Annotated in this window: 54 protein-coding genes and 1 pseudogene (2 of these 55 cut by a window edge); 30 read left to right on the top strand and 25 right to left on the bottom strand. The window is 62.7% G+C overall.

Annotated elements, in window-relative coordinates:
- Window positions 1–1051, bottom strand: the 5' portion of a protein-coding gene (locus ACSW29_RS11675) for an isopenicillin N synthase family dioxygenase (RefSeq protein ID WP_448277279.1). 14 nt of this gene lie to the left of the window's left edge; 1051 of the gene's 1065 nt are visible here — the first part of the coding sequence; it begins with the start codon at window positions 1049–1051; its stop codon lies off the left edge, out of view.
- The gene (locus ACSW29_RS11670) at window positions 1032–2423 is read right to left on the bottom strand and encodes a uracil-xanthine permease family protein (protein ID WP_448277278.1); all 1392 of its coding nucleotides are present in this window, start codon (window positions 2421–2423) and stop codon (window positions 1032–1034) included. Before ACSW29_RS11670 ends, ACSW29_RS11675 begins: the two co-directional genes overlap by 20 nt.
- A gap of 134 nt (window positions 2424–2557) precedes the next feature.
- Between ACSW29_RS11670 and ACSW29_RS11665 the strand changes: the two genes are divergently transcribed.
- Genes ACSW29_RS11665 through ACSW29_RS11655 form a run of 3 tightly spaced genes read left to right on the top strand, consistent with a single transcriptional unit; the run spans window position 2558 to window position 5306 of the window.
- The gene (locus tag ACSW29_RS11665; protein WP_317825383.1) at window positions 2558–3121 is read left to right on the top strand and encodes a helix-turn-helix domain-containing protein; all 564 of its coding nucleotides are present in this window, start codon (window positions 2558–2560) and stop codon (window positions 3119–3121) included.
- A 54-nt stretch (window positions 3122–3175) separates the two neighbouring features.
- On the top strand, window positions 3176–4180 hold the full coding sequence (locus ACSW29_RS11660) for an acyl-CoA dehydrogenase family protein (RefSeq protein WP_448277277.1): 1005 nt from the start codon (window positions 3176–3178) through the stop codon (window positions 4178–4180).
- A gap of 34 nt (window positions 4181–4214) precedes the next feature.
- Window positions 4215–5306: an N-formylglutamate amidohydrolase gene (locus tag ACSW29_RS11655; protein ID WP_448277276.1), complete on the top strand. Its 1092-nt coding sequence runs from the start codon at window positions 4215–4217 to the stop codon at window positions 5304–5306.
- A 24-nt stretch (window positions 5307–5330) separates the two neighbouring features.
- Here ACSW29_RS11655 and ACSW29_RS11650 read toward each other — a convergent pair whose 3' ends face one another.
- The gene (locus tag ACSW29_RS11650) at window positions 5331–6662 is read right to left on the bottom strand and encodes an anaerobic C4-dicarboxylate transporter family protein (protein ID WP_448277275.1); all 1332 of its coding nucleotides are present in this window, start codon (window positions 6660–6662) and stop codon (window positions 5331–5333) included.
- A 106-nt stretch (window positions 6663–6768) separates the two neighbouring features.
- On the opposite strand from ACSW29_RS11650, the gene ACSW29_RS11645 reads away from it, so the two are divergent.
- Together ACSW29_RS11645 and ACSW29_RS11640 are read left to right on the top strand one after the other, a co-directional pair.
- The gene (locus tag ACSW29_RS11645) at window positions 6769–11316 is read left to right on the top strand and encodes an ATP-dependent helicase (protein ID WP_448277274.1); all 4548 of its coding nucleotides are present in this window, start codon (window positions 6769–6771) and stop codon (window positions 11314–11316) included.
- 48 nt (window positions 11317–11364) lie between these two features.
- On the top strand, window positions 11365–12156 hold the full coding sequence (locus ACSW29_RS11640) for a DNA-formamidopyrimidine glycosylase family protein (protein ID WP_317825378.1): 792 nt from the start codon (window positions 11365–11367) through the stop codon (window positions 12154–12156).
- Here the strand turns inward: ACSW29_RS11640 and ACSW29_RS11635 are convergent.
- Window positions 12143–12712, bottom strand: a complete 570-nt coding sequence (locus tag ACSW29_RS11635) for a TetR/AcrR family transcriptional regulator (RefSeq protein ID WP_230812462.1) — start codon at window positions 12710–12712, stop codon at window positions 12143–12145. The genes ACSW29_RS11640 and ACSW29_RS11635 overlap by 14 nt on opposite strands.
- An 88-nt stretch (window positions 12713–12800) precedes the next feature.
- Between ACSW29_RS11635 and ACSW29_RS11630 the strand changes: the two genes are divergently transcribed.
- From ACSW29_RS11630 to ACSW29_RS11620, 3 genes and pseudogenes are all read left to right on the top strand, one after another.
- Window positions 12801–13742 carry an oxygenase MpaB family protein gene (locus tag ACSW29_RS11630; protein WP_317825377.1) on the top strand — a complete coding sequence of 314 codons (942 nt, stop codon included), beginning with the start codon at window positions 12801–12803 and terminating at the stop codon, window positions 13740–13742.
- 17 nt (window positions 13743–13759) lie between these two features.
- The gene (locus tag ACSW29_RS11625) at window positions 13760–14296 is read left to right on the top strand and encodes a hypothetical protein (RefSeq protein ID WP_003940745.1); all 537 of its coding nucleotides are present in this window, start codon (window positions 13760–13762) and stop codon (window positions 14294–14296) included.
- Between the two features lie 99 nt (window positions 14297–14395).
- Window positions 14396–15350: pseudogene (locus ACSW29_RS11620) on the top strand (aldo/keto reductase).
- Here ACSW29_RS11620 and ACSW29_RS11615 read toward each other — a convergent pair.
- Window positions 15232–15975 (bottom strand): 3-hydroxybutyrate dehydrogenase, encoded by a 744-nt coding sequence (locus ACSW29_RS11615; protein WP_448277273.1) that lies wholly within the window; start codon window positions 15973–15975, stop codon window positions 15232–15234. The pseudogene ACSW29_RS11620 and the gene ACSW29_RS11615 overlap by 119 nt on opposite strands.
- Entirely contained in the window at window positions 15972–17348 is a 1377-nt protein-coding gene (locus ACSW29_RS11610) for an MFS transporter (protein ID WP_003940819.1), read from the bottom strand. The genes ACSW29_RS11615 and ACSW29_RS11610 overlap by 4 nt, the downstream gene beginning before the upstream one ends.
- Before the next feature lie 153 nt (window positions 17349–17501).
- Between ACSW29_RS11610 and ACSW29_RS11605 the strand changes: the two genes are divergently transcribed.
- Window positions 17502–18449 (top strand): LysR family transcriptional regulator, encoded by a 948-nt coding sequence (locus ACSW29_RS11605; protein ID WP_448277272.1) that lies wholly within the window; start codon window positions 17502–17504, stop codon window positions 18447–18449.
- Here ACSW29_RS11605 and ACSW29_RS11600 read toward each other — a convergent pair.
- The 3 genes from ACSW29_RS11600 to ACSW29_RS11590 all read right to left on the bottom strand — a co-directional run bounded on the left by ACSW29_RS11600 (window position 18418) and on the right by ACSW29_RS11590 (window position 21570).
- Window positions 18418–19134, bottom strand: coding sequence for a GAF and ANTAR domain-containing protein (locus ACSW29_RS11600; RefSeq protein ID WP_095969034.1), 717 nt, complete (start codon window positions 19132–19134; stop codon window positions 18418–18420). The genes ACSW29_RS11605 and ACSW29_RS11600 overlap by 32 nt on opposite strands.
- Before the next feature lie 50 nt (window positions 19135–19184).
- Window positions 19185–19727 carry a hypothetical protein gene (locus ACSW29_RS11595; RefSeq protein ID WP_448277271.1) on the bottom strand — a complete coding sequence of 181 codons (543 nt, stop codon included), beginning with the start codon at window positions 19725–19727 and terminating at the stop codon, window positions 19185–19187.
- A gap of 100 nt (window positions 19728–19827) precedes the next feature.
- Entirely contained in the window at window positions 19828–21570 is a 1743-nt protein-coding gene (locus tag ACSW29_RS11590; RefSeq protein ID WP_003940825.1) for a glycerol-3-phosphate dehydrogenase/oxidase, read from the bottom strand.
- A gap of 108 nt (window positions 21571–21678) precedes the next feature.
- On the opposite strand from ACSW29_RS11590, the gene glpK reads away from it, so the two are divergent.
- The gene (glpK, locus tag ACSW29_RS11585; RefSeq protein WP_448277270.1) at window positions 21679–23169 is read left to right on the top strand and encodes a glycerol kinase GlpK; all 1491 of its coding nucleotides are present in this window, start codon (window positions 21679–21681) and stop codon (window positions 23167–23169) included.
- Window positions 23170–23340: 171 nt separating this feature from the next.
- Entirely contained in the window at window positions 23341–24756 is a 1416-nt protein-coding gene (locus ACSW29_RS11580) for an MFS transporter (RefSeq protein ID WP_347872051.1), read from the top strand.
- Here ACSW29_RS11580 and ACSW29_RS11575 read toward each other — a convergent pair.
- Window positions 24753–25649 (bottom strand): LysR substrate-binding domain-containing protein, encoded by an 897-nt coding sequence (locus ACSW29_RS11575; protein ID WP_230812442.1) that lies wholly within the window; start codon window positions 25647–25649, stop codon window positions 24753–24755. The two genes, ACSW29_RS11580 and ACSW29_RS11575, sit on opposite strands and share 4 nt — an antisense overlap.
- 84 nt (window positions 25650–25733) lie before the next feature.
- On the opposite strand from ACSW29_RS11575, the gene ACSW29_RS11570 reads away from it, so the two are divergent.
- Together ACSW29_RS11570 and ACSW29_RS11565 are read left to right on the top strand one after the other, a co-directional pair.
- The gene (locus ACSW29_RS11570) at window positions 25734–26648 is read left to right on the top strand and encodes a CoA transferase subunit A (RefSeq protein ID WP_347872050.1); all 915 of its coding nucleotides are present in this window, start codon (window positions 25734–25736) and stop codon (window positions 26646–26648) included.
- Entirely contained in the window at window positions 26645–27430 is a 786-nt protein-coding gene (locus ACSW29_RS11565; protein ID WP_448277269.1) for a CoA-transferase subunit beta, read from the top strand. The genes ACSW29_RS11570 and ACSW29_RS11565 overlap by 4 nt, the downstream gene beginning before the upstream one ends.
- Here the strand turns inward: ACSW29_RS11565 and ACSW29_RS11560 are convergent.
- Complete coding sequence (locus ACSW29_RS11560; RefSeq protein WP_448277268.1) at window positions 27411–28592, bottom strand: aminotransferase-like domain-containing protein; 1182 nt, start codon at window positions 28590–28592, stop codon at window positions 27411–27413. The two genes, ACSW29_RS11565 and ACSW29_RS11560, sit on opposite strands and share 20 nt — an antisense overlap.
- Window positions 28593–28773: 181 nt before the next feature.
- On the bottom strand, window positions 28774–30177 hold the full coding sequence (locus tag ACSW29_RS11555) for an NAD(P)H-quinone dehydrogenase (protein ID WP_230812434.1): 1404 nt from the start codon (window positions 30175–30177) through the stop codon (window positions 28774–28776).
- A 154-nt stretch (window positions 30178–30331) separates the two neighbouring features.
- Here ACSW29_RS11555 and ACSW29_RS11550 point away from each other — a divergent pair, with 154 nt between their 5' ends.
- On the top strand, window positions 30332–30802 hold the full coding sequence (locus ACSW29_RS11550; protein ID WP_230812432.1) for a gamma-glutamylcyclotransferase: 471 nt from the start codon (window positions 30332–30334) through the stop codon (window positions 30800–30802).
- Window positions 30803–30840: 38 nt separating this feature from the next.
- On the opposite strand, the gene ACSW29_RS11545 is transcribed toward ACSW29_RS11550, so the two are convergent.
- From ACSW29_RS11545 to ACSW29_RS11530, 4 genes are read right to left on the bottom strand one after another with little or no spacing between them, the layout of a single operon-like run.
- The gene (locus tag ACSW29_RS11545; RefSeq protein ID WP_230812430.1) at window positions 30841–31917 is read right to left on the bottom strand and encodes a hypothetical protein; all 1077 of its coding nucleotides are present in this window, start codon (window positions 31915–31917) and stop codon (window positions 30841–30843) included.
- Between the two features lie 54 nt (window positions 31918–31971).
- The gene (locus tag ACSW29_RS11540) at window positions 31972–33120 is read right to left on the bottom strand and encodes a M20 family metallopeptidase (RefSeq protein ID WP_317825366.1); all 1149 of its coding nucleotides are present in this window, start codon (window positions 33118–33120) and stop codon (window positions 31972–31974) included.
- Window positions 33117–34277: a M20 family metallopeptidase gene (locus ACSW29_RS11535; RefSeq protein ID WP_317825365.1), complete on the bottom strand. Its 1161-nt coding sequence runs from the start codon at window positions 34275–34277 to the stop codon at window positions 33117–33119. Before ACSW29_RS11535 ends, ACSW29_RS11540 begins: the two co-directional genes overlap by 4 nt.
- A gap of 12 nt (window positions 34278–34289) precedes the next feature.
- The gene (locus ACSW29_RS11530) at window positions 34290–34988 is read right to left on the bottom strand and encodes an enoyl-CoA hydratase-related protein (protein WP_317825364.1); all 699 of its coding nucleotides are present in this window, start codon (window positions 34986–34988) and stop codon (window positions 34290–34292) included.
- 67 nt (window positions 34989–35055) lie between these two features.
- On the opposite strand from ACSW29_RS11530, the gene ACSW29_RS11525 reads away from it, so the two are divergent.
- Window positions 35056–35853 carry a purine-nucleoside phosphorylase gene (locus tag ACSW29_RS11525; RefSeq protein WP_230812426.1) on the top strand — a complete coding sequence of 266 codons (798 nt, stop codon included), beginning with the start codon at window positions 35056–35058 and terminating at the stop codon, window positions 35851–35853.
- Entirely contained in the window at window positions 35850–37442 is a 1593-nt protein-coding gene (locus ACSW29_RS11520) for a phospho-sugar mutase (RefSeq protein ID WP_448277267.1), read from the top strand. Before ACSW29_RS11525 ends, ACSW29_RS11520 begins: the two co-directional genes overlap by 4 nt.
- On the opposite strand, the gene upp is transcribed toward ACSW29_RS11520, so the two are convergent.
- On the bottom strand, window positions 37439–38062 hold the full coding sequence (gene upp, locus ACSW29_RS11515) for a uracil phosphoribosyltransferase (protein ID WP_007727319.1): 624 nt from the start codon (window positions 38060–38062) through the stop codon (window positions 37439–37441). The genes ACSW29_RS11520 and upp overlap by 4 nt on opposite strands.
- An 81-nt stretch (window positions 38063–38143) precedes the next feature.
- Here upp and ACSW29_RS11510 point away from each other — a divergent pair, with 81 nt between their 5' ends.
- The 5 genes from ACSW29_RS11510 to ACSW29_RS11490 are packed head-to-tail and all read left to right on the top strand — an operon-like array spanning window position 38144 to window position 41379.
- Complete coding sequence (locus ACSW29_RS11510; RefSeq protein WP_448277266.1) at window positions 38144–38458, top strand: type VII secretion target; 315 nt, start codon at window positions 38144–38146, stop codon at window positions 38456–38458.
- Window positions 38455–39447, top strand: a complete 993-nt coding sequence (locus ACSW29_RS11505; RefSeq protein ID WP_448277265.1) for a C40 family peptidase — start codon at window positions 38455–38457, stop codon at window positions 39445–39447. Before ACSW29_RS11510 ends, ACSW29_RS11505 begins: the two co-directional genes overlap by 4 nt.
- Window positions 39444–39797, top strand: a complete 354-nt coding sequence (locus ACSW29_RS11500) for a hypothetical protein (RefSeq protein WP_372588537.1) — start codon at window positions 39444–39446, stop codon at window positions 39795–39797. Before ACSW29_RS11505 ends, ACSW29_RS11500 begins: the two co-directional genes overlap by 4 nt.
- A complete protein-coding gene (locus ACSW29_RS11495; RefSeq protein ID WP_317825359.1) occupies window positions 39794–40093 on the top strand; it encodes a YbaB/EbfC family nucleoid-associated protein in 300 nt (99 codons plus the stop codon). The genes ACSW29_RS11500 and ACSW29_RS11495 overlap by 4 nt, the downstream gene beginning before the upstream one ends.
- A 47-nt stretch (window positions 40094–40140) precedes the next feature.
- Complete coding sequence (locus tag ACSW29_RS11490; RefSeq protein WP_230812417.1) at window positions 40141–41379, top strand: primosomal protein; 1239 nt, start codon at window positions 40141–40143, stop codon at window positions 41377–41379.
- Window positions 41380–41394: 15 nt separating this feature from the next.
- On the opposite strand, the gene ACSW29_RS11485 is transcribed toward ACSW29_RS11490, so the two are convergent.
- From ACSW29_RS11485 to ACSW29_RS11475, 3 genes are read right to left on the bottom strand one after another with little or no spacing between them, the layout of a single operon-like run.
- Window positions 41395–42480 carry an adenosine deaminase gene (locus ACSW29_RS11485; protein ID WP_448277264.1) on the bottom strand — a complete coding sequence of 362 codons (1086 nt, stop codon included), beginning with the start codon at window positions 42478–42480 and terminating at the stop codon, window positions 41395–41397.
- Window positions 42481–42489: 9 nt separating this feature from the next.
- The gene (locus ACSW29_RS11480; protein WP_317825357.1) at window positions 42490–43785 is read right to left on the bottom strand and encodes a thymidine phosphorylase; all 1296 of its coding nucleotides are present in this window, start codon (window positions 43783–43785) and stop codon (window positions 42490–42492) included.
- Complete coding sequence (locus tag ACSW29_RS11475; RefSeq protein WP_230812412.1) at window positions 43778–44182, bottom strand: cytidine deaminase; 405 nt, start codon at window positions 44180–44182, stop codon at window positions 43778–43780. The genes ACSW29_RS11480 and ACSW29_RS11475 overlap by 8 nt, the downstream gene beginning before the upstream one ends.
- A 253-nt stretch (window positions 44183–44435) precedes the next feature.
- Here ACSW29_RS11475 and sdhC point away from each other — a divergent pair, with 253 nt between their 5' ends.
- From sdhC to ACSW29_RS11455, 4 genes are read left to right on the top strand one after another with little or no spacing between them, the layout of a single operon-like run.
- Window positions 44436–44840, top strand: a complete 405-nt coding sequence (gene sdhC, locus ACSW29_RS11470; protein WP_020969155.1) for a succinate dehydrogenase, cytochrome b556 subunit — start codon at window positions 44436–44438, stop codon at window positions 44838–44840.
- A gap of 1 nt (window position 44841) precedes the next feature.
- The gene (locus ACSW29_RS11465) at window positions 44842–45297 is read left to right on the top strand and encodes a succinate dehydrogenase hydrophobic membrane anchor subunit (protein ID WP_003940699.1); all 456 of its coding nucleotides are present in this window, start codon (window positions 44842–44844) and stop codon (window positions 45295–45297) included.
- 15 nt (window positions 45298–45312) lie between these two features.
- On the top strand, window positions 45313–47064 hold the full coding sequence (gene sdhA, locus ACSW29_RS11460; protein ID WP_347872040.1) for a succinate dehydrogenase flavoprotein subunit: 1752 nt from the start codon (window positions 45313–45315) through the stop codon (window positions 47062–47064).
- Window positions 47064–47831, top strand: coding sequence for a succinate dehydrogenase iron-sulfur subunit (locus ACSW29_RS11455; RefSeq protein ID WP_230812409.1), 768 nt, complete (start codon window positions 47064–47066; stop codon window positions 47829–47831). The genes sdhA and ACSW29_RS11455 overlap by 1 nt, the downstream gene beginning before the upstream one ends.
- Window positions 47832–47884: 53 nt before the next feature.
- On the opposite strand, the gene ACSW29_RS11450 is transcribed toward ACSW29_RS11455, so the two are convergent.
- Window positions 47885–48907, bottom strand: coding sequence for a LacI family DNA-binding transcriptional regulator (locus ACSW29_RS11450; RefSeq protein WP_347872039.1), 1023 nt, complete (start codon window positions 48905–48907; stop codon window positions 47885–47887).
- 75 nt (window positions 48908–48982) lie between these two features.
- Between ACSW29_RS11450 and ACSW29_RS11445 the strand changes: the two genes are divergently transcribed.
- The 4 genes from ACSW29_RS11445 to ACSW29_RS11430 are packed head-to-tail and all read left to right on the top strand — an operon-like array spanning window position 48983 to window position 52675.
- Complete coding sequence (locus tag ACSW29_RS11445; protein ID WP_448277263.1) at window positions 48983–49774, top strand: SDR family oxidoreductase; 792 nt, start codon at window positions 48983–48985, stop codon at window positions 49772–49774.
- The gene (locus ACSW29_RS11440; protein ID WP_448277262.1) at window positions 49774–50814 is read left to right on the top strand and encodes a Gfo/Idh/MocA family protein; all 1041 of its coding nucleotides are present in this window, start codon (window positions 49774–49776) and stop codon (window positions 50812–50814) included. Before ACSW29_RS11445 ends, ACSW29_RS11440 begins: the two co-directional genes overlap by 1 nt.
- Complete coding sequence (locus tag ACSW29_RS11435; RefSeq protein ID WP_029254998.1) at window positions 50811–51677, top strand: TIM barrel protein; 867 nt, start codon at window positions 50811–50813, stop codon at window positions 51675–51677. The genes ACSW29_RS11440 and ACSW29_RS11435 overlap by 4 nt, the downstream gene beginning before the upstream one ends.
- Window positions 51674–52675 (top strand): Gfo/Idh/MocA family protein, encoded by a 1002-nt coding sequence (locus ACSW29_RS11430; protein ID WP_448277261.1) that lies wholly within the window; start codon window positions 51674–51676, stop codon window positions 52673–52675. Before ACSW29_RS11435 ends, ACSW29_RS11430 begins: the two co-directional genes overlap by 4 nt.
- A gap of 58 nt (window positions 52676–52733) precedes the next feature.
- Here ACSW29_RS11430 and ACSW29_RS11425 read toward each other — a convergent pair whose 3' ends face one another.
- The 4 genes from ACSW29_RS11425 to ACSW29_RS11410 all read right to left on the bottom strand — a co-directional run bounded on the left by ACSW29_RS11425 (window position 52734) and on the right by ACSW29_RS11410 (window position 56828).
- Window positions 52734–53546: an ATP-binding cassette domain-containing protein gene (locus tag ACSW29_RS11425; protein ID WP_007727336.1), complete on the bottom strand. Its 813-nt coding sequence runs from the start codon at window positions 53544–53546 to the stop codon at window positions 52734–52736.
- Window positions 53547–53549: 3 nt separating this feature from the next.
- Window positions 53550–54608: an ABC transporter permease gene (locus tag ACSW29_RS11420; protein WP_003940759.1), complete on the bottom strand. Its 1059-nt coding sequence runs from the start codon at window positions 54606–54608 to the stop codon at window positions 53550–53552.
- A gap of 63 nt (window positions 54609–54671) precedes the next feature.
- Window positions 54672–55673, bottom strand: coding sequence for a substrate-binding domain-containing protein (locus ACSW29_RS11415; RefSeq protein WP_317825352.1), 1002 nt, complete (start codon window positions 55671–55673; stop codon window positions 54672–54674).
- A 159-nt stretch (window positions 55674–55832) separates the two neighbouring features.
- Window positions 55833–56828 (bottom strand): LacI family DNA-binding transcriptional regulator, encoded by a 996-nt coding sequence (locus tag ACSW29_RS11410; RefSeq protein ID WP_448277260.1) that lies wholly within the window; start codon window positions 56826–56828, stop codon window positions 55833–55835.
- Window positions 56829–56949: 121 nt separating this feature from the next.
- Between ACSW29_RS11410 and ACSW29_RS11405 the strand changes: the two genes are divergently transcribed.
- Window positions 56950–57128 carry the 5' end (the start) of a Gfo/Idh/MocA family oxidoreductase gene (locus ACSW29_RS11405; RefSeq protein WP_448277259.1) on the top strand. 847 nt of this gene lie beyond the right edge of the window, so 179 of the gene's 1026 nt are visible here — the first part of the coding sequence; the start codon lies at window positions 56950–56952; its stop codon lies off the right edge, out of view.

The following is a 57128-nucleotide window of genomic DNA, read 5'->3' as shown; positions in this document are numbered from 1 at the left end:
CGAACTCGGCCGCCGAGAGCACCCGAGCCGCCTCACGACCTGCGGCGGCGTTGGACTTTCCCTGCCTCGACCCGGCCAATTTGGCCTTGATGTGATCGCGAACGGTAATGGGTTCGTACTCCACGCCGGAGTCGTCATGAAAACTCGGCAGAGTCGCAATCACCGCATCGACGTTTCCGTCGTGAAAGAAGGCCGCGGACCGCCGACGCTTGATAGTGCCATTCACCACTGGCGGCGCGACCCGGTGCAGAGTGGACATCCACCGATCGTTGGTCAGTCGGGCGGTGAGATCCCCGAGGTTGACCAACAGCGCATCGTCTTCCGGCCAGACGTCGTGCCAGCGTCGGTCGCTCCCGAGCACTTGCAAACCTTCGACCTGATCCGCCCACAACACGGTGACCAGCCCGAAATCGGTATGTTCCCCCATCCCCTTCAACTCGCCGTCCAACGTCACCGCCCCTTCCGGCAATGCGTAATTGTTCATCCGCAATACGTCGATGGAATGGTCGGTGATCGACTCGAAGAATCCCGGGGTCAGGCCCAGTGCGTCGTCGAAAATGGTGGTGAGTGTCCGCGCCACCCGCTCGCCATGGGCGTAGTAGTTCTCCACTCGCTCCGCGAATCCATGCACTGCCGGCCACAGGTTGATTCCGTAATCTTCCTCCGACAGTTCGAGTTCGGTGAACGATCGGGCTTCGGTTCCTATGTTGAACGCCTCGAAAAAGTCGTTCATCCTGGTCGCGGATTCGACGCCGAGACTCAAGCTCAGCGACTCACTCTTGGGCGGACTGTACCCACGATTCGCGCCCGCGATTCGGTAGCCCGATTTGGTCTCCAGCGGCAGTCCGAAGAAGTCGTCCATGGCATCGGCGAGGCCGGAAGAAACGGCGGCCGGAACACCGTGGCCCCGAATCTGCACGAAACCTACAGTCCGACAAGCATGGTCGACTTCGGCAGCCACTCGCGCCTTGTCCTGGTCGGCACCGCCGAGTACGTAAGGCGAGATGTCGATGACGGGCACTTCGAATGGATCAGACTGGGACTGCGACACCGGCGTCTCCTGCAGAGTTGGTAGCGGGTTCAGTTTCGGCAGTGGGGTGAAGGCTCTCGCGCGATCGCCTCGCGAGTTCACCGAGTCGGGTGTGATTGAACAGCAGATTGAGTGAAAAGGCCGAGGCCGCAGCCAAGGTGATGCCGCTACCGAGAAGAATCTGGGCCGAGGAGGGGAATCGCTCGAACATCCCCTCCGCAAATTCCGGCAGAATACCGATTCCGACGGATACAGCAGCGATCGTGGTGTTGATCGGGTCACTGAGATCGACCTTGCGCAACGTATTGATTCCGACCACGGCGACAGTCGAGAACAAGATGATTCCAACGCCGCCGACCACCGGATCGGGAAGGGCTGCAACCACTTCACCCATTCGCGGGATGAGGCCGAGGACGATCAGAATGGCACCGCTGGTAGCGGTCACGTACCGGCTGTACACCCGGGTAGTGGCAACGGCTCCGACATTCTGCGAGAAAACAGTGTCGACAAAGGCGTTGAAGATTCCGCCCAGAACTCCCGACATACCGTCGGCCACCAACCCTCGTGCCAGATCTGCTTTTTTCAAAGGCTTTCCGGTGATCTCGCTGACCGCCAGCATGCTGGCCGTCGATTCTGCGAAGACGACTGCCATGACGATACTCATCGCCACCACGGCGGTGACGGGAAACTCCGGTGCGCCGAAGTGGAACGGCATCGGGAAGCCCGCCCACGCCGAGCCGCCGACGCCACTCAGATCGATCAGGCCCATCGGGATGGCGATCACGGTGCCGATCACCAACGCCATCAGCACACCGAGCTGCGTCCACATCCCTCGGCCGAGGCAGATGAACGCCACCGCGACTACGACGACTGCCGCAGCCAGCGCCAGGTTCTTCGGGTCGGCGAACGACGGGGAGGTGGGGTCGTTACCGACGATCAAGCCTCCTGCGACTCCGATCAACGAGATGCCGATAACTGTGAGGACGACGCCGGTGACCAGGGGCGGAAAGTATCGGACGATCTTGGCGAACGGTACAGCCAAAGCTATGCCGACAACACCACCGACCAGCATGGACCCGTACACGGCCTGCAGGCCGTACTCCTTGGCGATCAGAATCATCGGCGTCAGCCCGGCAAACGTCGCCCCGCAGACGATCGGCAGGCGCACACCGGCGACTTTCCCGACGCCCAGGCTCTGGATGATCGTGATGATGCCTGCAACGAGTAAGTCCGCGCTGATCAGCATCGCTACCGTGCTGCGATCCAGTCCTACTGCCGCACCGAAAACCAGCGGAACCGTGATGCATCCGGTGTACATGATGAGGACGTGCTGAAGAGCAAAAGCAGACTGGCGGGCAATGGGAAGCCGCTGGTCGACTGGATGGATGGCCATGCGCCGATCTCCGTCCGAAGCTGGAAGTGTTTCGTGTACGGGACTATTCAGCACGTCGATAATTTCTTACCGTGGTCGAATTTGTTTCGTCTGTGTAATCAAAACTTTCACCAGAGCACTGCTATCTTCGGCACATGGACGACGACCAGAGAGCGATAGCGACCGCAATCGGGGCTGCCGTGCGGACGGCGCGAAAAGAAGCCGGTTTGACGTTGCGTGAGGTTGCCGTGAAGTCGGGCTTGTCGCAGCCCTTCTTGAGCCAGACCGAGAACGGCCACGCAGTACCCAGTGTCATGAACCTTCATCGCCTCGCGCAATCGCTCGGCACCACTGCGCACGCACTCTTGGCACAGGGCGAGCGAACTCCGTCCAGCCTCGTCCGCGCCGGCGAGGGACGAACATTCGAACTGGCACACGATTCGGTGATCCGCTTCTGCTCCACCGGTTCACGCACCATGGAACCCAACGAGATTACGGCAGCACCTTATTCGGAGGCAGGTGAGCACACCGAGCACGCCGGCGAAGAGTTCATTCATGTTCTCGAAGGATCTGTCGAGGTCGAGGTGGGACTGGACGAGCATCACGTTCTTCACGTCGGTGACACACTCCTCTACACTTCGACCATCCCGCATCGGTGGTTCAATCGCACCGATGCGGTGGCGAGATTCCTCATCGTGAGTTCGCCGCCCTCGTTCTAGATGCTCGGTTCCGGTTCCACACCACAACCCCCGCTCACGGCTTACCCTGACAGCGTGACCAAGTGGCCGGAGCTTGCGCGTGAGATCGCCGATACCGTTCTGTTTCCCGTCGCCGACAGCGTCGACGCCGACGGAGAAATTCCCAGCAGCCATTTCGACGCGCTCGCCGCCGACGGCTTCTACGGCATCGCCGCCCTCGGTGAGGGCGGACCCAGCAGCGAAGAACTGGTCGACGTCCTCGAAACCTTGTGCGGCGGTTGCCTGGCGACGACCTTCACCTGGATGCAGCATCACGGCGTCGTCGGAGCCTTGGCTTCGAGTTCCAATATGTCTCTGCGCGAACAATACTGGGACGGGCTCGTTTCCGGCACGATTCGCGGTGGCGTTGCGTATGCCGGCGCTATCCCCCGGCCACCGCTCCTGTGGGCGAAGCGGGTGAACGACGGCTACGTCCTCGACGGAATCGCACCCTTCGTCACCGGTTGGGGCATCGTCGATGTTCTCGTGGTGTCGGCGCGGGACGAGTTCGACAATTCCATCGTTCATTCCGTTGTACCGGTGGGCGAAGCGCCGGGGCTGACGATCGAGGAGCTTCCCCTGATTGCTGCGCGCGGGAGCAACACCGTCCGAATCGTGTTCGACGCTTTCGAAATTCCCGATACCGACGTCTGTTCTGTCGTCAGCGATGAACAATTCCAGAGCACCCAACTACCCGGACTGTGGCTCAACGGCGCGATGGCGATGGGCATCACCCGCCGCGCTGTCACCGAACTCGCGGATCTTGGCGTCGACGCCGGTGCGTTCGAGGAACAAGCCGCCCGGGCACGCGCGGATCTCGATGCAGCACTGCGCGACGGCGGCGAGATGTCGGCTGCACGCGCCCGCGCATCGGAACTTGCGATACGAGCGTCGGCCGCGCTCGTCACCGCCACCGGAAGTCGCGCCCTGGTCGGCAGCAACACCCCCGAGCGGCTCATGCGTGAAGCCACCTTCACTCTGGTCGCGGCTGGTCGACCGGAGATCAAAACTGCTCTCGTGGAACGACTCAGCGGATACTGAGTATGCACGGTTGCACTCGATTACGCTGGGGCTCATGACCAGTGGAGAACCAGTACTCATCCCGGCCGGAACCGTGTTCACGCCAGAGGACCTGACGTTCTATGCCGATCGTGACTCCCGCAGTCTCGACGACGCCATCGCCGAAGCCGACCTTCTTGTCAGTTGCCCGCACTCGGGTTCCGCGATTCCAGCAGAACTCTCACGCTTTCTCTCACCCGAGTTCACACAGCGGTTGCAATTCGACTTCACCGACATGTCCACCAGTCCCATCGCGCGCCGCTGGGCCGAAATCGATTCGCGCATCGTGTACGTGGAGAACCCGCACCCCCGAATGATTCGCGATCCCAACCGTGCGAAGCCCGAAAATCTGGAAGCGTCACTGCGCGAAGCCTTCGCCCGCGTCCACAAGGCCGGTGCCGGCAACAAGGCTGACCTCACCGGCGTCGACGCAGTTCGCCCTGTCACCTTCTCGTTCTACCCCCTGCTGCTCGAGCCGACCGACGACGCGGATTGGAAGAACCTCGCCGAGACCTTCACCGAGACAGCCGAACACGGTTTGGGCGTCTACGAGAGAACTCGCGACGCACTGATCGAAGCCATGGTGGAGAAGAGCCTCGAACTCGGCCGATCGTTCGTGACGTTGTCGTTCCACGACACGATGAACCACACCACCCGGCGGGACGGCGCCGTCAATGTCGAACGGCCGGAAGCAGATCGACTCCCCGACGTTGTCGCGCTCTCCAATCGTGGCGACCACGACGGCAATCGACGCGGCGACAATCCCGTGACGATGGATCCGGATCTCATTCGCACACTTGCGGTCTCACATCGCAAGGGATTTCAGGTCGACGATCCAGATGCCGTCGCTCTCAATCAGCCGTACCTCGGCAGTTTCGAAATCATCCAAGCCGGATCCAGATTCGCCGAATTGAGCGCCAGCGCTGCCGAAGCCGGGATCACGTTGAGCGCGGTTCAGGCCGAATTCAAACGAGAATTCCTACTGGGAGACGAACTGGCCGCACACATCATGGAACCCGGCGTCGACTGGCCTACACCCGACACCGAACGGGTGGACCAGCTCGCCCGCGCGTGCAAGGCGAGCTGGGGCCACTACCGCAACAGCTGACTCAGCGGTATCACTCCGGCTGACTCAGCCGAGCACCACTCCGAACACCGCACCGGCCGCAATCGTCGTCACGGCCAAAATGATGGTCGGCAGGAAGAACGAGTGGTCGACAAGCTTGGAGCCGAGCTTCGTGCTGCCGGAGAGGTCGAAGTTCGCAGCCGCGATCTGCGAACCGTTTGTCGGCAACAGATAGACGCCGGCAAACGCTCCGGCCCACATGCCGCTCACCAGGCCGGGTGCAATCCCGGCCGCGAGACCGATCGGCACAATGGTCCTGGTCGCAGTCGACTGACTGGTCGTCAGTACACAGACCAGGAACACACCGAGCGCGAAGATCCACGGCGCGGCGTTGACCCAGTCACCGACGGTGCTCGTGATCAGCTCGGAATGGGCGCTGATGAACGTGTCAGTCAGCCATGCCAGACCGAACAACGCGATGGCCGAGACCATACCGGCACGGAACACGGTCGAGGACGGCACGTCGGCGACATTCGGGCGGCACACCAGCAGGATCAACGTACCCACGACGAACATCAGCATTTCGATGATCGGTGTCATCCCCATCGGAGTGCCGTCGGCGGCTTCGGGGCGAATTCCCTTGAACAGACCGAAGATCACGATAGCCAGAACGCCGGCCAGGAAGATCAGTGCCGCGTTTCGTCCGGTCTTCGTCGAGACGAGTTCGGTCTTGGATGCTGCACCCGGTCCGGCCAACTCTCCCGACTTCAACTTCGCCTGTATCTCCGGGTCGTCGTCGAGATCCTTGCCGAGGCGGTTGACCGCGATGGACGAGAGGACGATGCCGACCACGGCCGCCGGGAAGGTGATCTTGATGATGTCGATGAGTTCGAAATCGTAGGGCGCGACGTCGGTCAGCGTGACCATGGCCGCCATCGCCGCTGACACCGGGCTACACGCCAACGCCACGCCGGTGGAGACGACTGACAGCGACAGCGGCCGTGACGGCCGCACCCCGTTCTTGTACGAGACGTCGTAGATGACGGGAAGCAGCGGGTAGAGGATGTTGGACGTACCGGCACCGGCCGAGAACAGGAACGACACCAACGGCGCGATCAGCGTGATCTGTTTCGGTCGGGATTCGATCAATTTGGCTGCGATGGTGACCATCCAGTCGATACCACCTGCCGCCTGCATCATCGACGACGCCAGGACGACGGACAGGACGATGAGGAGAGCGTCGACCGGCGGACTGCCGACGTCTTCTCCGAAGACGAACACGAGGACGGCAACACCTGCGCCGCCCCACAGGCCGAGAGCGACACCGCTCGATCTGGTACCCATGACAATCGCCCCGAGCACTACCACCAGCTCGAGGACAATCTTGACTGCTTCCATCAGGCACTCGCCTTCTCCAGAACAAGAGAATCGCTGTAACAGGGCAAATAGTATGCTCTGCACTTCGGCTCCGGGCACGAACACGCTGTCGGTGGGAAGGGGCAATATGGTGGTCGTGACCAACGTCCTCGGCAGATTCTCGCCCGCAACACGCGAGTGGTTCGGCGGTGCCTTCAGCGCTCCCACCGCTGCACAGCTCGGTGCCTGGGAATCCATCGCGAGCGGCTCTCACACACTTGTCGTCGCACCCACCGGATCCGGCAAGACATTGTCCGCTTTTCTCTGGGCACTCGATCAGCTTGCGGCCAAGGACGAAGGCGAACGCACCACCAAAGTCCTCTACATTTCGCCGCTCAAGGCGCTGGGTGTGGACGTCGAACGAAACCTTCGCGCACCGCTGGTCGGCATCACACAGACTGCGAAGCGTCTGGGCCTCACTCCGCCCGAGATCACCGTCGGTGTCCGTTCCGGTGACACTTCCCAGGCCGATCGGCGCTCGTTGATCAAGCGGCCTCCGGACATCCTGATCACGACGCCGGAGTCGCTGTTCCTGATGCTCACCTCCGCTGCCCGGGAAACACTGGTGGGCGTCGACACCGTGATCGTCGACGAGGTTCACGCGGTGGCGGGTACCAAGCGGGGTTCACACCTTGCGCTCTCCCTCGAACGTCTGGACGGCTTGCTCGAGCGTCCGGCGCAGCGCATCGGATTGTCGGCCACGGTTCGACCGCACGAGGAAGTCGGGCGGTTCCTCGCCGGTTCGGCACCCATCCGGATCGTGGCGCCGCCTGCCGCAAAGACATTCGACCTCACTGTCCGTGTTCCCGTCGAGGACATGACCGAATTGGGTATCGCGACGCCGGCCGACGGTTCCGAATCCCCCACCCCGCAAGCCGGTTCGATCTGGCCCCACGTCGAGGAACAGATCGTCGACCTCGTTCTCGATCACCGATCATCCATCGTGTTCGCCAACTCTCGCCGCCTCGCCGAACGATTGACGGCCAGACTCAACGAAATTCATGCCGAGCGCGCCGGCCTCGTCGTCGACAAGTTGCCACGACCGCCCGCACAGATCGGGGCTCCCACCGAGGTCAACTACGGCGCGGAACCTCTCCTTGCTCGCGCCCACCACGGATCGGTCAGCAAAGACCAGCGCGCCCTCATCGAAGACGACCTCAAATCGGGTCGATTACGATGCGTCGTCGCCACCAGCAGTCTCGAACTCGGAATCGACATGGGTGCCGTCGACTTGGTCATCCAGGTCGAGGCACCGCCTTCGGTTGCCAGCGGCCTGCAGCGTGTCGGGCGCGCCGGCCACCAGGTCGGTGAGATATCGCGAGGCGTCGTCTTCCCCAAACATCGCACCGACCTGATTCATTGCGCGGTGACGGTCGAGCGCATGGTCGAAGGCAAGATCGAGGCGATGGCCGTTCCAGCCAATCCCCTCGACATCCTCGCCCAGCAAACGGTAGCGGCCACCGCACTCGAGCCGATCGACGTCGACGACTGGTTCGAGACCGTGCGCCGAAGCGGTTCCTTTGCAACGCTTCCCCGTTCGGCGTACGAGTCAACTCTCGATCTGCTCGCCGGACGGTACCCCTCGGACGAGTTCGCCGAATTACGTCCGCGCCTGGTCTGGGATCGCGAGTCCAACACGCTGACGGGGCGCCCGGGTTCGCAGCGTTTGGCCGTCACTTCCGGCGGCGCCATCCCCGACCGCGGCCTCTTCACGGTCTACATGGTCGGAGAGAAAGCATCACGCGTCGGCGAACTCGACGAAGAAATGGTCTACGAATCCCGCGTCGGCGACGTCTTCGCTTTGGGCGCCACCAGTTGGCGGATCGAGGAGATCACCTTCGATCGAGTTCTGGTCAGCCCCGCCTACGGCATGCCAGGCCGTTTGCCCTTCTGGCACGGCGACGGACTCGGCCGCCCCGCCGAACTCGGGCAGGCGTTGGGACAGTTCGTCCGCGAGACGGCACTGGGTAACGAAGCCGACGTCGTCGAGCGTTGCCGAATCGGTGGGCTCGATCACAACGCCACAACCAACCTGATTCAACTCGTCGGTGAGCAGAAGAATGCCACCGGGCAGGTGCCGTCGGATCGCACTCTGGTGGTCGAGCGTTTCCGCGACGAACTCGGCGACTGGCGTCTGGTGCTTCATTCCCCGTACGGCCAACGGGTTCACGCGCCGTGGGCCCTCGCGATCGGCGCACGCCTCCAGGAACGATACGGCGTCGATTCCAGCCCGACGGCCTCCGACGACGGCATCATCATCCGGCTCCCCGACACCGAGAACGAACCTCCCGGTGCCGAACTGTTCACCTTCGACGTCGAAGACATCGAAGATCTGGTCACCCAGGAGGTGGGCGGCTCCGCGCTGTTCGCTTCCCGATTCCGCGAATGTGCCGCCCGCGCACTACTTCTCCCCCGCCGCAATCCCGGCAAACGTGCACCGCTGTGGCAGCAGCGTCAGCGGTCAGCACAACTACTGGATGTCGCCCGCAAGTTCCCGACATTCCCGATCCTGCTCGAGACGGTGCGGGAGTGTTTGCAGGACGTCTACGACCTGCCTGCGCTGAAGGAACTGTTCGGCAAGATCGAGAAACGGCAGATCCGAATCGTCGAGGTGGAGACGGCCTCGCCGTCTCCGTTCGCGAGTGCGCTCCTGTTCAACTATGTGGGCGCATTCATGTACGAGGGCGACAGTCCCCTCGCCGAGCGACGCGCTGCCGCACTGTCGTTGGACTCCACTCTGTTGGCCGAACTGCTAGGGCGCGTCGAATTGCGCGAGCTACTCGACGCCGGAGTGATCGAACAGGCCGAAAGTGAGCTGCAACGGCTTGCGCCCGACCGCAAGGCCAAGGATCTCGAGGGTGTTGCAGACCTCCTGCGCATGCTCGGCCCGTTGACCACCGAAGAAGTCACCGAACGCTGTCTCGAAGATCCGGTCTCGTGGCTCGAGAAGTTGGTCGCGGACAAACGTGCTCTCCACGTCGCGTATGCGGGCGAGAACTGGTGGACCGTCGTCGAAGACGCCGCGCGCCTTCGCGACGGACTCGGCGTTCCCCTACCCATCGGCGTTCCCGCCGCGTTCATCGAGCCGGTCGATCAACCTCTCGACGATCTCTTGAGCCGATACGCCCGCACCCACGGCCCCTTCACCCTCGCCGACGCGGCCGGCCGGTTCGGTATCGGCGTTTCCGTCGCACGTGACGTTCTCGGTCGACTCGCACTCGAAAAGCGAGTCCTCGAAGGAGAATTCCGTCCGGCGTCAACCGGAAGCGAATGGTGCGACGCCGAGGTCCTGCGCCGCCTACGCCGCCGCTCGCTCGCCGCTGCACGCCAAGAGGTCGAGCCGGTCAGTACCGCAACGCTCGGACGATTCCTTCCCAGCTGGCAGCACGTAGGCGGCACGCTGCGCGGAATCGACGGCGTTGCAACGGTGGTCGATCAACTTGCCGGAGTTCCGATTCCGGCGTCGGCTCTCGAATCGTTGATCCTGCCGAGTCGCGTCGCCGACTACTCTCCCGCGATGTTGGACGAACTCACGTCGACCGGTGAAGTCCTGTGGTCCGGATCCGGAGCAATCTCCGGCAAAGACGGGTGGGTAGTGCTGCATCCCGCCGACCTGGCACCGATCACGCTCAATTCACCTGCCGACACCGACGTCTCGGAGTTGCAGAAGCGCATCCTCGACCTGCTGTCCGGCGGCGGTGCCTACTTCTTCCGCCAGTTGGTCGACGCGTTGAGAACTACGGAGTCGGCTGCGGACACGGTCGACAGTGCGGTGACGACAGCACTGTGGGAGTTGGTGTGGCTCGGACACATCGGAAACGACACCGTCGCACCGCTTCGCGCACTTCTCTCCGACACCACCAGAACAACAACCAGTCACCGATCACCTCGCCGGGTTCCTCGTGCCCGTCCGTACCGCGGAATGGCCCACGCTTCCACGCCCGCTCGCACCGGACCGGCAACCGCCTCCGGTCGGTGGTTCCAACTGCCAGGCATCGAACCGGATCCGACCATCCGGGCGCACGCCACGGCCGATCTGTTGCTCGAACGGTACGGCGTGGTCACCCGCGGTTCGGTGATGAGCGAGAACGTGCCGGGCGGCTTCGCGTTGATCTACAAGGTACTGAGCACGTTCGAGGACAACGGTCGCGCTCGACGCGGATACTTCGTGGACACCTTGGGTGGCGCCCAGTTCTCGACCCCTCCCGTGGTGGACCGCTTGCGCACGTTCGGTGATTCCATCGAGGGACGCCACACCTCTTCGGCTGCAGTCACTCTCGCGGCGTGCGATCCGGCAAACCCGTACGGCGCGGCGCTGCCGTGGCCCGCGTCGGGGGGCGAGGAATCCCCTGGGCACAGGCCCGGACGAAAAGCCGGCGCATTGGTAGTTCTGGTGGAGGGTGAGTTGGTTCTGTTCGTCGAGCGCGGCGGTCGCACGATCCTGACCTTCACCGACGACGGCGGAACGTTGCGCATGGCAGCACTGTCGCTTGCACAGAAGGTGACTTCTCGCGCTATCGACAAGTTGGTAGTGGAGAAGGTCGACGGAGAGACCATCCACGGCCACGATTTCGCTCCGGTCCTGGTCGAAGCCGGCTTCGCAGCCACCCCTCGCGGATTCCGCTTGAGGTCATGAGGATTGAGGTCATGATGGTTGCGATCGTGAAGTGCTGGAGCGACGACAATGCCTGAGGGCGATACCGTGTGGCGGGCCGCCAACGAACTGCGAGCGGCCCTAGCCGAGAAGTTACTCACCACCTGCGACGTCCGCGTTCCTCGTTATGCCACCGTTGATCTGTCGGGCCATCGCGTGGATTCCGTCGCCAGTCGCGGAAAACATCTCCTGATCCGAGTGGGCGAGGCGTCCATTCACACGCACCTGAAAATGGAAGGTCAGTGGCAGATTTATCGCCCCGGCGAGCGCTGGCGCAGACCCGCCCATCAAGCACGCATCATCTTGGCCACCGAAGACTCTGTAGCAGTGGGCTTTTCACTGGGAATTACCGAGATCCTCGAACTCGGGCAGGAACAGGAGGCCGTCGGGCATCTCGGACCGGACCTGCTCGGCCCCGACTGGGACAGTTCCTTGGCCGTCGAGAATCTTCGCGCTGCCGACTCCGAGCCGATCGGAATCGCGCTCCTGGATCAGCGAGTGATGGCCGGACTGGGCAACGTGTACCGCAACGAGATCTGCTTCCTACGAGGCATTCACCCGAAAACGCCGACTCACCTCGCCGGAAATCTCGACGCGATAGTGGACTTGTCGTTCCGCACAATCAACGTCAACAAGTCGCGTCGCATCAGGGTCACCACCGGCGACACTCGTCCAGGTAGGCAGACATGGGTATACGGCAGACGCGGAAAACCGTGCCGCCGATGCGGAACCCGCATCAGAGAAGACACCCTCGGACCGGATCAGCTCACCGAGCGAAATATCTTCTTCTGCCCGGCCTGCCAGCCGTTCACGCCTGATTAGCGTTGATCAAAAGCCTGACGCAGTGGCGGACAAATCGCTCGCGGTCCACGACGATCGTGCCGTCCAGGTAACCGATGAACAGCGTGAACAACGCCCCGACCAGTCCGACGGCCACCAATTGCTTGTCCACCGGATCAGCGATCTCGGACAACTGGTCGTACACCAGATCCACGAACGCCGGCATCGATTCGATACCGCGTCCACTCAAGACGGGTTCCGAGAGCGGAGCGATCAGGAGTACTCGCCCCATCGCCGGATCGTCGACCATGAGCTTGACGAAAGCGTCGACCGCAGCCGTGGCGACGGCCTCGGATGTCGTCTCCGACTCCACTGCCGTGGCAAGCGCCGACTGCGCGCGCTCGGCAACGAATGTGTGGACCGCGACGACGTACTGATCGCGATCGGTGAAGCTCTCGTAGAAATACCGCTCGGTCAGACCGGCGGCCTTGCAGACCGCACGCACGTTGACGGCCGGACCGTCGACCGCACCGAGCAGTGTCACTCCGACGTCGAACAACGTCGCCTTCCGAGTGGCCCTGCGCTCTTCGATGCTCACAACTTCCCCACTTCGCCGATACTTTGTTCTTCGATGCAACCGGTACTCGATCCTTGACTACCGCTGTTGTCGATCCTAATCTGACAACATGCGTAGTCAACTTGATGACAGCAGCACCCCGGTTCCCCTCGGTCCGGATTCCCTGACCTGGAAGTATTTCGGCGACTGGCGCGGGATGTTGCAAGGTGTCTGGGCCGGTTCGATGCAGAACATGCATCCAGGGCTCGGCGCCGGCGTCGAGCAGCACTCGCAGTTCTTCGACGAGCGCTGGGAACGGCTGTACCGCTCGCTGTATCCCATTGCAGGCGTGGTCTTCGACGGCGATCGCGCGCAGCAGACAGCCGAAGAAGTCCGCGGATATCACACGCGAATCAAGGGCATCGACAAGTTGGGGCGCCGATACCACGCCCTCGATCCCGACACCTTCTACTGGGCGCATGCAACGTTTTTCATGGGCACCATCGTCACGGCCGAGAACTTCTCCGGCGGCTTGACCGAGGCTCAGAAACGACAGCTCTTCACCGAACACATTCAGTGGTATCGCCTGTACGGGATGAGCATGCGCCCGGTTCCCGAGACCTGGGAAGCATTTCAGGAGTACTGGGACCACATGTGCCGCAACGTACTCGAAGACAACAAGGCAACCCGCGACGTCCTCGACCTGTCCGGCCTCGGAAAGCCCCCGTACATGACCTGGCTTCCCGATCCGTTGTGGCGACTCGCGCGGATTCCCCTCGCACGCGGATTCGTGTGGCTGACGGTGGGCATGTACGACCAACCTGTTCGCGACCTTCTCGGTTACCCGTGGAGTAGCCGAGATCAGAGAATTCACACCACTGTCGGCCGAAGCGTCAACGCTATCTTCCGCCTGGTGCCGTGGCGATACCGGTATCAGCCACGTGCTCGCGCGGGATGGGACCGAGCGAACGGCCGAATCCCCGCCGACGCACCACTGGTCCACACACCGGCGCGCAACCTCCCCCCGCTCGAGCAGCGAGATAACCCGATGCACTACAGCCCCAGGGTCTGATCTGCCATGCTCTGAACATGGAGTGGGACCTGCGAACCCTGCTGAACCGGCCGATCACCTCTCACGGTGCGCCGCTGGGACAAGAACGTGTCGCGGCGAGGACCACCGCGTATATATACGGCAACATTCTTGTCCTCGCCGCACTCATACCGGTGACGAAATCTCAGGAATCGCTTGGCGCCGCGATTGTGGTCGGCACGGCATTGTCGACATACATCGCCCACACCTTCGCCGAGGGCGTCGGCGAGAGTATTCGCAACGATCGCCGACTGACGACCGCGGAGAGAATCGACTCGCTTCGCGATTCCGTCCCGATCCTCACCTCTGCGGTTGTTCCTGTCGTCATTCTCGCGACGGCGTGGTTCAACTTCCTGGAACCACGGACGGCGCAGTTGATCGCGGAAATCGTCTTGATCCTGCGGATCGGGTCCACCAGTTACGTGATCAGCCGACTTCACGGCGAGAAAGTCAGTACGAACACCCATCTGGCAGCGTTCGGCCTCGCCGCCGTCGCCACCCTCATAGTCGGCTTGAAGATAGTGCTCACTCATTGACGAGCCACAAGTGCAAAATGCCAGGCCTGAAGGGGTACTGCCGTTACCCGGCTGGACAGTCACTCCCGCCCAACCAGTGCCGCCACTACCGTGGACGACATGAGCATTCCGAGTCTGACACTGAACACCGGTCTCGACATTCCGGCGTTGGGCTTCGGCGTCTACCAGACGCCGCCGGACGAACCAGTCGCCGCCATCGGGTCCGCACTGTCGACGGGGTATCGCCATATCGACACGGCTGCGGCCTACGGCAACGAGAAGGGCGTCGGTGAGGCGATCCGGCCTCGATCGCGGCGAGGTCTTCGTCGAAACGAAAGTTTGGATCACCGACTACGGGTACGACGAGACTCTCCACGCCTTCGACAAGAGCGCTGGCAAACTCGGTGTCGAACAACTCGACCTCCTCAGCCTCCACCAGGCGTTGACGAGCGAGTTCGAGCGCACGATCGACGCGTACAAGGCGCTGGAAAGGCTTCTGGCCGACGGAAAGGTCTGCGCCATCGGAGTCAGTGACTTCATGCCGGATCACCTCACCCGACTCCTGGACGCAACGTCCGTGGTGCCGGCGGTCAACCAGATCGAGGTCCATCCGTACTTCAGGCAGTTGACTTTGCTCGAGGCCGACGCCGATCACGGAATCCTGTCTCAGGCATGGTCACCGATCGGCGGAATCACGTTCTACCGCGACGGCTCCCACGGCTCGACCCTCGGGGACGCCACCATCGGCGCCATCGCGTCCGCTCACGCCGAGACGCCTGCACAGGTGATGCTGCGCTGGCACCTCCAGCAGAGCCGCCAAGTGATCCCCACGTCGGTGACACCCTCGCGCATCGCGGCGAACTTCGATGTGTTCGACTTCGAACTCACCGCCGAAGAACTCTCCGCAATCGACGCACTCGACACCGGTGTTCGCGGCGGTCCCGAACCTGAGTGGTTTAACTGGCGCTCCACCCACCGTCGATGGTGTACGACGCCCCCGTCACCATCGACGCCTCGGTCGATGCCAGCCAGCCCACCAGCGATGCCACTTCTGCCGGCTCGACCATCCGTTTGATTGCGCTCTCGGTAAGCATCACCTTCTCGACAACCTCGGATTCACTGATGCCGTGAACCTTTGCCTGGTCTGCAATCTGGGACTGCACGAGGGGCGTCAAGACGTAGCCCGGATTGACGCAGTTGCTGGTGACGCCGTGTGGGGCGCCCTCAAGCGCAACAACTTTCGACAACCCTTCGAGTCCGTGCTTTGCCGTGACGTACGCACTCTTGAATGCCGAAGCGCGGAGCCCGTGGACCGAGGAAATGTTCACGATGCGCCCAAATCCTTTGTGATACATGTACGGCAGGGCCGCTCTGGCAAGGAGGAACGGCGCTTCGACCATGAGACGCTGAATCTTCCGGAAGTCCTCGACATCGAAATCCTCGATGGGACTGACCCGTTGAATGCCGGCGTTGTTGACAAGGATGTCCGTCTCGAGCGCCAGATCCACGAGTTGGTCGGTGTCGAGGAGATCGACGGCCCACGCAGTGCCGTCGATCTCGTCGGCCAGCGTCTTCGCGGCGACATCGTCGAGATCAGCGACGGTGACGTGGGCGCCGCGGGCGGCAAGGAGTCGAGCACACGCCTCGCCGATACCGCTGGCACCACCGGTGACCAGTGCCGTTTTGCCGGAGAGCGTCATGCGGAAACACCGGCCCGCTCGTCGGCGAGCACTCGTGCGTCGGCAGCATCGACGGACTCGAGCGAGATTCCCTTGGTCTCCCGCGCGAAAACGACTGCGACGATGGTGACCAGGGATGCCAGCAGGAGATAGATCGCGATGGGGACCGATGAGTCGAACTTGCTCAGCAGTCCGGTCGCGATGATCGGAGCCAGTGAACCTGCCACGATCGACGTGACCTGATATCCCAGGGAGACACCGGAATAGCGCATCCGGGTCGGGAACATCTCGGCCATGATCGCGGGTTGGCCGGCGTACATGAACGCGTGGAACACAAGCCCGATGATGATTGCCGACAAGATGACTGCATTGTGCCCGCTGTTCATCATCGGAAAGGCGAAGAATCCCCACGTTCCGGCGGTGACGGCGCCGATCATGTACACCGGGCGTCGACCGATCGTGTCGGACAGCTTGCCTACCAACGGGATCACCGCGAAGTGCACGGCGTGTGCCATCAGCATCCACCAGAGAATGTGCGCCGTGTCCGCATGGACCACCACCTTGAGGTAGGTAATCGAGAAGGTCACCACGAGGTAGTACATGACGTTCTCGGCGAAACGCAGGCCCATAGCGGTCAACACTCCACGTGGGTAGCGCTTGACCACCTCGAAAACACTGTACGAGGTTGCCTTGACCAGTTCTGCTTCCTTCTGCGCCGCAATGAAAATGGGAGCATCGGTGACCTTGGTCCGAACGTAGTACCCGACCAGAACGATCACCGCGGAGAGCCAGAAAGCAACGCGCCAGCCCCAACTCATGAAGGATTCGTCCGAGAGCGTCGACGTCAGGATCAACAGCACAACCGTCGCGACCAGGTTGCCCATCGGCACGCCTGCCTGAGGCCAGGACGACCAGAACCCGCGAGATCGATTCGGGCTGTGCTCGGCGACAAGGAGTACCGCCCCACCCCATTCACCGCCGACAGCAAATCCTTGGATGAAGCGCAGCGTGACCAGCAGTGCCGGCGCCCAGTAGCCGATCTGACCGTAGGTCGGTAGGCAGCCCATCAGGAAGGTCGCGGCACCGACCAGCAGCAAGCTGAACTGCAACAACTGCTTCCGGCCGAACTTGTCTCCAAAATATCCGAAGACGATTCCGCCGAGTGGCCGGGCGGCGAATCCGACGGCGTAGGTGATGAAAGCCGCGATGATCGCATCCAGCTCGTTGCCGCCGCCGGGAAAGAAGACCTTGCTGAAGACCAGCGTGGCCGCCGTGCCGTACAGAAAGAACTCGTACCACTCGACCACGGTGCCCGCCATCGAGGCGCCGACCACCTTCTTCAGCCCCGATGGCGGGGCTTGGCTCTCGGGCTTCGGCATGTTGTCGACGCTCATCGGGGACTCCCTCGTCTTCAGTTCGCGATTCGCCTGCTCTTCACGATCAGGAATGTGACCGCTCGCACATTTTTTGTGACTCGATGAGTATCAGTGCAGATTCTTGGCACGACAATGACAAATCTCGCACCATAGACGTGCAAAAATGCAGATATGACTCTCGGACTGAGCCCGGACGACCTACTGGTACTTCTCGCGGTCGGTCGCACCGGTCGCTTCAACACCGCCGCCGACGACCTGGGCCTCAACCACACCACCATTTCGCGCCGCATTTCCTCGCTCGAGAAGAGCCTCGGCGGCCATGTGCTGGTTCGCTCGTCCGGCGGTTGGGAGTTGACCGACCTGGGCAAACAAGCCCTCAGCGCGGCCGAGCGCATCGAGGCCGCGGTGAACGAACTGGCGCTCGACTCCACCGGTCAGCAGCAACTCGACGGCGTCGTGCGAGTCTCGGCTACCGACGGATTCAGCGCATACATCGCGGCGCCCGCCGGCGCAGCGGTTCGCAGACGCCATCCCCGCGTCAGCGTCGAGATTGTTGTCGCAACCAGAAAGGCGTCGCAGATACGCTCGGGGCTCGACATCGAGGTTGTTGTCGGCAAACCTCAAGTTCACCGCGCCGAAGCCGTCCATCTGGCCGACTACGCGCTGGGTTTGTACGCCTCCCGAGAGTATCTACGTCAGAATGCTGTCCCCGAAAGTGCCGAAGATCTGGCCGAACACTCGCTCGTGTATTTCATCGACTCGATGCTGCAGGTCGACGAACTCGATCTGGCTCGCAAGCTAACAGTTTCCATGCGCGAGGCCGTCACGTCCACCAACGTGTTCGTCCACATCGAGGCAACGCGCGCGGGTGCCGGCATCGGCCTGCTCCCCTGTTTCATGGCCGAGCAGCACGACGATCTGATTCGCGTGCTGCCGGCTCACATCGAAGTCAGACTTTCGTACTGGCTGGTGGCCCGTTCGGAATCCTTGCGACGCCCGGAAGTCGCAGCGGTGGTGACGGCACTTCGAGAGACGGTGGATCGCAAGCGATCTCAACTCCTCGGCTCTCCCAGGACGAACGAAGCGCTCAGTCCAGAGTCGAACGATGTTGGACGATGACCTTACGGGCCAACTCGGCGATCTTGACGTTCATGTTCTGCGAGGTTCGCACCAGAATGTCGAAGGCCTCGTCGTCGGACACACGATGCAATGCCATCAGCAGACCGACGGCCTGACCGATTTCACGACTGCTCGCCAGGCCGCGCCGCAGCGAGTCGGCATCCTCTCCGCGGTTCAGCGCGGTGACGGCCACAGACGCAAACGACGCCAACATGATCGCGTGGTCGGCAACGGTTTCGGTGAAAGCACCCGGAGTGTCCGAGAAGAGGTTGAGGGCACCGAACTTCTGACGATCGACCATCAGTCGGAACCCCATCGAGCCGCGAATGGGTGTCTCTGCCACTACCTTCCGGGCGAATTCCGGCCACTGATTCGGAGTGCGAAGGTCCGACTCGAGCTGCGGCGCCTCCGTGTCGAGAGCGTCGATGCACGGCCCCTCACCCGTGGCCCGCTCGAGATCGTCTGCGTACTCGGCAATCTCGTCGCTGGCAGCCACCGTGACGTTGGTATTTCCCCGTCGCAGCATCAGACTTGCGTGGTCGCAACCGGGGATCAACTCGACGGCTGCCGAACAAATCGCGGAGTACACCTCGGCGCTGTCTGCCGCGGAGTAGAGGATCTCCGCCAACGCCGCGAACACTGCCTTGGGATCTGTCAGTGCTTGGTCGCGCTCAGCCATCTCCATACACCTCGGGGTCTACCGTTCATCGAATTCTTCATCGAACGGTACAAACCTTACTTACTCGAGCGGATGGGGTCGCCGCCGCTCGCCGATTGCCGCCCGTCTGCCCCCTGAAATGCCTCGGTGGCTGCGCGGTGATGCAGACCCGTCACGGTTCTGATCTGCTTGGACACCAGGGCGTTGAGCTCGCGGTACTGCTCCTCCGTCTCCCCGGCCGGAATGTCTCTCAGAACCTCCCACATCGCACTCTTGCCGCACAGCGCGGTACGCATGATCTCGAGAGTCGCCAGCTTCACGAGGCGATTACGCCAGATGGCGTCGACGTGAACGAGGCGTCGGATCCGATTGACCGTCGCATCGATCTTGGAGTACCGCGGCAGCGATATGCCCTGCGTGTCCTCGATCAGCTGAAGCAGTTGTTCGATCTCGTACTCGAGCTCACCTGGCAGCGAATCCAACTCGCCTTCAGCCCAGGCACCGTACGAGTCCGAGAGTGACCGCGAGAGTTGCAGCCCTACCATCGCTCCGCACAGGTGAGTGACCAGATAAGCGGTGGCTATGTGTTCCTCAGCAGACCGCGACCGACTACCGAACATTGGGATCCTCCTGGGCGACGCTCGACCGGTCTGTGCTGACACGGGTGGTGATTCGTCATCCGGCCTACCCACGACAGAGCGAGAGCAAACGACGGGCGACTCAGACCCGATCCGGCACCACGACGACGGGCTCGAGGATCTCGGCCCGCGACTCCGGCGCTGCGGCACGCAAGGCATCGGCCGACTCGTCGTCCGGCTGGGTCTGTGACTCGATCTCCGCTTCGACACGTGCTCGGTAGGTGTCGACTTCACGCTCGACGGTGGCGGCATCCCAACCGAGAATCGGTGCGACCAATCCGGCGACCTGCTGCGCGCAGTTGACCCCACGATGCGGATACTCAATAGCGATGCGCATGCGGCGAGCCAGGATGTCGTCGAGGTGTAGGGCGCCCTCGGCCGCAGCCGCGTACACAGCTTCGACCTGGAGATAATCGGGCGCATCCGTGATGGGCTGCAACAACTCCGGCGTCTGGCGGCCGAGTTCGAGGACCTCGGTGATCAACGAACCGTAACGGTCGAGCAGGTGCTTGACTCGATACGGATGCAAGCCGTACTGCTCACCCAGTTGCACGGTCTGGTTGATCAACGCGAAGTAGCCGTCGGCACCGACGAGAGGCACCTTCTCCGTGATCGACGACGCCACGCGCGCAGGAATGTCTTCTGCAGCCACGTCGACGGCGTCTTCCGCCATGACCCGATACGTCGTGTACTTTCCGCCGGCGATGGCGACCAGACCGGGAGCGACCCGGGCGACGGCGTGCTCGCGCGAGAGCTTCGACGTCTCGTCGCTCTCACCGGCAAGCAGCGGACGCAGACCGGCGTACACACCGTCGATGTCGGCGTGCGTCAGCGGTGTGACCAGCACGGAGTTCACGTGACCGAGGATGTAGTCGATATCGGCCTTGGTTGCCGCGGGGTGCGCAAGATCCAGGTTCCAGTCGGTGTCGGTGGTACCGATAATCCAGTGACTGCCCCACGGAATGACGAACAGCACCGACTTTTCGGTGCGCAGAATGATGGCAGCTTCACTGACGATGCGATCGCGCGGGACGACGATGTGTACGCCCTTCGACGCTCGCACCCGGAACCGTCCGCGCTGACGTGAGAGCGCCTGGATTTCGTCCGTCCAGACACCGGTCGCGTTGATGACGACGTGACCCTTGACCTCGGCGGTGCGACCGTCTTCGCAGTCGCGAACACGAACTCCCGAGACCCGGTCCGCCTCGCGCAGAAAGCCCACGACCTGCGTCGACGTTCGCACAACTGCGCCGTAATGTGCAGCGGTGCGTGCGACGGTCATGGTATGCCGAGCATCGTCGACGACGGTGTCGTAGTACTGGATGCCACCGGTCAGCGAACTGCGCTTGAGGCTCGGCGACATGCGCAGCGCGCCCGCCCGGGTCAGGTGCTTCTGGGAGGGGACCGACTTTGCGCCCCCCATCCGGTCGTAGAGGAAGATTCCTGCCGCCATGTACGGGCGTTCCCACACTCGGTGAGCCAAGGGGAACAGGAACTTCAGCGGCTTGACCAGGTGCGGCGCCAGCGTGGTCAACGACAGTTCGCGCTCACGCAACGCCTCACGAACGAGGCCGAATTCGAGTTGCTCGAGATAGCGGAGACCGCCGTGGAACATCTTCGACGAGCGACTGGACGTGCCGGATGCGTAGTCACGGGCCTCGACCAACGCAACCTTGAGTCCGCGGGTTGCCGCATCGAGGGCAGCTCCGACACCGACCACACCGCCACCGACCACGACGACGTCGAATTGCTCGGTCTGAAGTTGTTCCCAAGCAGCTTCACGCTGCTGCGGGCCGAGAAACTGCGCACCTTGCTGCTTACTCAACCCGGTCTCCTGTAAGTCGACGACGAATCCGTTTACAGGCTAGTAGCTTGATCCACATACTGCGACAGCGCCCGGATTACTGCGAACGCGCCCGAACCTAGGAGCACAGTGAATCAATACATCGCCGCCATCGACCAAGGCACGACGTCGAGCCGCTGCATGATCTTCGATCACAACGGCGCCGTGGTGAGCGTTGCGCAGAAAGAACACGAGCAGATTTTCCCGCGTGCCGGTTGGGTCGAGCACGATCCGGTGGCGCTGTGGATCAACACTCGGGAGGTGGTTGCCGGCGCTCTCGCGAAGGTCGATCTCACGCGGGCCGACATCGCGGCCGTCGGAATCACGAATCAGCGTGAGACGACCGTCGTTTGGGAGCGTTCGACGGGTAAACCGATCTACAACGCGATCGTGTGGCAGGACACGCGCACGGATCAACTGTGTGTCGAACTGGGCGGCGACGAGGGTCCGGACAAGTATCGAGACAAGACCGGACTACCGCTCTCGACCTACTTCGCCGGGCCGAAGATCCGCTGGATTCTCGACAACGTGGACGGAGCGAGAGCCAAAGCGGAGGCCGGGGAGCTGTGCTTCGGCACGGTCGACACGTGGATCGTGTGGAACTTGACCGAGGGTGTTCACGTGACAGATGTCACCAATGCGTCACGCACGATGTTGATGGATCTGGGAACCCTCCAGTGGGACGAATCGATCTGTGCGGACTTCGGAATCCCGATGTCGATGCTCCCGGAAATCCGTAGTTCTTCCGAGGTGTACGGCACCGGTCGCCCTCGCGGCAATCTCGCCGGAGTACCGGTCGCCGGAATTCTGGGTGACCAACAGGCAGCGACGTTCGGTCAGGCCTGCCTCTCCGAGGGTGAAGCCAAGAACACCTACGGCACCGGCAATTTCATGCTTCTCAATACGGGAACTAAGCCGGTTCACAGCAAGCACGGACTGCTGACCACCGTCTGCTACAAACTCGGCGAAGCCCCCGCCGTCTATGCACTCGAAGGTTCCGTCGCGGTGACGGGATCCTTGGTCCAGTGGCTTCGAGACAATCTCGGAATCATTCAGAACGCCAAGGACATCGAGCCGCTCGCCGCAAGTGTCGACGACAACGGCGGCGCCTACTTCGTACCCGCGTTCTCGGGACTTTTCGCACCCCGGTGGCGACCCGACGCGCGCGGCGTCATCGTCGGCCTGACGCGCTTCGTCAACAAGGGACACCTCGCCCGCGCGGCACTCGAAGCGACGGCATACCAAACCCGCGAGGTCATCGACGCCATGCGTGCGGATTCAGGCGTCGAACTCTCTGCGCTGAAGGTCGACGGCGGCATGGTGGTCAACGAAACCCTGATGCAGTTCCAGTCGGACATCCTCGGAGTTCCCGTCATCCGTCCGGTGGTCAACGAAACGACAGCGCTCGGCGCTGCATATGCAGCGGGCCTCGCCATCGGTTACTGGGCGGACACCGAAGACATCCGAAACAACTGGGCCGTCGGTCAGACTTGGGAACCGGCGATGAACGAGTCCGAGCGAGCACGGCTGTACGCGGAGTGGAACAAGGCCGTCGAGAGGACGTACAACTGGTCGGAGTAGTCACCCCGAACCTTCCATACCGGAAGAGCTGATCGTGGTCGCCTATTGATACTCCTGAGGTATCAATAGGCGACCAAGTTGGTATTGGACGTGACCTACACCACTCTGCGAATCTCATTCAGGCGCGCCACGTTTCGGCGCCGCGAATGATGCAGAGAAAGGTCGCCACGCATGAGTTCACCCACTCGCAGTTCCGAGGAGATCAACGCCAAGGCACGAAGAGCCGGTATCGCTTCGTTCATCGGAACCACTATCGAGTGGTACGACTTCTACATCTACGGCACCGCGGCTGCCTTGGTATTCGGCGACATCTTCTTCTCCGACACTCTCCCGAGCGGAGTCGGAACGCTCCTCGCCTTCATCACTCTGTGGGCGGGCTTCCTCGCCCGGCCGATCGGCGGGATCATCTTCGGTCACCTCGGCGACCGGATCGGACGCAAGAACACTCTGGTCATCACCTTGATGATGATGGGCGTCGCCACCGTCGGCATCGGACTCCTCCCCACCTACGCACAGGTAGGGATCTGGGCGCCGATCGGCCTGGTCACCCTTCGCGTCATCCAAGGAGTCGCGGTCGGTGGCGAGTGGGGCGGTGCAGTGCTCATCGCCAGTGAGAACGCGCCGAAGGGCAAGAGCATCCTCTACTCCGCGTTCGCTCAACAGGGCTCACCCGCCGGAAATCTGTTGGCCACCATCGCATTCTTCCTGCTGTCCTCGATGCCGACGCCGTCATTCCTTCTCTACGGCTGGCGAATCCCATTTCTCGTTTCGGCAGGCCTGGTCATTCTCGGGATGATCATTCGCCTCAAACTCGAAGAGTCCGACGAGATGAAAGCCGTTCTCGCCCGAAAGAAGATCGTCAAACTTCCGCTCGCCGAAGTGTTGCGCAAGCATTGGGTACTGGTTCTCCTCGGCGCCGGCGCACTCCCCCTCGCGCAGGTCACCTACTTCAAGAACACCTTCGCATTGTCCTGGGCCACGAAAGAACTCGGATACGACCGAGGAACCTTCCTCGCCGCCATCGCGATCGCGCTTGTCGTACAGTTCATCGTCCAACCGTTCGGCGCCGTCCTGGTCTCCAAGATCGACATGCGAAAAGCCATGTGTCTGATGGTGATACCGGAATTCGTTCTCATGCCCGCGATGTTCTTCGCCATCAGAACCGGGAACTTCACCATCGCAGTAGTCGCGATGTGTCTCGCCACGATCCCGCACTCGATGTTCTACGGCGCGATAGCCGGCGTTCTCGCTCGGGCCTTCCCCGCCAACATCCGTTACACCGGCCTGTCGACGGCGTACCAACTGTGTTCCCTCATCGTCGGCGGCGGAACTCCGGTACTGGCGCAATGGATGCTCAACACGTCCGGCAACATCGTCGGGGTCGCGATCGTGTCGGGGCTGTACGCACTTGTCTCGCTGATCTGCACCCTTCTCCTGCTCCGCCGGACCGGGTACAACGCAAGCGAACTCTCGACGGCCGAGCAGGCGGATTACGACGAACTCGAACTCGAGAACACCCTTGCCGGAAGCGCTAACTCGCCTAAGTCCGAAGCCGGTGAAATTACTTCAGGTCGGGCAACCGTCTAAGCCAGCGACGGCAGAGCCTGCTCGGACAATTTCAACACTTCGAGAAGAGCAGGTCTGTCGTCTCCCTCTCGCCAGGCGATACGAAGTTGAAGAGGAGGAGGTGGATCCATGACGGGAACAAAGACCACATCCGGGTTCACGATGCTCTGGGCTACCGAGGAAATGGTCAACGAGCATCCGATTTCCGCGGACACCAGCGCGATCAACGACATCGAATCCGGTGCCGTCTGCACGATTCGGGCGAGGAACCCTGCGTTCTTCGACGCAGTGAGCAGAGATTCCCTCAGAATCGACCCTGGTTCAGCCGGAAGCGTCACCCAATTCTCGGACTCCAATTCGATCAACCGAACCGAGTCCCTCGACGCCAACGGGTGGTCTTTCGACATGGCAACCAGAAAGTCCTCCTCGGCGATCAACCTCGACGTGATCCCGAGCGGCGGAACGGTCCACCGCACCATCCCGATGTCGAGTCGTCGATCGAGCAGCATCAACAACGCCTCGTTCGCGAAAGCGGAACTGTCGAGGACGAATTCGATACCGGGATTCGTCTTTCTCACCAATTTCGCCCACCGCCCGACGAGCAGATGCGACGAGGTTCCCGCAAAACCCAGGCGAACGCGACCTGTCGTTCCCTTGCCTGCCGCGGACACCGCGATCTCGGCCATCCGGCACGCGTCCAGTATCTCGCGCGCCGGCAGCAGCAGCGCTTCGCCGGCAGCAGTCAACCGCACGGTTCGAGTACTTCGATCGAACAACGGCGAACCGAGCTGTTTCTCGAATTGCCTGATCGTTCGACTCAGTGGCGGCTGCGCAATCCGAAGCCTCTGCGCCGCACGGCCGAAATGTAGCTCCTCAGCCACCGCGAGAAATGCGTTGATCTGATGAATTTCCACCCGACATTGTTGCGCCATGCCGGCCGACCCTGTCAAGTTTCCGAAACCGACCGAGTGCGCGAGAACGCAAGAAGAGGTACACACGTGGACAAGACCCTCTCGATGAAAGAGGCCATCGGTCGATACGTCGGAGACGGCATGACTGTTGCGCTGGAAGGGTTTTCGCATCTCATTCCGTTTTCCGCGGCACACGAGATCATCCGGCAGCGCAGAAAGGACCTCACGCTGTGCCGGATGACGCCGGACATCGTTTCCGATCAGCTCGTCGCCGCCGGCTGCGTCCGAAAGCTGGTTGCATCGTTCTTCGCCAGCGGGTCCGCGGGCTCTCTGTACGAGTTACGCAGACGCATCGAGAACCAGGACCCACTCCCCCTCGAAGTCGAGGAATACAGCCACTACGGCATGGTCTGCCGGTATCAGGCTGGAGCCGCCAGGCTTCCCTTCTTTCCGCTACGGTCGTACGCCGGGAGCGATCTGCCCGCGCTCAACCCACAACTGAGACTCGTCGACGACCCGTACGGCGGCGGGAGCGTCTACGTTGTGCCGCCACTGAATCCGGATGTGACGATCATCGGTGCACAGCGAGCGGACGCGTCCGGGAACGCACAGATCTGGGGCATCGCCGGGGTGCAGCAAGAAGCCGTGTACGCCGCGAAGAAGGCGATCGTCATTGTCGAAGAACTGGTCGACGACGAGGTCATCAGGTCCGACCCCAGCCGAACTCTGATTCCCTCGCACGCAGTCGACGCGGTTGTCGTCTGCCCACGCGGCGCGCACCCGTCGTACGCACAGGGATACTACGACCGCGATTGCGGTTTCTACCGACGCTGGACCGAAATTTCCAAAGATCCTTCACGGCTGAGAGATTGGCTCGACGATTGGGTGTACGCACTCGACAGTCACAGCGAGTATCTCGCCAAACTCGGAGCAGACTACTGGACCGATCTCGAGGTCGGATCAAAACTCTCCACACCAGTCGACTACGGGAGCAGACTATGACCACCACGATCGACATCGGTCCGACCACCTCTACCGAAACCATCGTCGCCGTCGCGGCACGCGAATTGGCGGGTAAACGCCGAGTCTTTGCCGGAGTTGGGCTACCCACGCTCGCAGTCGATCTCGCGAGGCACACGTCGAATCCGGGTGTCGAGCTGATCTACGAGTCCGGGGTGTGCGGCGCGCACCCGTCAGCCATGGCCGAGGGTATCGCCGACTCCGTGGTTGTCTCCGGTGCCGAATCCGTGCTGAGCATGGCCGCGCTCTTCGGCTATGTCCTGCAAGGTGGCAACGTCGACGTCGGATTTCTGGGGGCCGCTCAAATCGATCGAACGGGCAGCCTTAACACGAGTTTCATCGGTGACTGGAAGAACCCGACCGTCAGACTGCCCGGAGCGGGCGGGGCTGTCGAGATCATCGCGAACGCCGCCGAAATCTTCGTCGTAATGCGTCGCCACGACCTCAGTTCGTTTCCTGCCAAGCTCGACTTCTGCACCTCACCAAGCCCCGCCCGCGCCCTCGCCAGCGGAAAGGGCATCATGCCGGCAGGTGCAGGAGTGACCAAGGTTTTCACCAACCTCGGCGTCCTGACACACCAGGGCCCCGGCGGCGAACTGGAGTTGACCAGCGTCCACGAGGGAATCTCTGTCGATCAGGTACGGGAGTCGACGGGATGGGACCTGGCCGTCGCCGACCATGTCACCGTCACCACCCCACCGTCGGGCACGGAGATCGATCTGCTCCACAACACGATCGACAAGGTCAGGCTGTACCTACGCTGACACTGTCCCGGAGCCTGCCTACGGCATCGACCAGCACGGCTTCAGGATACGTCGCGAAACACAGTCGAGCGCTTCGGCTGAGGTCCGCTTCGACTGCGAACGCCGAACCTGGGACAAAAGCGACTCCGTATTTCAGTGCGACCCCCAGGAGTTCGGTGGTATCGACGTCGTCGAGAAAATCCATCCAGCAGAACATGCCGCCGCGGACCTCGGAAAAGCTTGCACGACCACCCAATTCAGTCTCCGCGGCCGTGACCATTGCCTTCGCTCTGGCTCCGTACCCCGCCCGGAGCTTGTCGAGATGCGCGTCGAACCACCCGCGGTCGGAGAAGAGGTCAGCGGCGATCTGCTGAGTGAGCGAAGAACCGCACAGATCAGCACCTTGCTTGATCAGTTCGACGGCCTCGCAGACTCGCCGATCGCCGTGCAGCCAGCCGACGCGTAGCGCCGGCGCCAACACCTTGGAGGCACTGGACAGCCGAATCACCCTGTCCGACAACGCCGCCAGTGGCGCGGGCGGTTGGTCGCCGAAGTACAGCTCGCCGTACGGGTCGTCCTCGAGAACCCAGAATCCGTATCGGTCGGCCAGTGCAGCCAGGTGCGTTCGGCGCTGCACGGAGAGCACCGCGCCGCGCGGGTTGTGAAAATTACTTACGGTGTGAACAACTTTGGGCCGAAGACCGGCATCGAGTTTCACCTCGAGCGCGGCGGTGTCCATCCCGTCCTCGTCCAGCTGGACCGGAACGAGACTGGCCTGCGCCGTCCGAAAGACCTGGAGCGCACCGGTATACGCCGGTTCCTCCACGACCACAACGTCACCGACGTCGAGGAGCACCTGTGCGAGCAAGCTCAAACCTTGCTGAGAACCGTGTGTGATCACAACTTCGGACGCGTCGAGTGATCGCCCGATTTTCGTGGATTCGCGCTCGGCGACCACCTCACGGAGGCGCCACAGGCCGGAGGTCTCGCTGTACTGGACGGACGAGGGGTCACCGAGCGAGTCGTGTGCCGCCTTCGAGATTCGTTCCCGAGGAATGAAATCGGGGTCGGGTAGCCCGCCGGCCAAACTGATGACGTCGGGTCGGGCAGTCAGGGTGAGTAGATCGCGAATTGCAGAACTACGGAGTCCGTCCATACGAGCGGACAGCGCGGCGTGTGTCATGTGAAGCTCCCAGGCACGCAGAATGAAGGTCAGAGGAAAAACACCCTGAGCCGTCCTGGGTCAACGGGGCGGGAGAGCGCCGAGATACCGACCCTTGATTCGGTCGGTATCCCGACTATCTCACCAATACTTCAGTATGTGAAACAGAGTTCCCACATTGTAAGAAGACTCTGGTCCGTTCTCAGTCCAGGTCGTCGTGACGCATGAGCTGACGAGCAGCCTCGGTGATCGATCCGGTCAGCGACGGGTACACCGAGAACGTCTGCGCCAGGTCGTTGACCGTCAGGTTGTTCTGTACGGCGATCGCGATCGGCAAGATCAGTTCCGAAGCAGTGGGTGCGACCACAACACCACCGATGACCACGCCGGTAGCCGGACGGCAGAAGATCTTCACGAAACCGCGACGCAAACCGGACATCTTGGCGCGCGGGTTGGTATTGAGCGGCAACATGACGGTGCGAGCAGGCACCTCTCCGTTGTCGATCGCCGCCTGCGAAACACCCACCGTTGCAATTTCGGGGCGCGTGAAGACGGCCGACGCGACAGTCTTCAACTTGATCGGGCTGACGCCTTCACCGAGCGCGTGGTACATCGCGATGCGTCCCTGCATCGCAGCCACCGAGGCGAGCGGAAGCAGTCCGGTGCAGTCACCGGCAGCGTAGATACCGGAAACCGTGGTGCGCGAAACCCGGTCGACACGCAGGTATCCACCCTTGTCCAACTCGATGCCGACCCGTTCCAGGCCGAGACCGTTGGTGTTGGGGACGGAACCGACGGTCATCAAAGCGTGGCTCCCCTCGACCGTGCGGCCGTCGGAGAGCTTGACGACGATGCCCTTCTCGGTGCGCTCGACGGCGTCCGCGCGGGCGTGCTTGACGAGGGAGACACCGCGCTCGGCGAGGGCGTCCTCGAGTACGAGTGCCGCATCGGCATCCTCGCCGGGCAGAACACGGTCACGACTGGACACGAGAGTGACCTTGACACCCATCTCGGTGTACGCGGAGACGAACTCGGCACCGGTGACACCGGAACCGACCACTACCAGGTGCTCGGGCAGCTCGTCCAAGTCGTAGAGCTGACGCCACGTCATGATTCGCTCACCGTCGGGCTCCGCGCCCGGGATGATGCGGGGGCTGGCGCCGGTGGCGATCAACACGACGTCTGCGTCGATGGTCTTCTGCTCACCGCTTCCGAGCGTCGCGCGAACCTGGTGCGCCGCCATTCCGAGGAGCGGATCGGTCAGTTCGGCGGTACCGGAGAGAACCTCGACGCCGACCGTCTGCAACCGTGCGCGAATGTCCGAGGACTGGGACAACGCGAGACTCTTGACTCGGGAGTGGATCTTCGGCAATGAAACCGAAGCCTGCTCCGGATCCAAGGTGATGCCGAGATCGGATGCACGACGCATGTCGGTGCGGATTCCGGTGGACGCGATGAATGTCTTCGACGGAACACAGTCGAACAGCACACATGCACCGCCGACGCCGTCCGAATCGACCAGGGTGACCGTGGCCCCGTGCTGCGCGGCTACCAGTGCCGCCTCGTAGCCGGCGGGTCCGCCACCGATGATCACGATCCGGGTCATGTGTCCTCCAAGTCCTCGCGTGGCCGGCAGGGGTCTCCCGTCGACCAGTGTCACGCTATTCGAGCACCACGTGTCGCGCAGTGCTTGTACCAGATTACTTGCGTCCGGTGGTCCGCTTCGCCACACCCTCGGACCACGGTTTAGGCTTGCGCCCGTGTCGATTTATGCCGCTTACGGTTCCAACATGCATCCCGAGCAGATGTTGTTGCGCTGCCCACACTCGCCCATGTCCGGGACAGGGTGGCTGCGAGGCTGGCGCCTGACCTTCAGCGGCGAGGACATCGGCTGGGAGGGCGCTCTCGCCACCGTGGTCGAAGATCCCGACTCCAGTGTTTTCGTGGTTCTCTACGACGTCCCGGAAGAGGACGAAGTAAGCCTGGACCGCTGGGAAGGCGCCGAACTGGGTCTCCACCGCAAGATCCGAGTGCGGGTCGACACAGCCGGCGATGCAGTCCTCGCGTGGCTCTACGTCATGGACGCGTACGAAGGTGGACTGCCGTCCGCCCGCTACATCGGTGTAATGGCCGACGCCGCCGAAATTGCCGGAGCGCCGGCCGAGTACGTGCGTGAACTGCGGACGCGAAACAGCCGCAATGTGGGTCCGGGTAACGGAGTTACCGATTAAGCGCTGTAACGGAGTGACGGACTAGATCGCTGTCCTGCTCAAAGCAGCAGGAAATACGCGAGCACCGCGAGTGCCGCGAGCACGACCACAATCGCGACTCCGACGAGAATGCGCTTCGAACCGCGCGACTCCGATTCGCCTGCGACAACCTCAGTTTCCGGCTCGGCTGTTGCCACCCCGGCTGCGGTTTCAGCCGCCACCTTCTCGCGCCCCAGCGTGTCGAACACCTCGGTCACGTCGTGTGAAGGCGGCAACCCGATCGGCACGATCGTGTGCGACGTCGAGGTGAACCCGGCAGCGAGGATCGCAGCTCCCAGCGCGGCCGACTGTTCGGGTCCGGGGCCGAGTTCACATCTGACACCGAGCTTTTCGGCAATCCCGGCAGCTATGGACATCATGGCTGCCTTGTCCGTCGCCGGTTCTCCGTCACCGGTGACGACTACGGCGTCCAGGTTCTCCGGCATCCAACCGAACGCACCCAAAGCCGTCGCGAGGCGTGAACTCGGCGAACTCCCGTCGCCGGCAAAGCCGAATGCGCGGCCCGCGGCGACACCCGAACGCACCAGCGTGACCGCTGCTCCGGTGTCGTCTACGTGATAGATGCCGATGAGCGTGCCGGCGAGTGCCGCGATTTCCGACTCGAACCACGCCGAAACGGCCTCGGCATCCGAGACGAGCGTGACTCGTTCGAGGCCCGCGTAGACCAGAGAATCCTGCATGAGGGCAGCAGTGGACGAGTCCCAGCGCGACGGGTACGTAGCGACGATGTCGGGGGCTCCCCCGCTTCGACCACCGCGATCGGGCAGCGGCTCACATTCCTGCAACAGACAGCGAATCGAAGTTGCCACCAAATCCTCGGCGCGGTAACGAGTATCAGCCGTTCCTGCGACGCCACTCGGGTCCCCGACGCGACCGACGAAACCCGACCAGCTCTCGGCGAACTCACGACCGGCACCCAGTTGCTCGGTGCCACCGAGCACCGTCGTTCCGTCCTTGCGTTGATTGAGGATCGTGTCCCGAACCAAGACCACTGGATCGGCCGAACCCGGATCGTTCGACGCAACGACAGCCGTCGACACCAATGTGCCGATTCGCACTCCCACACCTATGGACATGCCCGTACCTTCACTCGAACGAACGAAAAACGGTACCCCCGACGGGAACCGGAACTATCCCAGAACCAGGCTCGTGAGAACCTTCACACCGACGCCGAGTGCACGCTCGTCGAGATCGAAAGTGGGTTGGTGGATATCGAGCTGATCGCCTTCACCCGACCACACGCCGAGCCGCGCCATAGCACCCGGCACGGTTTCGAGGTACCACGAAAAGTCTTCGCCACCACCGGATTGCGGGGTGTCTGCCAAGGCATCTTGTCCGACGGTCGCGATGGCGTCCTCGAACATCCGAGTGGACACCTCGTCGTTGACGACCGGTGGCACTCCGCGACGATAGTTGAGTTGGTAGCGAACGCCGGTGGGTGCGAGCAATCCGTGGACGATTTCTTCCACGAGCGGTTCGAGCAACTCCCACGTATCGTGATCGCCGGTACGTACCGTGCCCGTCATCATGCCCGTCTGCGGAATCGCGTTGGGCGCCTGACCTGCACTGACCGCGCCCCACACCATGACGGTGCCGGTACGCGGATCGATACGACGGCTGAGCATTCCAGGCAGCCCGGTCACGACTGTGCCGAGTGCGTAGATCAGATCCGTGGTCAGGTGCGGCCTCGACGTGTGCCCACCCGGAGAATCGAGGACGACCTCGATCGTGTCTGCAGCAGAGGTGATCGCGCCCAGACGCATGCCGACCTGGCCTGCCTCGAGTCGCGGATCGCAGTGCAGAGCAAAGATTCTGGACACGCCGTCGAGCGCGCCGGCCGCGATGACGTCGAGTGCTCCACCAGGCATGACTTCCTCTGCGGGCTGGAAGATCAACCGAACCCCGACGGGAAGTTCGGGCAGCGTGGTCAGAGCCAATCCGGCGCCGAGCAGGATGGTGGTGTGGGCGTCGTGCCCGCATGCATGGGATACACCGGGGACCGTGGACGAATACGTCGCCCCTGTCGCTTCCTGCATCGGCAAAGCGTCCATGTCGGCGCGAAGTGCGATTCGTGGACCTTCCGGTCCGATGTCGCACGTGAGGCCGGTGCCACCGGGAAGGATCTTCGGCGACAGCCCAGCCGCAGTGAGGCGGGTCGCGACGAATTCGGTGGTCGCGTATTCGCGGCGAGCCAACTCCGGGTTGGCATGGATGTGTCGACGCCACGCGACGAGGTCGTCGGTGTGCGCGTGAATCCACGTATCGATTGCCGCGTTCACCGGCGATCTACCCCTTCCAACAGACGGGCGCGTTGTTCTGGATCGGACGCTACCCGGACAGCAGTGCGGGCCAACGCAATTGCACCGTCGACTACCGCTCGATCTGCGGAGGTGGTGATACACGCCGCAGCGAACTCCGGCTGATGTGTCACTGCCCCCGATGAATCCAAGCCTATGACCGGGTGAATTCCCGGAATCACATTGGTCACATTACCCATATCCGTACTACCCAGCGGACGGGAGCGCTCCCATTCCACCGCCAGTGGCACCCGCCCGAGATCGACGATCTGTTCACGGTACGCCGACGCCAGCCACGGATCGGGGGTCAACTCGGTGTAAGTGGGCGATACCGTGCGGATTTCGTGGGTGCATCCGGTGCCGAGTGCGCCCGAGGCGAAGCAGGCGTCGGCACGCTCGGACAGATTGGCCAACGACGCGGCCGTCTCGGCACGCAGGTAGTAGAGCAGTTCGGACCGGGCCGGAACGATGTTGGGAGCCGTGCCGCCGTCACTGACAATTCCGTGAATCTGCTGGCCCGGCTGCAGGTGCTGACGCAACAATCCGACCGCTACCTGCGCGAGCGTCGCTGCATCAGCGGCATTACGACCGAATTCAGGCGCAGCAGAGGCGTGCGCTTCGCGACCGTGATAGCTGACCGCGATGTCCGCGAGGGCCAGCGAGGTGGCACCGATGATGTCGATCGGTCCTGGATGAACCATCATGGCCGCGCCGACGCCGTCGAATGCACCACGCTCGAGCATCAGAACTTTGCCGCCACCGGTTTCCTCCGCCGGAGTACCGATCACTCGGACCGTGATCCCCAATTCATCGGCCACGGTAGCCAACGCGATGCCGGCCCCGACCGCGGCGGCGGCAATGATGTTGTGCCCACAGGCATGACCGATCTCGGGCAGCGCGTCGTACTCGGCGCAGATCGCGATGACCAACTCTCCGCTGCCATAGGTGGCGTCGAAAGCCGTCGGCAGATCGACGATCCCGCGAGTGACCGCGAAACCGTGCTGCGCCAGCAGGTCCGACACTTTGGCAGCGCTGCGGAACTCTTCGAAGGCGAGTTCCGGATCGCTGTGAATCGAATGCGACAGCGCAATCAGATCGGCCTCTACAGACCTGACTGCACTGTCGACATTCTGATTCACGCGATCATTGTCTCACCCGAAGGAGAAGTTGCTCTTGTCAGTCACCTGAGCGAGGTCCGCAAGAGCATCGCGGTGAATACCTGCCTTGATTCCCGCCAAGTTCTTGCCGTGAGTCGACGTCAATGCCGACGCCTTGGCCACTGCTGCCGCGAGCACTCCGTCGCCGTCGACCGTTTCCTGCACGATGCCGGCAGCAAGCGCGTCGGCGCCGCCGAATCGACGCCCCGTCGTCATCGCGTCGACTGCCGTCTGCCTGGGCAGACGACTGTTCAGCAATGCAGACATCCCGACTGTGAACGGCATGTTCAGTCCGACCTCGGGAAGGCAGTAGAAGCCGCGGTCCGCGCGCATGATCTGGAAATCGTGCGAGGACGCCAGCATGGCGCCGGCGCCGAATGCGTGCCCCTGCACGGCCGCGACCGTGGCCATCGGGAAGGTCAGCAGCCGGCTGTAGATGGTGTGGACCTTGTCCAGGTAGCCGGGAAGACCGTCGAGATTGCCGAAGATCCACGTCGTGTCCAGGCCGTTCGTGTAGAACTTGCCCGTCGCCGTGGTCACCAGGGCTGCCGGCCCCTCGTGCGCTTCGACCTCGTCCAGCTTGCTGTGAACAGCGTCGATCCACTCGGGGCCGAAGCGGTTCTCGTTGTCCGTTTCGCCCTCGTTGCCGAGGTACAGGATGAATACGTCGCCGTCGCGTTCGAGATAAGGCATGGATGGGAGAGTAACGCCCGCCAACTCACCCGGCGAACCGACCCGACTCCTCAGTAGGGTTGCTCACATGGGAACGATCGCCGAGGCCGCCGCCGCTGCTCTGTCCGCCATGACTGGTTCTTCGTCACCGTCAGTCGCCATCGTGCTCGGGTCGGGGTGGACCGACGCCGCAGACGTGTTCGGCGACGCCGGTGCGGACGTGACAGCTGAAGTCTCGATGGCCGATCTACCTGGCTTCGCCCCACCGTCGGCGCTCGGTCATGCGGGCACCATTCGTTCGGTGCGCGTCGGAAACACCGAAGTCCTGCTGCTGCTCGGGCGCGCGCACGCGTACGAAGGCCACGACCTCGGCACCGTCGTCCACCCGGTCCGGACAGCCATTGCTGCCGGCGCCGACACGGTCATCCTCACCAACGCAGCCGGCGGAATTTCTGAAAACTATGCCGTCGGCCAACCGGTGCTGATCAGTGACCATCTGAACCTGACGGCACGGTCCCCGCTCGTCGGCGCGGAGTTCGTCGACCTGGTCGACGCCTACTCGCCGGAACTGCGCTCGCTCGCTCGCTCGATCGACCCGGACCTTGCCGAGGGCGTTTACGCCGGACTTCCCGGACCGCACTACGAGACTCCGGCCGAGATTCGAATGCTTCGCACACTGGGCGCCGATCTGGTCGGCATGTCGACGGTTCACGAGACAATCGCGGCCCGCGCGCTCGGCGCCCGCGTTCTCGGCATCTCGATGGTCACCAACCTGGCCGCCGGCATTACTGGTGCCCCGCTGGATCATCAGGAGGTGCTGGCGGCAGGCAAAGCGTCGGCAGCCCGGATGGGAGTGCTGTTGCGTCAACTGGTCGAGCAACTGTGACACCTACCCACGTTACCGAGTGGATCGACGCCGATCCGGACCCAGTCACCCGCGCAGAATTGGCAACTCTTTCGGAACATGAACTGGCCGAACGCTTTTCCTCGCCGCTGGCGTTCGGCACCGCTGGGCTTCGCGGGCCGGTGCGCGGCGGCCCCAACGGCATGAACCTCGCGGTCGTCATCCGGACCACGGCCGGTCTGGTGGCCTGGCTGACAGCTCGCTGCCAGGGCGGCTCCCGCGTTGTCGTCGGCCGCGACGCCCGGCGCGGTTCCGAGGAATTTGCTCTCGCCGCCGCAGAAGTCATGGCAGCGGCCGGGTTCGAGGTGACCCTGCTCCCCCGTCCATTGCCGACACCGCTGGTGGCGTTTGCGGTGCGCAGGCTCGGGGCAGCGGCGGGTATCCAGATCACCGCCTCCCACAATCCTGCTGCCGACAACGGCTACAAGGTGTACCTCTCGGGTGGGGCGCAACTCGTCTCCCCCGCCGATCGTGAAATCGAGAGCGAGATCGCCCGCATCGGTGGCGCCGCCGATGTCCCTCGAACGCCGGTGATTCCCGTCGGTAATTCCCTGGTCGAGGAGTACATCGCCCGGATCTCCACTCTCCCGCACGGTAGCTCCCGCTCGATCCGGATTGCACTCACGGCAATGCACGGCGTCGGCGGCGAGACTGCGACAGTTGCTCTGCGAGCAGCAGGATTCGAGGACCTGCACGTCGTGGCGGAGCAGTTCGATCCCGACCCCACGTTTCCGACCGTCGAGTTCCCCAATCCCGAAGAGCCCGGCGCCGCAAACCGCCTGCTCGCACTCGCCCGGCGTGTCGACGCGGATCTGGCGATCGCTCTCGACCCGGATGCCGACCGCTGCGCCGTCGGAGTTCGCGACGGTGATCAGTGGCGCATGTTGCGCGGCGACGAAACCGGGGTGCTTCTGGCCGACCACGTACTGAGCACGGCGCCCGAAGATTCGTTGGTGGCGACGACGATCGTCTCCTCGACTTTGCTCTCGAAGTTGGCGAGAGCCCGCGGAGCCAGGTTTGCGCAGACACTCACCGGCTTCAAGTGGCTCACACGCGCGGGCGATGGTCTGGTCTATGCCTATGAGGAAGCGATCGGGCACTGCGTCGATCCAGAGGTGGTGCGAGACAAGGACGGCATCTCGGCTGCCGTACTGGCGGCCGATCTGGCTGCCACCCTCGCGGGCAGCAACAGAACCCTCTTGGACCTTCTCGACGACTTTGCCGTCGAATTCGGACTGCACCGTGGGGACCAAGTATCCCGCCGCGTCGAGGATTCGAGCGACATCACCGAAATGATGGAACGGTTACGCGCCGATCCGCCCGGTCAACTCGCGGGAGAGTCGGTCACCATCGAAGACTTGTCCCTGGTTCGCGGCGGTATGCGCACCGACGCAGTGATATTCGACGGACCGTCGATCCGCGTGGTTGTGCGACCGTCCGGCACTGAGCCCAAACTCAAGTGCTATCTCGAAGTCGTGGTCCCGGTGGCGGACCGCAGCGATCTCGCGAGGGCGCGTGGGCAGGCGAAGGCTCGGCTGGACGAACTCCGAACCTTCGCCCTCTCGCTCTAGCGGGGTCCGAACTGCCGATCGCCGGCGTCACCGAGACCGGGGACGATGAAAGCGTTCTCGTCGAGTCCGTCGTCGATGCTCGCGATGACCAGACGCACCGGGTGTCCGGAGGCTGCCAGCGCATCGACGCCGGCCGGAGCAGCTACGACGCACACTGCCGTGACATCGGTTGCGCCACGCGCAACCAGCAAGTCGATGGTGTGCACCATCGAACCACCGGTCGCGAGCATCGGATCGAGCACGAACACCGGGATACCGGACAGATCCGCCGGCAGGGATTCGAGGTACGGAACCGGCTGATGAGTCTCTTCGTCACGTGCCATTCCGACAAAGCCGACGCCGGCTGACGGAATCAGCGCACTCGCCTGTTCGACCATGCCCAGACCGGCACGCAGCACGGGTACCAACAACGGCGGCTTCGCGAGCCGGATGCCCGTCGTCGCTGCTACCGGGGTGTCGACCGGAAATTCCTCGACCTCCGCGTCACGCATGGCCTCGTAGACCAGCATGTGCGTGAGCCTGCGAAGTGCGGAACGAAAAGTTGCGTTCTCACTGCGTGCATCACGCATTGTCGTCAAGAGGGCCGCCGCGAGCGGATGGTCGACTACGTGCGTTTGCATGACCATCAGAATAGTTCCTCGGGAACCGGAGCACCCCGCGCGGCGTCCAAGAAGGAGTAAGCGCAACGGGGGGAAGACAAGTTGACAAATCTGGATCTGGACACTGAAAGCATCGCGGAGTTCGCCACGCGGTTGGGCGCTGTTGCCGACAACGTCGCGCAAGCTCGACACGACGCGGCGGGCGGCGATCACTTGGCTCTGTCCGCTGTGCTGGGGCTGATCGGCGGCGACTTCGTCGATGTCGCGAGCCGAGCACAGCAAGCGCACATCGACGACATCGATCGACTGTCCGCTGTGATCTCCAGCGTCCAGTCAGCCACCCGCGACGCTCACGCCGTCTATCTCGACTCCGAGGAATCGGTACGAACGACTCTCGCTGAAGCCGCAGGCTCATGATCGACGTCGACGCACTCGCACGACCGATCATCGATCTGGTCGACATTGTCGGGACTGGCGTCCCCAGCGCAAGTGGACCCGACGTCGGCATCCGAATCGCTACGGACGCCCTCGAGATCGCATACCAATTAGGAAGCGCTGCTCTGAGCGAACTGGCGTCCTCTCAGAGCTCGTCCACGGCCCTCACCGCTGCGGTGACCAAAACCGAGCAGACGCAGACGTCGACGCGAAACCTCGCCGATCGTGGAAACGACATCGCCGACGTCGTGGACGAAGCAACAACGTCCGTGTTCGCGGGAATGACCGAACTCGGTGAGATTCTCCAGTCGTTTCTGACACTCGCGATCAAGGCCGGGCCGACACTCATGACACCGACGGGCCAATTGATGTTGTTGTCGGCCGCGTTGGAGCACCTCGGACGCGCGGTATCGGTTGTCGAGCGGGTACGCGGTGAGCTGGCGGGGTCGACCGACAAGATGTCCGCGCTGATCCCGCCCGTCCCGATACCCGATCCCGCACCTGGAGTCTTCGAGTCGGCGGGTGGTTCCAGTTCCACAGGTCGATCGGGTTCCGCAGGTGGTTCCGGTTCCGCGGGCGGTGTAGAGGTCGAACTTCCCGACGGCTCGATCGCCACCGCACCGAACGCCGAGGCCGCTGCTGCCGTACGCAACGCGCTTACTCAACAGGGTGTCCCGTACGCCTGGGGAGGCACGACACCCGGAGTCGGTCTTGACTGCAGTGGTCTGACGCAATGGGCGTACGGCCAGGCCGGAGTCGATATTCCGAGGTTGGCTCAGGAACAGGGAATCGGGAACCAGGTCGATCAGAACAATCTGATGCCCGGCGACCTCGCGGTCTGGGACGGACACGTCGCCATGGTGATCGGCAACGGTCAGATGGTCGAAGCCGGTGACCCTGTCGAGATCAGTGCCATCCGAACCACGAACAGCGGCATGGGCTTTCACGGTTTCTACCGTCCGACAGAATGACAGGAAACATGAACGAGAACATGCGGGAATCACCGCCGATCATCACAGCCGTCTCCGTCAACCGCGCTGGAACCATCGCAGTCCGCGCCACGGAGCACGCCGTGCCCGTGGACCTGCGGATCAGCCAGGAGGAACTGCGGTACGGCGGGGAACGGTTGGCGCAACAGATACTCACGCTGTGCTCGAAAGCAGCAATCGAGGCCGGCGCCCGCCATCGTGTGGAGCTCGAGGAGACCGGAGTCCCGGCAGCGATCCTCGATCGGCTCGGTCTCGCGACCCGAGACGAACTGGCCGATGTCGACGCCGCCGAGGGCCAGATCCTTCCGTCGAGCTGGATGCGTTCGATATGAGCGAGATTGATCGAATCATGGAGCTGGCGAAACACCGGACCGGACTCTTGCAGGACGCCGTCGACGGGGTCAACGCTCTGCGGGCAGTCGTCTCGAGTGAAGGTGGGATAGTCACAGCGACTGTCGACGGGCTGGGTGCTCTGGTCGACTTGCGGATCACCGATGCGATCACCGCCATGGATTCGCGCTCGGTAGCCGCACTGACGGTGGCAACCATTCACCAGGCAGTTCAGCAGTCCAATGATGAACGAGAACGGCTGGTGGGTGAGCTCCGCGTGTCGCTGAAACAAACGTGACCAACCCCCGCTATGCCTTTCGCTCTGCGGTGGATAGGCTTCCGCCCATGGCTGGAGACATCGTCCCTATCGAAATCGGACTCACCGACGGAGACCTCGTCACTTTGTGGGCACCCCGCTGGCGCGAGGGCGACGACGAGTGGGAAGCGTTTCTCGGCCATGAGGAAGACCTCTACGGGTTCTCCTCCGTCGCGGAACTCGCGGCCTTCATCCGCACCGACTCGGACAACGACCTGGTCGAGCATCCGGCGTGGGCCGTCGTCTCCGGACTGTCGGCAGCCGAGCTCGAGCCCGAAGAGAACTTCACCTTCGACTTCGTCGGCGTGCCCGAGCTGGCCGCAGGTGACCCTGAGGCACTGGTGGTCTCGGAACTCGAAGACACCCTGAACATGGCTCGCAACATCGGTGAGGTGTGCGAACTCGACGCGGTCATCCGCTTCTTCAGCGGCCATCCGGTACTCGGCGCGCTGGCCACCGGCGCCGGCACCTTCGAAGGTCGCGAAGGACTTGAGCTGTGGGATCAGGTCGGTGCCGCAATCGTCAAGGACTGGGATGCGGTTCTCGACGCCATCGACAAGGTGGTCACCTCCCCGAAGGTCGACGCTGCCGCCGTCGCGGTCGCCGAAGCTGAACTGCTCGCCGCTGCCGAGAACACCGTCGACGCCGACGATGTCGCCGAAGAGGGCGAGGACGAGGAATTCGACGAGGACGACCTCGACGAGGAAGAAGACGAAGTCGAGACCTTCTGGGGCGAGGTCGGCGTCGATCCGATCCGCATCATCACCTCGGCCGAGACGTTCTACACTCTGCGCTGCTACATGGGAGATCAGGCGATCTTCCTGGGCAAGGACGGACTGATCACCGTCTTCCGCAGCGAGCGCGCACTCGCACGTTATCTCGCGGACAACCACGAACACGATCTCTCGCAGGTCAGCACGTACGGCGAAATTCAGAATGCTGCCGTCGACGGTTCACTCGAAATCGAAGTCACGGACGAGAACGTCTACGTTCTGCCCGGCATCGCCGACGACCTCGCACAGGGCCCGGACGTGGTCGACGCCGAGCAGTTGGAGCTTGCCGTCGAATTGTTCACCGATGCAGCGGATTTCGCCGACGACGACTCCACCGAGGAAGTTCTGTCCGCGTCGAACGAGCTGGGTTGGTACGTCTCCTACCTTCTCAACCCCGATCCCTCCCGGATGGCCCCGAGTGCGCCGTTCACCAAGGAATCCGAGGCCTGGCGTGAACTCGAGCGTGAGTTCGAGGCCCGGTTGCGACCTGAGTAGTCGGGTGCACGTCATCTAGCCGATGAGCACGGCGTAACCCGGCTTGATGACGTCGTCGATCAACGCGAGGCGCTCGTCGAACGGAATGAAGGCCGACTTCATCGCATTGATGGTGAAGCGTTCCAGATCGGTCCAGCCGTAACCGAAGGTCTCGACCAACGCCGCCATTTCCCGGCTCATGCTGGTATCGCTCATCAGCCTGTTGTCGGTGTTGACGGTCACGCGGAAACGCAAGTCCGCCAACAGTCCGAACGGATGGTCCGCCAGGGCGGCTACGGCTCCGGTCTGTACATTCGAACTCGGGCACAGTTCCAGGGGAATGCGCATGTCACGGACGTAGTTTGCGAGCCGACCCAGCTCTGCCCCACCGTGGCCGCCTACGTCGATGTCGTCGACGATCCGCACGCCGTGCCCCAACCGGTCCGCTCCGCAGAACGCGATCGCTTCGTGGATCGACGGCAATCCGAAGGCCTCACCCGCGTGGATCGTGAAGTGAGCGTTCGCATCACGCATGTATTCGAAAGCGTCGAGATGCCGGCTCGGTGGGTTTCCGGCCTCGGCGCCGGCGATGTCGAACCCGACCACTCCGCGGTCCCGGAATCGCACCGCGAGTTCGGCGATCTCACGCGACCGGGCGGCATGCCTCATCGCCGTCAGGAGACACCCGATTCGGATCTCCCGTCCCGCGACCCTGGCAGCGGATTCGCCGGCTCGGAAGCCCTCGAGCACGTGCTCGACGACCTCGTCCAAACTCAGGCCCTGTTCCAGGTGCTGCTCGGGCGCAAAACGGATTTCGGCATAGACGACGTTGTCGTCGGCCAGATCCTCGGCACACTCACGTGCTACCCGTGCAAGCCCTTCCGGGGTCTGCATCACGGCGACTGTGTGCGCGAACGTTTCGAGGTACAGCTCGAGTGAACCACTGTCAGCGGCAGTTCGGAACCATTGTGCCAGTTCGGATGCCGAATTCGCCGGCAGCTCGTCGTAGCCACACTGCTCGGCCAGTTCGAGAACAGTCTTGGGTCGGAGTCCTCCGTCGAGATGGTCGTGGAGAAGAACTTTGGGTGCGCTGCGGATCGTGGTCAACTCCGGTGCGTTCATTCGCCAACGCTAACGCGAATCACCCACAATTCGCTCGATGAGCAGCGGTCGCGAAACGGTGTCGGATTCGGTCCCGATGGACCAGCCACCACCGAGGCTTCGACGTGCTGCGTCAAATCTCTCGGGAGTATCCGTGTGCAAAGTCATCAGCTTCTGCCCGGCGCGGACCACTTCGCCAGGCTTTGCGTGGATCTCGATGCCGGCACCGGCCTGCACGGATTCACCCTGCCGTTCGCGTCCGGCTCCGAGTTTCCAGGCTGCGATGCCGACCGCCATGGCGTCGAGTCGGGTCAGTACGCCGTCTCGGTCCGCGGTGACGACGTCGCTGTGCCGGGCCACCGGCAGTGCTGCGTGCGGGTCCCCACCTTGGGCGGCGATCATCGCGCGCCACCGGTCCATGGCTGTGCCGTCGGCCAGTTTGTCTGCGGGGTCGATACCGTCGATCCCAGCCGCGGACAGCATTTCCCGAGCTAGGACCAGGGTCAGCTCGACGACGTCCGACGGACCACCGCCGGCCAGCACCTCGACGGATTCTCGTACTTCGAGAGCGTTGCCGGCCGTCAATCCCAGTGGAGTGTCCATCCCGGTGATGAGGGCGCTTGTGCGCACACCCGCGTCGTTGCCCAATTCGACCATCGTGCGAGCCAACTCGCGGGCGTCGCCGAGGTCCTTCATGAACGCTCCGGAACCGACTTTGACGTCGAGCACCAGTGCGCCGGTCCCCTCGGCGATCTTCTTGCTCATGATCGAACTTGCGATCAGCGGAATGGATTCCACCGTTCCGGTCACGTCGCGCAGCGCGTAGAGCTTCTTGTCGGCCGGGGCCAGGTTGGCTCCGGCAGCGCAGATCACGGCGCCGATTTTCGGGTCCGAGAGAATGTCGACCATCTCCGCCGCAGTGAGGTCGGCGCGCCAACCCGCAATGGCCTCGAGCTTGTCGAGTGTTCCACCGGTGTGGCCCAGTCCGCGTCCAGACAACTGCGGGACTGCAAGTCCGCACGCAGCGACGAGGGGCGCGAGCGGAAGGGTGATCTTGTCCCCCACTCCACCGGTCGAATGTTTGTCGACGGTGGGCAGCGGCAAGTCCGAAAAGTCCATCCTCCCGCCGGATTCGATCATCGCCTCGGTCCATCGACCGGTCTCCGCCCGCGACATTCCGCGGAAATAGATCGCCATCGCGAGCGCCGACATCTGTTCGTCGCCGACGACCCCCTGCGTGAACGCCTGAACTATCCAGTCGATCTCGGTCCCCGACAGTTCGCGGCCGTCACGCTTGGCGCCGATGATGGAAACTGCGTCAAACATGGCGGAGCCCCTCTGCTTGTTCCGGCCCGAAAGCATCGGGCAACAGCTCGCTCAGCGGCTTGAAGCCGCTGCTCGTGTCGACAAGCATCTCACCCCCGCCATGCTCGAGAAGAAGCTGTCTACACCTGCCGCAGGGCATCAGAATCGAGCCCTTCGAGTCACAGCACGTGAAGGCCACCAGCCGCCCACCCCCAGTGGCTGCCAAGTTACCGACGAGTCCACATTCGGCACACAGACTCAAACCGTATGAGACATTTTCCACATTGCATCCTGAGACGATTCGACCATCGTCTACCAGGGCCGCTGCACCTACCGCATACCCCGAGTACGGCGCATAGGCCTGACGCATGACCACTTGCGCGTTGTGCCGCAACAACTTCCAGTCGATGTCACCCATGGTTGGTTATCCAATCACGCTGACTGAATGGATGCAGAAACCACGCCGTAAGCGTCTCTCGGAGATTGGAAAGGCAAACCTTACAAAGAGTTTGGTACGCGTACGAATCCCGCATCTGATTAGTTCCCGGTTTCACATAGGTTTAGAGTCTGAGTCAAGTCGGTTCAGGATCCCGTCGAGCCCGGGCTGAGGTACATCGAAGCTCTCTGCAGGCTCGACGCGTCCACCAATGACGTTGGAGGCACAGCACTCGATGAGTACTACGACTGAAGCCGCTCCTCAGAAGGAGCGCACGAGGTCGCTTTACCGGGGCGACCCCGGAATGTGGTCCTGGGTTCTACACCGGATCACAGGCGTCGCTACTTTCTTCTTCCTATTCGTACACGTTCTCGATACGGCACTGGTTCGGGTCAATCCCGACACGTACGACGCCGTCATCGACACGTACAAGAACCCCCTCGTCGGCCTCATGGAGATCGGCCTCGTCGGCGTAGTCCTCTACCACGCCCTCAACGGCGTGCGCGTGATGTTGGTGGACTTCTGGTCGAAGGGCCCGAAGTACCAGCGCGTCATGCTCTGGACCATTCTGACGATCTGGTTCCTGGTGATGATCCCAGGCGCCGGACGCATCCTCATCAACATGTTTGCGGAGCACTGACATGGCGACTACTCACGGACCCGAAGCCAAGAGCCTGGGCACCTCATACGACCGTCCGGCAAGCCTGGACAACCCGCGGTCCCCGCGTGCGAAGGCTCGGAACAACTTCGAGTTGTACGCATGGCTGTTCATGCGCTTCTCCGGTGTCGCCCTGATCGTTCTGGTCCTGGGCCACATGTTCATCATGCTGATGCTCGACGGTGGCGTTCACCGTCTGAACTTCGCATTCGTCGCAGGTCGCTGGTCCAGCCCGTTCTGGCAGTTCTGGGATCTGACGATGCTGTGGCTGGCACAGCTGCACGGCGGCAACGGCCTGCGCACGGTCATCGCGGATTACTCCCGCAAGGACTCCACGCGCTTCTGGCTGACCACGATCCTCGTTCTCTCGATGATCCTGATCATGGGCCTGGGCACGTACGTCATCTTCACCTTCGACCCCAATATCTCGGCGAGCTAGGGGAGCACAGACTTCATGCAGGAACATCGTTATGACGTGGTCATCGTCGGCGCCGGCGGCGCAGGCATGCGTGCGGCAATCGAAGCTGGCCCCCGTGCCCGCACAGCCGTACTGACCAAGCTCTACCCCACCCGCAGCCACACCGGCGCGGCCCAGGGCGGCATGTGTGCCGCACTGGCGAACGTGGAGGAAGACAACTGGGAGTGGCACACCTTCGACACCGTCAAGGGCGGCGACTACCTCGCCGACCAGGACGCCGTCGAGATCATGGCCAAAGAGGCCATCGACGCGGTGCTCGACCTCGAGAAGATGGGCCTGCCGTTCAACCGCACGCCCGAAGGCAAGATCGACCAGCGTCGATTCGGTGGACACACCCGTGACCACGGCAAGGCACCCGTCCGCCGTGCGTGTTACGCAGCCGACCGCACCGGTCACATGATCCTGCAGACGCTCTACCAGAACTGCGTCAAGCACGACGTCGAGTTCTTCAACGAGTTCTACGCGCTCGACATCGCCATCACCGAGACCGAAGACGGCCCGGTTGCCACCGGTGTCATCTGCTACGAGCTCTCGACCGGCGAGCTGCACATCTTCCACGCCAAGTCGATCATCTTCGCGACCGGCGGCTCGGGACGCATGTACAAGACGACGTCCAACGCGCACACCCTCACCGGTGACGGAATGGGCATCATCTTCCGCAAGGGCCTGCCCCTCGAGGACATGGAGTTCCACCAGTTCCACCCGACAGGACTCGCCGGTCTCGGCATCCTGATCTCGGAAGCTGTCCGTGGTGAAGGTGGCATTCTCCGAAATGCCGACGGTGAGCGCTTCATGGAGCGCTACGCCCCCACCATCAAGGACCTCGCTCCGCGTGACATCGTGGCTCGTTCGATGGTCCTCGAAGTCCTCGAAGGCCGCGGCGCCGGCCCGAACAAGGACTACGTCTACATCGACGTGACGCACATCCCCGAGGAAGTTCTCGACGAGAAGCTCCCCGACATCATGGAGTTCTCGCGCACCTACCTCGGTGTGGACCCCGTCAAGGAGCCCGTGCCCGTCTACCCGACGTGCCACTACGTCATGGGTGGTATCCCCACCAAGATCAACGGTGAGGTTCTGCGCAACAACGACGAGGTCGTCAAGGGCCTGTACGCCGCCGGCGAATGTGCCTGCGTCTCCGTGCACGGTGCAAACCGCCTCGGCACCAACTCGCTCCTCGACATCAACGTGTTCGGCCGCCGCGCCGGCATCGCTGCAGCCGAGTACGCGAACTCCACCGAGTTTGTCGACCTGCCGGAAACCCCGGCCGCGATGGTCGAAGACTGGGTCGGCGTCATCCTGTCCGATCACGGCCACGAGCGCGTTGCGGACATCCGCACCGAGCTGCAGCAGTCGATGGACAACAACGCCTCCGTCTTCCGCACCGAAGAGCGCCTCACCCAGGCACTCAAGGATGTGCGTGCTCTCAAGGAGCGCTACAACCACATCACGGTCCAGGACAAGGGCAAGCGCTACAACAGCGACCTGCTCGAGGCCATCGAGCTGGGCTTCCTCCTCGAAATGGCAGAGGTCACCGTCGTCGGTGCCCTCAACCGCAAGGAATCGCGTGGCGGCCACGCTCGCGAGGACTTCCCGGATCGCAACGACGCCGAGTACATGAAGCACACGATGGCGTACAAGGAGGGTGACGGTCTGCTCTCCGACATCCGTCTGGACTACAAGCCGGTGGTCCAGACCCGCTACGAGCCGATGGAGCGTAAGTACTGATGTCTGCGCCTGCTGTAGATGCACCAAAACTCCCCGCTGTTCCTGAGGGGGCCGTCATGGTCACCCTCAAGATCGCGCGGATGAACCCTGAATCGGGCGAGGGTCAGCACTGGGACAGTTTCCAGGTTCCGGCACTGCCCACCGACCGTCTGCTCAACCTGCTGCTGTACGTGAAGGGTTACCTCGACGGCACCCTCACATTCCGTCGCAGCTGCGCACACGGAGTCTGTGGATCGGACGCCATGCGGATCAACGGTGTGAACCGTCTGGCCTGCAAGCTGCTGATGAAGGACATGCTCCCCAAGGACGGCAAGCCTGTCACCATCACGGTCGAGCCCATCAGGGGCCTGCCCGTCGAGAAGGACCTGGTTGTCGACATGGAGCCCTTCTTCGACGCATTCCGCGCCGTGAAGCCGTTCCTCATCACCAGTGGCAACGAGCCCACTCGTGAGCGCATCCAGAGCCAGCACGACCGTGCTCGTTTCGACGACACCACCAAGTGCATCCTCTGCGCATGCTGCACCACGTCGTGCCCCGTGTACTGGAGCGACGGCAGCTACTTCGGTCCCGCTGCCATCGTGAACGCACACCGGTTCATCTTCGACAGCCGTGACGAGGCCGCTTCCGAGCGTCTCGACATCCTGAACGACAAGGACGGCGTGTGGCGTTGCCGCACCACGTTCAACTGCACCGATGCGTGCCCTCGCGGCATCCAGGTGACAAAGGCAATTCAGGAAGTCAAGCGAGCGCTGCTCTTCGCTCGTTAGGCCTTCGGCCTGTGCGCGGTTAGGGAGTCTCCGGACTCCCTAACCGCGCACAGCTATGTCGGGGGCATGTTGAGCGGAGTCACGACCTGAACCGGTGACGTCGTAAACCCGAAGTGGGCGCCCATGGCGCCGTGCTCTTTCATGACCACCTGAGCGGCTGTGCGAAGATCCGCCCGCAGATCGTGGTGTAGCACCGCCGATATTCGCCTCTCCCCCAGCAACTTTCGATTGTCTCCGTCGAGATCGTGGGCGACGAAGACGGAGCACTCTCGATTCAGTTCTTCGAACGCGTCGACCGTGGCCAGGTTGCCGCCACCGATCGAATACACAGCACGGATCTGCGGATCGGATTCGAGCGCTGCCCGCACCAGTTTCCTACTCGTCTGGTCCAAACCGTCACTGTTCGGAATGTCGATCAAACGTCGATGCGGAGCCGAAACGCGCATGGCGGAGCGAAATCCCATCTCCCGTTCTTCCTCTCCGCGAAAGAATCCGCTGCTCATGCTGACCAGCACGTTGCCGTCCCGATCCCCCAGCCACTGATCGATCAAATACGCGGCGGTGGCTCCGGCGGCTCGGTTGTCGATGCCGATGTAAGCGGCTCGCCTGCTGCCGGCAACGTCGGTCACCAACGTGACGACCGGAATCCTCGCCGCTACGAGCCGATCGATCGCCGCCACGACTTCGAGAGTGTCGGGAGCCTTGACGATGACACCGTGGGACCCGCGTCGGCGAATCTTGTCGAGCGTCGATGTCATCGCTTCTACCGAACCGGTCTCACGAAAGTGAAACCTGGAACGAACAACAGCGGGCGCAAGGGTCGGCAGTTCGGCCTCGAGCGCGTCGCGGACGGCGTCGGAAAACCTTGCTGGAGTTTGCAACACGACATCGACGATGAATGTTCGACCGACCAGTTTCAGTTGCGAGCGTTGACGTTCCAGGTCCGTGATCGCCTGGCGAACCTCCGATCGTGTGCCCTCGCGAACTCCAGGACGGTCGTTGAGCACCCGGTCGACCGTTGCCTCACTCAGGCCCGACTGCTGGGCGATCTCCCGCACTTTGAATCGATGCGCCACAACTACCTCACAATGATGGATATTTGATGGTTTTTCGCTGTTGCTCGAGGTCTTCCTCACAGCCAGACTAAACCCATGACTTCTCCGCCGGGCGTAACCAGGCCCGCACTCCTGGCCGACACCGTCTTACTGGTCAGTGGCGGCTCGCAAGGCATCGGCGCCGGAGTCGTACGCGCCGCAGTCCGTGAGGGCGCTCAGGTGGCTTTCACCGGCCGACGCCGTGACGTCGGAAAGGCTCTCGAGGCAGAACTTCCGGGAACCCACTTCATCGAAGCCGATGTGGCGCAAACGGATTCCGCACTCGCTAGCGTGGCCGAGACGATCTCTCACTTCGGCCGTGTGGATGCTCTGGTCAATTCCGCCGGGCTCACCTCCCGCGGCACGCTGCTCGACACCACCGAGGAACTCTTCGACCAGCACATCGCGGTGAACCTTCGCGGTCCGTTCTTCACGATGCAGGCAGCAGTGAAGAACATGCGTGAGCGTGCGGTTCCCGGGTCCATCGTCAACATCATCTCCACGTCCGAACTCGGTGGCCAGCCGTATCTCGCGCCGTACGTCGCAGCGAAGGCCGGGCTGGCGGGACTGACGCGCAACGCCGCCCACGCGCATCGCTGGGATCGTATCCGGATCAACGGTCTCGACATCGGGTGGACACAGACCGAGGGTGAAGACCTCACGCAGAGAGCTTTTCACGACGCTGGTGACGACTGGCAGGAACGCGCGGGCAGCACCCTCCCCATGGGCAAGCTCGGACAAGTCGACGAAATCGCCGACTTTGTCGTCTTCCTGCTCTCCGATCGCAGCGGAGTCGTGACGGGTTCGATCATCGACTGGGACCAGAACGTCTTCGGAGGGCTGGACTGATGGGCGCTCGCATCGGAGTCATCGGGCTCGGAAGAATCGGCAGCTATCACGCCCGAAACCTGCTCGCGATGGATGGTGTCGACTCGCTGGTCGTGAACGACGCCGACGCGCGTCGAACCTCGGACGTGGCAACCGAACTCGACGTGGAGTTCGCTGCCGATCCCGACGCGCTGTTCGCTTCAGGAGTCGACGGCGTTCTGATCGCCGCGTCGTCGAGTTCACATGCCGATTTGATCGAAGCCTCTGTCCGCCGGGGTATCCCGACGTTCTGCGAAAAGCCGGTCGCCGACTCCATCGAATCCTCCGTTCGTGTACTCGAGGCTGTCGAGCAGACCTCGGTACCGGTCCAGATCGGATTTCAGCGCCGCTTCGATCCGTCATTTGTGTCGGCGTACGAAGCAGTTCGATCCGGACAGCTCGGTTGGATCCACACTCTCCGATCGACCACCCTCGATTCCGCTCCCCCACCGATCTCGTACATCGAGCACTCCGGCGGTATCTTCCGCGACTGCTCGATCCACGATTTCGACATCGTCAGGTGGGTCAGCGGCCGCGAAGTCACCACGGTTTATGCCACTGGTTCGAATCAAGGTGATCGTGCGATTGCGAATGCCGGTGACATCGACACCGCTGCAACGGTTCTCACTTTCGATGGCGGGACCATCGCGGTCGTGTCGAACACCCGCTACAACGGCCGCGGCCACGACTGCCGGCTCGAGGTACTCGGCTCGAGAGACTCCGTCGCTGCGGGACTCGACGATCGTTTGCCGCTCCGCTCGCTCGACCCCGGAATCTCGTTTCCCTCGAAGGAGCCGTACACGTTTTTCATGGACCGTTTCACGTCCGCCTACCGTGCGGAACTCGAAGCATTCCTGGGCGTAATCGCCGGGCGGCGGGAATCACCGTGTACGCCGGCAGATGCGGTCGAGTCGGCCTGGATTTCCGAAGCTGCAACGTACTCACTGCGCCAGGGTAGGCCCGTGGCGATCACCGAAGTCCAAGATCTGTTCCTTCACAACAAGAATGAGGCACACACATGAGCACTCCCCGCATCGCCGGCGCACCGATCTCCTGGGGTGTGTGTGAAGTCCCGGGCTGGGGCTACCAGCTCGACCCTGCGCAAGTCCTCCGGGAAATGCGCGAAGTCGGTCTGGCGGCAACGGAAATCGGACCGGAGGGCTTTCTGCCGACTGCACCCGCCGAAATGGCCAAGGTGCTCGCGGATCACGATCTGAGCGCAGTCGGCGGGTTCGCACCGGTTCTGCTGCACGATGACGATCATGATCCGGTGCCCGGCATCTCCCCCATCCTCGACGGTTTTGTCGCCTCGGGTGCCGAGGTTTTGGTTCTGGCCGCCGCGACGGGTTCCGACGGCTACGATTCACGCCCGGAACTGGACGAGCAGAGTTGGAAAACCCTGCTGCACAATCTCGATCGCCTCACCGACGCCGCGGCCGAGCGTGGAATCAGGGCAGTTGTCCACCCTCACGTCGGAACGATGATCGAGCAGCGCGACGAGGTCCTGCGAGTGCTCGACGGCTCGGCCATCCCCCTGTGCCTGGACACCGGCCACCTGTTGATCGGCGGCACCGATCCTGTCGACCTGGCGCGTCAAGCTCCCGAGCGCATCACCCACGTGCATCTCAAGGACGTCGACGATGCCCTCGCATCACGCGTTCGCAGTGGTGAGCTCACCTACACCGACGGCGTGAAGGCGGGAATGTACCGTCCGCTCGGTGGCGGCGACGTCGACATCGCCGGTGTCACAGCCATATTGCAGCGCCACGGTTTCGACGGATGGTACGTGCTCGAGCAGGACACCATTCTGACCGAGGCTCCGTCCGACGAGGGACCGGTGCGTGACGTGCGAGCCAGCGTCGAGTATCTGCGGTCGGTTCTGTGACACCTACCCCGTTGCGGATAGGCATTCTGGGAGCCTCACGAATCGCCGAGAACGCGATGATCAAACCTGCAACGGCCACCGGGCACCGCCTGGTGGCCGTTGCCGCACGCAACCCCGAGCGTGCCAGAGCGTATGCGGCACAGCATGGGATCGACAGGGTGGTCGGTTCGTACCCGGAGCTGATTTCGGATCCGGAGGTGGACGTCGTCTACAACGCGCTGCCCAACAGCCTGCACGGCCCGTGGAATCTCGCCGCCATTCAGGCCGGCAAGAACGTGCTGACGGAGAAACCGTTTTCGAGCAATGCGGTGGAAGCACAGGCGGTAGTCGAGGCAGCACGCGTGAGCGGAGTGACACTACTCGAGGGTTTCCACTACCTCTTTCATCCAGTGAACCGGCGCCTGCTGGATCTGGTTCGGAACGGCGCCGTCGGCGAATTAACTCGGGTGGAAACGGTACTGCGGATGCCGACGCCCGCCGCGAACGATCCGCGGTGGGAACTTGCCTTGGCGGGTGGGTCGCTGATGGACCTGGGCTGCTACGGATTACATGCTTCCCGGATGCTGAGTGACGTGTGTGGTGGGGCGCCGGTGGTGACCGCGACCCGTCACGAGGAATACGTTCCGGGAGTCGATTCGTGGTTCGACATCGAACTCGAATATCCCAGCGGTGCCACGGCATCCGTGGTGACCACGATGTTGGACGAGCGGTATCACTTCACCTTCCGGGTCTTCGGAACCAACGGAGACGTCCTGGTGCACAACTTCCTGCAGCCGGACGTGGACGACCGCGTCTCCGTCACGGTCGGTGGGCGCACGAGCGTCGAGCATCTGGGCACCAAGTCGTCGTACACCTACCAACTCGAGGCCCTGGCCGATCATCTGGCCGGGGACTCGACACTTCCCATCGGCCCGGCCGATGCGCTCGCCAACATGACGATGATCGACGAGGCGTACATGCATTCCGGCCTCGGGGTTCGGCCGACTACCACCCTCTGACGAAACGACCACTGCCTCGGTTCGATTCGAACCGAGGCAGTAGTTGTGACGTTCTGATCTAGCGGCGAAGCTCGTGGGTCAGTGTCTCGAGCTCGTCACCGCCTGCCATCTCCTTGGTCAGTTCTTCGAGCGAGATGTCGTCGTACTTGGCGTCGAGCTTCTGACGTCCTCGGTTGAGGAGTACGAAGTGATCGCCGACCATGTACGCGTGGTGCGGGTTGTGCGTGATGAAGATGACGCCGAAACCCTGCTCCTTGGCGGCGGTGATGTAGCGCAACACCATTCCCGATTGCTTGACGCCGAGCGCTGCTGTCGGCTCGTCGAGAATCAGCACGCGGGCGCCGAAGAAGATGGCGCGGGCGATGGCAACACACTGACGCTGACCGCCGGAGAGGCTGCCGATCGGTGCGTCGACGTCAGGCAGTTCGATGCCCATCTTCGACAGTTCCGAAAGAGTCGTCGCGCGCATCGCGTTGGCGTCGAGCGACTTGATCAGGCCGCCTTTGCGCAGTTCCTGCCCGAGGAAGAAGTTGCGCCACACCGGCATCAGCGCAACGACGGCGAGGTCCTGGTAGACCGTCGCGATGCCTTTGCCGAGCGCTTCTTTCGGAGAGTGGAACGTCGTGGGTTCGCCGTCGACGAGCAGTTCACCTTCGCTCTGCTGGTGTAGACCCGCGATGATCTTGATCAGCGTGGACTTGCCTGCGCCGTTGTCACCGAGCACGCCGGTCACTTCACCCGCGCCGACGCGCAGGTTGATTCCCTTGAGCGCGATGATGTTTCCGTATTGCTTACCGACGTCCTTGAGCTCGATCAGTGGCACGTTGCCGCCCGAGTTCGAGAGAGCGGGAACTTCAGCTGTGGTACTCATGTGTCACCTTTTCGCAGCGTAGTTGCGGAATGCGTTGTTGGCGATGACCGCGAACAGCAGCATGGCGCCGAGGAAGAACTTGAACCAGTCCGGGTTCCAGCCTGCGTAGACGATGCCCTGGTTGGTCATACCGAAGATGAATGCACCGATCGCAGCGCCGATCGCGGTTCCGTAACCACCGGTGAGCAGACAACCGCCGATGACTGCGGCGATGATGTACAGGAACTCGTTACCGACTCCCTGGCCGGACTGAACGGTGTTGAACGAGAACAGCAGATGCATGCCCACGAACCAGGCAGCAAAGCCGACGGTCATGAACAGACCGATCTTGACTGCCGTCACCGGCACACCGATCGCGCGGGCACTGTCCTGATTGCCCCCGACCGCGAAGATCCAGTTGCCGATCTTGGTCTTGAACAAAACAAACGTGGCAATCGCGGTGAACAGCAGCCACCACACGACCGTGATCTTGACGGACACCCCGAAGACCGAGAACGACGACGCGAATACCTTTTTCGCGGAATCGAATCCGGCCATGTCGGAGACGCTGGGTGTGGCCACCTGACCACTCACGAGCTTGGTGACGGCCAGGTTGATACCGGTCAGCATCAGGAACGAACTCAAGGTGATGAGGAAGCTGGGAATCTTCGTCTTCATGACGAGGTAGCCGTTGAAGAATCCGACAGCGAGCGAGACGACCAGCGCCAGAATCGCGCCCACCCACAGATTGAGGTGCAGGTTGTAGGCGATCATCGACGCGGCGAGCGAGGACGTGGTGACTGCGACGCCGGCGGAGAGGTCGAACTCGCCGCCGATCATGAGCAGGGCGACCGCGCAAGCCATGATGCCGATCGTGGAGCTGGAGTAGAGCACTGTCGCAAGCGCTTCCGGAGTTCGGAACGGTGCCGCGACGATACAGAAGAAGATGAAGATGGCGATGGCGCCGACAAGTGAACCCATCTCGGGGCGGAGCAGCAGACGCTGAATGCGTTTTTGCTCCTTCACCCGTTCATCGGTCACGACTTTGTGGGCGGCAAGGTCGAGATCTGCCTGAGTGGACATGATTTCCCTTCCGTGCTGGACAGGCGCACGGCGGGCGGATTCTCAGCCCTCCGTGCGCCCGGATCAGCGAGTTCCGTTCTTGGCGTACTCGGCGACCGAGTCAATGTTGGTGTTGTCGATGAACGCGGGTCCGGTCAGGGTCGGCAAGCCGCCGCCGATCACGTTGCCGTTGTTGAGGTAGAGCCACAGCGAATCGACGGCGAGGTAGCCCTGCAGGAAGGGTTGCTGGTCCACTGCCCACTGCACGTCACCGGATTTGATGGCGTCGACGAGAGCCGCGTTCGTGTCGAAGGTGACGACCTTCGCCTTGCTGCCCGCATTGCCGACCGACGTCACGGACGTCAAGGCAAACGGCGCACCGAGCGCGAGAACTCGATCGATTGCCGGGTCCTGTTGAAGTTTCGCGGTGATGGTCGACTCCACCGACGGCATGTCCTTGCCGTTGACGTTGAGAATCTCCGTCGTTCCCTTGAACGACTTCTTCACACCGGCACAGCGCGATTCGAGGCTCACGTTGCCCTGCTCCTGAATGACGCACAACACCTTGGTGGCACCTTCGGTGTTGAGTCGCTCGCCGGCAGCTTCACCGGCAATCGACTCGTCCTGACCGAAGTACTCCTTGACGCCCATGTCCTTCCAGGTTTCGAGGCCCGAGTTGAGGGCGACCACCGGAATGCCCGCGGCGGTGGCACTTTGGACCGCGGCAACCATGGCGTCAGGCTTCGCGAGGGTGACGGCGATCCCGTCGACCTTGCTGTCGATCGCACTCTGAACCAAGTTTGCCTGGTTCGGCGCCTCGGGATCGGCGGAGTACCGAAGTTCGATGTTGTCCTTCGCCGCTGCGGTTTCGGCACCCTTGCGCACCAGATCCCAGAACGTGTCACCGGGAACTTCGTGGGTGATCATCGCAATGGTGGCGCGGGGCGTGTCCGCCGTACCCGCGCCCATCCCGGATCCGGAAGAATCCGGCTTACCACCGGTGCTGGAACAGGCGGCCAGACCCAGGACCACGACTGAGGCTCCGGCCAGTACGGCAACGCTCTTGCGCCCCGTGAGAAACGACATGTGAACTCCCTCTCGACATCAACCAACGGCCCGCGAACGGATGGTGCTCGGTTGTATGTGAAAGATGTAATACCCGTCACAGTCGAATGTCAATAGTTTGTTCTGACATTAGGACTGCTTATCAAAGGCAGGCTACCCGAATGCAGTGAAAATGCCAGGTCAACGCACTGAGGGTCCAGTTGAACCTCGAACCACCAGTTGTGGCTGCACGACTATGTCCTTGCCCAAGAGTCCACTTCCGGCGTCGAGACGTTCGGAGATCCGCTCCACCGCGGCGCCGCCCAGAAACGCCGTGTCCTGCCCGACACTGGTCAGATCGATGTGCGCCAAACCCGCCAATGCACTGTTGTCGAATCCGATCACGGAGACGTCGCCGGGCACCGAGACTCCGGCACGCAAGAAGACGTCCAGGACTCCGAGCGCGCAACGATCGTTGAAAGCGAAGACCGCCCCGGGTAACCCACCCTCGACCATCGACCTGGCGGCAGCTGCGCCGAACTCCTCCGTGAGACCGCCCGGAAGGATTCTCGGCTCCAGACCTGCCGCTCGCATGGCCTTGCGGTAGCCCTGACGCCGTTCCTGGGCGCCCGGGCCTCGCCCGCCGTCGACGTGGGCGATCGAGCCGTGCCCGAGTTCGACGAGGTGATTCACGGCCATCACCGCGCCCGCCTCGTCATCTGTTCGGACAACATCCACGTGCACTGACGACATCTTCCGTGCAAGTACGACAACGGGAACCTTGTCGGCCAGGTCGACGATCTCTGCTTCCGGCGCCTGTGAACCCAACAGCAAGATCGCCTCACACCGGTCGTCGAGCAGGGTCCGCGTTGCACGAGAATCCGGCCGTCGCTCCGAGACCGCACTGAGGACGACGTCGTAGCGCGACCGTTCGGCGGCCACATAGATTTCGTCGAGCAGCTCCGCGTGAAATGTTTGCGCCGCAACGTAACTGACACCGATCAGGCGGCTGCGATGTTGGCGCAGCAGTCGCGCCGCGTTGTCGGGTCGATAGCCGAGTTCGTCCGCGGCCGCCTTGACCCGTACCCGCGTCGCATCGCTGGCACCCGGGACATCACGAATGACGATGGACACCAGTGCGCGTGACACTCCGGCCAGATCGGCAACATCCTGCAAGGTGGGGCGTCGACTGTTCACCTCAACAGACTAGATCGTTCCAGCAAATATGCACGCAAACGTTGACGCGCGCCGCAACCGGCGCTTTACTGGCATCACTAGAACGATCTAGTTTCTCATTCTCACTCCGAACGGAGCCCCCATGTCTGCCTCTGTTGCAGTCGGTCTCATCGGCGCCGGATGGATCGGCCGTTTCCACGGCGAGTCCGTCGCGCTGCGCATCCCCGGCACCCGTCTGGTCGCCGTCGCCGATCCGGCGCCCGGCGCTGCTGCGTCATTGATCGAACGTGTCAGTCCCGACGCCCGCGCGTACACCGACGC

Source organism: Rhodococcus sp. GB-02 (assembly GCF_053470465.1).
The sequence above is the reverse complement of the archived record's forward strand: the minus strand, read 5'-3'. Positions and strand labels throughout refer to the sequence as shown.

Bases quoted from the DNA above. Each gene is read 5' to 3' on its own strand.
- ACSW29_RS11495 (WP_317825359.1), top strand. From the start codon at position 39,794: ATGAGCGAGATTGATCGAATCATGGAGCTGGCGAAACACCGGACCGGA.
- ACSW29_RS11530 (WP_317825364.1), bottom strand. From the start codon at position 34,988: ATGCCTTATCTCGAACGCGACGGCGACGTATTCATCCTGTACCTCGGC.
- ACSW29_RS11655 (WP_448277276.1), top strand. From the start codon at position 4,215: ATGACCAGTGGAGAACCAGTACTCATCCCGGCCGGAACCGTGTTCACG.
- ACSW29_RS11465 (WP_003940699.1), top strand. From the start codon at position 44,842: ATGGCGACTACTCACGGACCCGAAGCCAAGAGCCTGGGCACCTCATAC.
- ACSW29_RS11595 (WP_448277271.1), bottom strand. From the start codon at position 19,727: ATGTTCGGTAGTCGGTCGCGGTCTGCTGAGGAACACATAGCCACCGCT.
- ACSW29_RS11625 (WP_003940745.1), top strand. From the start codon at position 13,760: ATGGAGTGGGACCTGCGAACCCTGCTGAACCGGCCGATCACCTCTCAC.
- ACSW29_RS11490 (WP_230812417.1), top strand. From the start codon at position 40,141: ATGGCTGGAGACATCGTCCCTATCGAAATCGGACTCACCGACGGAGAC.
- sdhC (WP_020969155.1), top strand. From the start codon at position 44,436: ATGAGTACTACGACTGAAGCCGCTCCTCAGAAGGAGCGCACGAGGTCG.
- ACSW29_RS11485 (WP_448277264.1), bottom strand. From the start codon at position 42,480: ATGAACGCACCGGAGTTGACCACGATCCGCAGCGCACCCAAAGTTCTT.
- ACSW29_RS11445 (WP_448277263.1), top strand. From the start codon at position 48,983: ATGACTTCTCCGCCGGGCGTAACCAGGCCCGCACTCCTGGCCGACACC.
- ACSW29_RS11525 (WP_230812426.1), top strand. From the start codon at position 35,056: ATGGGAACGATCGCCGAGGCCGCCGCCGCTGCTCTGTCCGCCATGACT.
- ACSW29_RS11555 (WP_230812434.1), bottom strand. From the start codon at position 30,177: ATGACCCGGATCGTGATCATCGGTGGCGGACCCGCCGGCTACGAGGCG.
- ACSW29_RS11425 (WP_007727336.1), bottom strand. From the start codon at position 53,546: ATGAGTACCACAGCTGAAGTTCCCGCTCTCTCGAACTCGGGCGGCAAC.
- ACSW29_RS11610 (WP_003940819.1), bottom strand. From the start codon at position 17,348: ATGAGCGTCGACAACATGCCGAAGCCCGAGAGCCAAGCCCCGCCATCG.
- ACSW29_RS11645 (WP_448277274.1), top strand. From the start codon at position 6,769: ATGGTGGTCGTGACCAACGTCCTCGGCAGATTCTCGCCCGCAACACGC.
- ACSW29_RS11560 (WP_448277268.1), bottom strand. From the start codon at position 28,592: ATGACACACGCCGCGCTGTCCGCTCGTATGGACGGACTCCGTAGTTCT.
- ACSW29_RS11630 (WP_317825377.1), top strand. From the start codon at position 12,801: ATGCGTAGTCAACTTGATGACAGCAGCACCCCGGTTCCCCTCGGTCCG.
- ACSW29_RS11500 (WP_372588537.1), top strand. From the start codon at position 39,444: ATGACAGGAAACATGAACGAGAACATGCGGGAATCACCGCCGATCATC.
- ACSW29_RS11475 (WP_230812412.1), bottom strand. From the start codon at position 44,182: ATGGGTGACATCGACTGGAAGTTGTTGCGGCACAACGCGCAAGTGGTC.
- ACSW29_RS11600 (WP_095969034.1), bottom strand. From the start codon at position 19,134: ATGGAGATGGCTGAGCGCGACCAAGCACTGACAGATCCCAAGGCAGTG.
- ACSW29_RS11435 (WP_029254998.1), top strand. From the start codon at position 50,811: ATGAGCACTCCCCGCATCGCCGGCGCACCGATCTCCTGGGGTGTGTGT.
- ACSW29_RS11545 (WP_230812430.1), bottom strand. From the start codon at position 31,917: ATGTCCATAGGTGTGGGAGTGCGAATCGGCACATTGGTGTCGACGGCT.
- ACSW29_RS11650 (WP_448277275.1), bottom strand. From the start codon at position 6,662: ATGGAAGCAGTCAAGATTGTCCTCGAGCTGGTGGTAGTGCTCGGGGCG.
- ACSW29_RS11420 (WP_003940759.1), bottom strand. From the start codon at position 54,608: ATGTCCACTCAGGCAGATCTCGACCTTGCCGCCCACAAAGTCGTGACC.
- ACSW29_RS11640 (WP_317825378.1), top strand. From the start codon at position 11,365: ATGCCTGAGGGCGATACCGTGTGGCGGGCCGCCAACGAACTGCGAGCG.
- ACSW29_RS11480 (WP_317825357.1), bottom strand. From the start codon at position 43,785: ATGTTTGACGCAGTTTCCATCATCGGCGCCAAGCGTGACGGCCGCGAA.
- sdhA (WP_347872040.1), top strand. From the start codon at position 45,313: ATGCAGGAACATCGTTATGACGTGGTCATCGTCGGCGCCGGCGGCGCA.
- ACSW29_RS11565 (WP_448277269.1), top strand. From the start codon at position 26,645: ATGACCACCACGATCGACATCGGTCCGACCACCTCTACCGAAACCATC.
- ACSW29_RS11670 (WP_448277278.1), bottom strand. From the start codon at position 2,423: ATGGCCATCCATCCAGTCGACCAGCGGCTTCCCATTGCCCGCCAGTCT.
- ACSW29_RS11415 (WP_317825352.1), bottom strand. From the start codon at position 55,673: ATGTCGTTTCTCACGGGGCGCAAGAGCGTTGCCGTACTGGCCGGAGCC.
- ACSW29_RS11615 (WP_448277273.1), bottom strand. From the start codon at position 15,975: ATGACGCTCTCCGGCAAAACGGCACTGGTCACCGGTGGTGCCAGCGGT.
- ACSW29_RS11455 (WP_230812409.1), top strand. From the start codon at position 47,064: ATGTCTGCGCCTGCTGTAGATGCACCAAAACTCCCCGCTGTTCCTGAG.
- ACSW29_RS11580 (WP_347872051.1), top strand. From the start codon at position 23,341: ATGAGTTCACCCACTCGCAGTTCCGAGGAGATCAACGCCAAGGCACGA.
- ACSW29_RS11665 (WP_317825383.1), top strand. From the start codon at position 2,558: ATGGACGACGACCAGAGAGCGATAGCGACCGCAATCGGGGCTGCCGTG.
- ACSW29_RS11505 (WP_448277265.1), top strand. From the start codon at position 38,455: ATGATCGACGTCGACGCACTCGCACGACCGATCATCGATCTGGTCGAC.
- ACSW29_RS11605 (WP_448277272.1), top strand. From the start codon at position 17,502: ATGACTCTCGGACTGAGCCCGGACGACCTACTGGTACTTCTCGCGGTC.
- upp (WP_007727319.1), bottom strand. From the start codon at position 38,062: ATGCAAACGCACGTAGTCGACCATCCGCTCGCGGCGGCCCTCTTGACG.
- ACSW29_RS11440 (WP_448277262.1), top strand. From the start codon at position 49,774: ATGGGCGCTCGCATCGGAGTCATCGGGCTCGGAAGAATCGGCAGCTAT.